The sequence below is a fragment of the Psychrobacter sp. Sarcosine-3u-12 genome, assembly GCF_002836005.1.
GTDB classification, from domain to species: Bacteria; Pseudomonadota; Gammaproteobacteria; order Pseudomonadales; family Moraxellaceae; genus Psychrobacter; species Psychrobacter okhotskensis.
In genome coordinates this window covers 1-57,671 of sequence record NZ_PJBY01000098.1, presented here as the reverse complement: position 1 = coordinate 57,671, position 57,671 = coordinate 1, and the positions used below count along the sequence as shown (strand labels likewise).

Annotated in this window: 47 protein-coding genes, 2 tRNA genes and 1 pseudogene (1 of these 50 running past the window's edge); 20 read left to right on the top strand and 30 right to left on the bottom strand. The window is 44.2% G+C overall.

Annotation, left to right across the window (positions count from 1 at the left end):
• From CXF65_RS07715 to surE, 3 genes are all read right to left on the bottom strand, one after another.
• Window positions 1-987, bottom strand: the 5' portion of a protein-coding gene (locus CXF65_RS07715) for a lytic murein transglycosylase (protein WP_025650570.1). Its footprint begins 318 nt before the window's first position; 987 of the gene's 1,305 nt are visible here — the first part of the coding sequence; the start codon lies at window positions 985-987; its stop codon lies off the left edge, out of view.
• Between the two features lie 97 nt (window positions 988-1,084).
• Entirely contained in the window at window positions 1,085-1,891 is an 807-nt protein-coding gene (locus CXF65_RS07710; protein WP_025650571.1) for a LysM peptidoglycan-binding domain-containing M23 family metallopeptidase, read from the bottom strand.
• 111 nt (window positions 1,892-2,002) lie between these two features.
• Entirely contained in the window at window positions 2,003-2,815 is an 813-nt protein-coding gene (surE, locus tag CXF65_RS07705) for a 5'/3'-nucleotidase SurE (RefSeq protein ID WP_101211622.1), read from the bottom strand.
• A gap of 693 nt (window positions 2,816-3,508) precedes the next feature.
• Here surE and CXF65_RS07700 point away from each other — a divergent pair.
• Together CXF65_RS07700 and CXF65_RS07690 are read left to right on the top strand one after the other, a co-directional pair.
• Window positions 3,509-3,943 carry an MCR_0457 family protein gene (locus CXF65_RS07700; protein WP_025650574.1) on the top strand — a complete coding sequence of 145 codons (435 nt, stop codon included), beginning with the start codon at window positions 3,509-3,511 and terminating at the stop codon, window positions 3,941-3,943.
• A 558-nt stretch (window positions 3,944-4,501) separates the two neighbouring features.
• Window positions 4,502-5,668 (top strand): D-alanyl-D-alanine carboxypeptidase family protein, encoded by a 1,167-nt coding sequence (locus CXF65_RS07690; protein ID WP_101211621.1) that lies wholly within the window; start codon window positions 4,502-4,504, stop codon window positions 5,666-5,668.
• A 192-nt stretch (window positions 5,669-5,860) separates the two neighbouring features.
• On the opposite strand, the gene CXF65_RS07685 is transcribed toward CXF65_RS07690, so the two are convergent.
• The 13 genes from CXF65_RS07685 to CXF65_RS07625 all read right to left on the bottom strand — a co-directional run bounded on the left by CXF65_RS07685 (window position 5,861) and on the right by CXF65_RS07625 (window position 22,721).
• Complete coding sequence (locus CXF65_RS07685; RefSeq protein ID WP_101211620.1) at window positions 5,861-7,819, bottom strand: sensor histidine kinase; 1,959 nt, start codon at window positions 7,817-7,819, stop codon at window positions 5,861-5,863.
• A gap of 168 nt (window positions 7,820-7,987) precedes the next feature.
• A complete protein-coding gene (der, locus tag CXF65_RS07680) occupies window positions 7,988-9,409 on the bottom strand; it encodes a ribosome biogenesis GTPase Der (protein ID WP_025650578.1) in 1,422 nt (473 codons plus the stop codon).
• Between the two features lie 522 nt (window positions 9,410-9,931).
• Window positions 9,932-11,140, bottom strand: a complete 1,209-nt coding sequence (gene bamB / locus CXF65_RS07675) for an outer membrane protein assembly factor BamB (protein WP_101211619.1) — start codon at window positions 11,138-11,140, stop codon at window positions 9,932-9,934.
• Between the two features lie 186 nt (window positions 11,141-11,326).
• Window positions 11,327-12,118, bottom strand: coding sequence for a YfgM family protein (locus CXF65_RS07670; RefSeq protein ID WP_101211618.1), 792 nt, complete (start codon window positions 12,116-12,118; stop codon window positions 11,327-11,329).
• Window positions 12,119-12,167: 49 nt separating this feature from the next.
• On the bottom strand, window positions 12,168-13,457 hold the full coding sequence (hisS, locus tag CXF65_RS07665) for a histidine--tRNA ligase (RefSeq protein ID WP_025650581.1): 1,290 nt from the start codon (window positions 13,455-13,457) through the stop codon (window positions 12,168-12,170).
• Between the two features lie 90 nt (window positions 13,458-13,547).
• On the bottom strand, window positions 13,548-14,663 hold the full coding sequence (ispG, locus tag CXF65_RS07660) for a flavodoxin-dependent (E)-4-hydroxy-3-methylbut-2-enyl-diphosphate synthase (RefSeq protein WP_025650582.1): 1,116 nt from the start codon (window positions 14,661-14,663) through the stop codon (window positions 13,548-13,550).
• A 61-nt stretch (window positions 14,664-14,724) separates the two neighbouring features.
• Complete coding sequence (locus CXF65_RS07655; protein WP_101211617.1) at window positions 14,725-15,543, bottom strand: helix-turn-helix domain-containing protein; 819 nt, start codon at window positions 15,541-15,543, stop codon at window positions 14,725-14,727.
• Window positions 15,540-16,475 (bottom strand): type IV pilus biogenesis/stability protein PilW, encoded by a 936-nt coding sequence (gene pilW, locus CXF65_RS07650; RefSeq protein WP_227523224.1) that lies wholly within the window; start codon window positions 16,473-16,475, stop codon window positions 15,540-15,542. The genes CXF65_RS07655 and pilW overlap by 4 nt, the downstream gene beginning before the upstream one ends.
• Before the next feature lie 296 nt (window positions 16,476-16,771).
• Window positions 16,772-17,956 (bottom strand): 23S rRNA (adenine(2503)-C(2))-methyltransferase RlmN, encoded by a 1,185-nt coding sequence (gene rlmN, locus CXF65_RS07645; RefSeq protein WP_407074168.1) that lies wholly within the window; start codon window positions 17,954-17,956, stop codon window positions 16,772-16,774.
• Window positions 17,957-18,462: 506 nt separating this feature from the next.
• Window positions 18,463-18,894, bottom strand: coding sequence for a nucleoside-diphosphate kinase (ndk, locus tag CXF65_RS07640; RefSeq protein ID WP_025650586.1), 432 nt, complete (start codon window positions 18,892-18,894; stop codon window positions 18,463-18,465).
• A gap of 451 nt (window positions 18,895-19,345) precedes the next feature.
• Complete coding sequence (locus CXF65_RS07635) at window positions 19,346-19,765, bottom strand: lysozyme inhibitor LprI family protein (protein WP_025650587.1); 420 nt, start codon at window positions 19,763-19,765, stop codon at window positions 19,346-19,348.
• Between the two features lie 172 nt (window positions 19,766-19,937).
• On the bottom strand, window positions 19,938-21,227 hold the full coding sequence (locus CXF65_RS07630; RefSeq protein ID WP_101211615.1) for an adenylosuccinate synthase: 1,290 nt from the start codon (window positions 21,225-21,227) through the stop codon (window positions 19,938-19,940).
• A gap of 198 nt (window positions 21,228-21,425) precedes the next feature.
• The gene (locus tag CXF65_RS07625; protein WP_101211614.1) at window positions 21,426-22,721 is read right to left on the bottom strand and encodes an ATP phosphoribosyltransferase regulatory subunit; all 1,296 of its coding nucleotides are present in this window, start codon (window positions 22,719-22,721) and stop codon (window positions 21,426-21,428) included.
• 479 nt (window positions 22,722-23,200) lie between these two features.
• On the opposite strand from CXF65_RS07625, the gene CXF65_RS07620 reads away from it, so the two are divergent.
• Together CXF65_RS07620 and corA are read left to right on the top strand one after the other, a co-directional pair.
• The gene (locus tag CXF65_RS07620; protein ID WP_101211613.1) at window positions 23,201-23,590 is read left to right on the top strand and encodes a DUF2237 family protein; all 390 of its coding nucleotides are present in this window, start codon (window positions 23,201-23,203) and stop codon (window positions 23,588-23,590) included.
• Window positions 23,591-23,724: 134 nt separating this feature from the next.
• Entirely contained in the window at window positions 23,725-24,939 is a 1,215-nt protein-coding gene (corA, locus tag CXF65_RS07615; protein WP_101211612.1) for a magnesium/cobalt transporter CorA, read from the top strand.
• Between the two features lie 70 nt (window positions 24,940-25,009).
• On the opposite strand, the gene CXF65_RS07610 is transcribed toward corA, so the two are convergent.
• Window positions 25,010-25,528: a phosphate-starvation-inducible protein PsiE gene (locus CXF65_RS07610; RefSeq protein ID WP_101211611.1), complete on the bottom strand. Its 519-nt coding sequence runs from the start codon at window positions 25,526-25,528 to the stop codon at window positions 25,010-25,012.
• 105 nt (window positions 25,529-25,633) lie between these two features.
• Window positions 25,634-26,521, bottom strand: a complete 888-nt coding sequence (folD, locus tag CXF65_RS07605; RefSeq protein WP_101211610.1) for a bifunctional methylenetetrahydrofolate dehydrogenase/methenyltetrahydrofolate cyclohydrolase FolD — start codon at window positions 26,519-26,521, stop codon at window positions 25,634-25,636.
• A 488-nt stretch (window positions 26,522-27,009) separates the two neighbouring features.
• On the opposite strand from folD, the gene CXF65_RS07600 reads away from it, so the two are divergent.
• The 3 genes from CXF65_RS07600 (at window position 27,010) to CXF65_RS07590 (ending at window position 30,546) form a co-directional block, all read left to right on the top strand.
• A complete protein-coding gene (locus CXF65_RS07600; protein ID WP_264754733.1) occupies window positions 27,010-27,621 on the top strand; it encodes a hypothetical protein in 612 nt (203 codons plus the stop codon).
• A gap of 67 nt (window positions 27,622-27,688) precedes the next feature.
• Complete coding sequence (locus CXF65_RS07595; RefSeq protein WP_101211609.1) at window positions 27,689-29,239, top strand: Dyp-type peroxidase; 1,551 nt, start codon at window positions 27,689-27,691, stop codon at window positions 29,237-29,239.
• 158 nt (window positions 29,240-29,397) lie between these two features.
• Window positions 29,398-30,546 (top strand): catalase family protein, encoded by a 1,149-nt coding sequence (locus CXF65_RS07590; protein ID WP_101211608.1) that lies wholly within the window; start codon window positions 29,398-29,400, stop codon window positions 30,544-30,546.
• 221 nt (window positions 30,547-30,767) lie between these two features.
• Here CXF65_RS07590 and CXF65_RS07585 read toward each other — a convergent pair.
• The 8 genes and pseudogenes from CXF65_RS07585 to CXF65_RS07550 all read right to left on the bottom strand — a co-directional run.
• Window positions 30,768-30,857: pseudogene (locus CXF65_RS07585) on the bottom strand (NAD(P)-binding protein); the annotation flags it as partial.
• Window positions 30,858-30,898: 41 nt separating this feature from the next.
• Window positions 30,899-31,321 carry a Replicative DNA helicase gene (locus CXF65_RS07580; protein WP_101211607.1) on the bottom strand — a complete coding sequence of 141 codons (423 nt, stop codon included), beginning with the start codon at window positions 31,319-31,321 and terminating at the stop codon, window positions 30,899-30,901.
• Between the two features lie 159 nt (window positions 31,322-31,480).
• A complete protein-coding gene (locus CXF65_RS07575) occupies window positions 31,481-31,969 on the bottom strand; it encodes a M48 family metallopeptidase (RefSeq protein WP_101211606.1) in 489 nt (162 codons plus the stop codon).
• A gap of 178 nt (window positions 31,970-32,147) precedes the next feature.
• Complete coding sequence (betT, locus tag CXF65_RS07570) at window positions 32,148-34,193, bottom strand: choline BCCT transporter BetT (protein ID WP_101211605.1); 2,046 nt, start codon at window positions 34,191-34,193, stop codon at window positions 32,148-32,150.
• A gap of 328 nt (window positions 34,194-34,521) precedes the next feature.
• Window positions 34,522-36,222, bottom strand: coding sequence for a choline dehydrogenase (betA, locus tag CXF65_RS07565; RefSeq protein ID WP_101211604.1), 1,701 nt, complete (start codon window positions 36,220-36,222; stop codon window positions 34,522-34,524).
• Window positions 36,223-36,338: 116 nt separating this feature from the next.
• Complete coding sequence (betB, locus tag CXF65_RS07560) at window positions 36,339-37,871, bottom strand: betaine-aldehyde dehydrogenase (protein WP_101211603.1); 1,533 nt, start codon at window positions 37,869-37,871, stop codon at window positions 36,339-36,341.
• Window positions 37,872-38,011: 140 nt separating this feature from the next.
• Window positions 38,012-38,596 (bottom strand): TetR/AcrR family transcriptional regulator, encoded by a 585-nt coding sequence (locus tag CXF65_RS07555; protein ID WP_264754732.1) that lies wholly within the window; start codon window positions 38,594-38,596, stop codon window positions 38,012-38,014.
• A gap of 19 nt (window positions 38,597-38,615) precedes the next feature.
• Window positions 38,616-38,960, bottom strand: coding sequence for a DMT family transporter (locus CXF65_RS07550; protein ID WP_101211601.1), 345 nt, complete (start codon window positions 38,958-38,960; stop codon window positions 38,616-38,618).
• Between the two features lie 663 nt (window positions 38,961-39,623).
• Between CXF65_RS07550 and CXF65_RS07545 the strand changes: the two genes are divergently transcribed.
• From CXF65_RS07545 to CXF65_RS07535, 3 genes are all read left to right on the top strand, one after another.
• Window positions 39,624-39,699, top strand: a tRNA-Asn gene (locus CXF65_RS07545).
• A 181-nt stretch (window positions 39,700-39,880) separates the two neighbouring features.
• The gene (locus CXF65_RS07540; RefSeq protein WP_101211600.1) at window positions 39,881-40,210 is read left to right on the top strand and encodes a CopG family transcriptional regulator; all 330 of its coding nucleotides are present in this window, start codon (window positions 39,881-39,883) and stop codon (window positions 40,208-40,210) included.
• 222 nt (window positions 40,211-40,432) lie between these two features.
• Window positions 40,433-41,185, top strand: a complete 753-nt coding sequence (locus CXF65_RS07535; RefSeq protein WP_227523223.1) for a hypothetical protein — start codon at window positions 40,433-40,435, stop codon at window positions 41,183-41,185.
• A gap of 75 nt (window positions 41,186-41,260) precedes the next feature.
• Here the strand turns inward: CXF65_RS07535 and CXF65_RS07530 are convergent.
• From CXF65_RS07530 to CXF65_RS07520, 3 genes are all read right to left on the bottom strand, one after another.
• Window positions 41,261-41,351: transfer RNA gene (locus CXF65_RS07530), tRNA-Ser, on the bottom strand.
• A gap of 155 nt (window positions 41,352-41,506) precedes the next feature.
• The gene (locus CXF65_RS07525) at window positions 41,507-42,691 is read right to left on the bottom strand and encodes a type I glyceraldehyde-3-phosphate dehydrogenase (RefSeq protein WP_101211599.1); all 1,185 of its coding nucleotides are present in this window, start codon (window positions 42,689-42,691) and stop codon (window positions 41,507-41,509) included.
• 169 nt (window positions 42,692-42,860) lie between these two features.
• Window positions 42,861-44,792 (bottom strand): AAA family ATPase, encoded by a 1,932-nt coding sequence (locus CXF65_RS07520; protein ID WP_101211598.1) that lies wholly within the window; start codon window positions 44,790-44,792, stop codon window positions 42,861-42,863.
• A gap of 273 nt (window positions 44,793-45,065) precedes the next feature.
• Between CXF65_RS07520 and CXF65_RS07515 the strand changes: the two genes are divergently transcribed.
• The 10 genes from CXF65_RS07515 (at window position 45,066) to CXF65_RS07475 (ending at window position 56,627) form a co-directional block, all read left to right on the top strand.
• On the top strand, window positions 45,066-46,592 hold the full coding sequence (locus CXF65_RS07515; RefSeq protein WP_101211597.1) for an aldehyde dehydrogenase family protein: 1,527 nt from the start codon (window positions 45,066-45,068) through the stop codon (window positions 46,590-46,592).
• Between the two features lie 97 nt (window positions 46,593-46,689).
• Window positions 46,690-47,718, top strand: a complete 1,029-nt coding sequence (gene adhP, locus CXF65_RS07510) for an alcohol dehydrogenase AdhP (RefSeq protein ID WP_227523222.1) — start codon at window positions 46,690-46,692, stop codon at window positions 47,716-47,718.
• Between the two features lie 210 nt (window positions 47,719-47,928).
• Window positions 47,929-48,255, top strand: coding sequence for a DUF779 domain-containing protein (locus tag CXF65_RS07505; RefSeq protein ID WP_101211596.1), 327 nt, complete (start codon window positions 47,929-47,931; stop codon window positions 48,253-48,255).
• Window positions 48,256-48,441: 186 nt separating this feature from the next.
• Window positions 48,442-50,085, top strand: a complete 1,644-nt coding sequence (locus CXF65_RS07500; RefSeq protein WP_101211595.1) for a GMC family oxidoreductase — start codon at window positions 48,442-48,444, stop codon at window positions 50,083-50,085.
• 547 nt (window positions 50,086-50,632) lie between these two features.
• On the top strand, window positions 50,633-50,914 hold the full coding sequence (locus CXF65_RS15210) for a hypothetical protein (protein WP_240990810.1): 282 nt from the start codon (window positions 50,633-50,635) through the stop codon (window positions 50,912-50,914).
• 3 nt (window positions 50,915-50,917) lie between these two features.
• Window positions 50,918-52,273 (top strand): ABC transporter substrate-binding protein, encoded by a 1,356-nt coding sequence (locus tag CXF65_RS07495; protein WP_264673004.1) that lies wholly within the window; start codon window positions 50,918-50,920, stop codon window positions 52,271-52,273.
• A gap of 220 nt (window positions 52,274-52,493) precedes the next feature.
• Window positions 52,494-53,510, top strand: a complete 1,017-nt coding sequence (locus CXF65_RS07490) for an ABC transporter permease (protein ID WP_025650614.1) — start codon at window positions 52,494-52,496, stop codon at window positions 53,508-53,510.
• Between the two features lie 151 nt (window positions 53,511-53,661).
• Window positions 53,662-54,576 (top strand): ABC transporter permease, encoded by a 915-nt coding sequence (locus CXF65_RS07485; protein ID WP_025650615.1) that lies wholly within the window; start codon window positions 53,662-53,664, stop codon window positions 54,574-54,576.
• A gap of 1 nt (window position 54,577) precedes the next feature.
• Window positions 54,578-55,666, top strand: a complete 1,089-nt coding sequence (locus tag CXF65_RS07480; protein WP_264754731.1) for an ABC transporter ATP-binding protein — start codon at window positions 54,578-54,580, stop codon at window positions 55,664-55,666.
• Window positions 55,656-56,627, top strand: a complete 972-nt coding sequence (locus CXF65_RS07475) for a peptide ABC transporter ATP-binding protein (RefSeq protein WP_025652678.1) — start codon at window positions 55,656-55,658, stop codon at window positions 56,625-56,627. Before CXF65_RS07480 ends, CXF65_RS07475 begins: the two co-directional genes overlap by 11 nt.
• Before the next feature lie 22 nt (window positions 56,628-56,649).
• Here the strand turns inward: CXF65_RS07475 and CXF65_RS07470 are convergent.
• On the bottom strand, window positions 56,650-57,671 hold a 1,022-nt coding region (locus CXF65_RS07470), incomplete at its 5' end, for a nuclease-related domain-containing protein (protein ID WP_101211594.1).

The window sequence follows — 57,671 nt, the reverse complement described above, 5'->3', positions numbered from 1 at the left end:
CAATAGCACTGGGCCATCTTTACCCGCTGGTAGCCATAGCTCCATTTGCGTATTGGCATCGAGATACACATCATCTATGGTATCAACGCCAAGCGCCGCCCATCTGGCTGCAGGTTGCTTGCTACCGACCACTGAATAATCAAATGAAGATGGAACCGTTACCTCATAAAAAGGCGCCAGACCGCGAACCCAGCCTGAGTTGCTGAGATAATTGGCCGTAGAGGCTAAGGCATCGCCTGTTGACCATGGGTTGCGGTGACCATTACCATCACCATCGACACCATGCTCTAACCAAGTACCTGGGATGAACTGCGTTTGTCCCATGCCGCCAGCCCAAGAGCCTTCTAACTGTGACCACGACACATCACCACGCTGCAATAGCGTCGCTAATGATAGTAACTGCGTTTCGGCGAACTCTTGGCGACGACCGTCATAAGCAAGGCTAGAGAGCGCGCTTGGTAAATCGCTATTGCCAGTCACCACGCCGTATGACGACTCCATGCCCCAAATCGCGGCGATGGTTTCTGCACTTACCCCATACTGCGATTCTAATTGTGACAAAAATGCCCGTTGCTCAGCAAACTTGCGCTTACCCGTACTCACACGCCCATCTGATACCGCAGAATCAACATATTCCCACGGCATTTTTGAAAACTCTGGCTGTCCTGAGTCAAGCGAGATGACCTGCTGATTTAAGTAAGCAGAATCCATCAGACGTCGAATCGTTGAGGCATCATAGCCTGATGACAGCGCGCGCATGGAGAAATCAGACTTCCAATCAGAAAAGCTGTTGTAGCTTGGTTTTGCCACTGGCTGCGGCTTGACGACCGGTGCCGGTGTTGGCTTTACTTGAATGGTTTGAGTCTGGGTAATCTGTACATTACCTTGACGCACAGGCTTGCTGGGTTTTTGCATCGCCTGTTGACTGGTACAACCGACCATTACTAAGGCAGGGAAAAGGGCAATGTACTGTTTTTTTAACATCATAAAAACTCTCAAGTATGGATAAGTAACTTAGCGATTAGCGGCAACAATTAGCAGCCGTTCATCAAATTTAACGTCTAAGCATTTAAAATCAAAGCATTTAACGTCCGAGTACAGCCCGTGGATCGATAGGATTGCCATTCAAGCGAACTTGAAATTCTAGACCGACTTGGTTGGTTTGACCACTGCTACCCATACTGGCAATACGTTGACCAAGTTGTACCTGCTCGCCTTCTTTAACCAGTAATTGACTATTGTGAGCGTAGGCGGTGATGTAATTATCGCTGTGGCGAATCATGATGAGGTTACCATACTCTGGTAGACCATTGCCCGAATACAATACAGTACCAGATTGGCTGGCAAGCACAGGATCACCTTCGTTACCAGCGAACCACATGCCCATGTTACCGGCTGCCGCATCAAAGTTGCGAACCACTTGGTTACGACTTGGATAGTCATAGCCTGATGTCGCGTTGGCCGTTACTTCATATGCTGGCGTTGGCGTGCTGGTGACAGGAGGGGTATAAGTCGGCTGTGACGGAGCAGAAGTATTAGCACCATTATAAGTATTATAGCGATTGTTGCTAGCTGCCGTTACTGGCGCGCCTTCCCATAGCTTCAACCACTGACCGCTATAGATGGTATATTTACTATCCAAACCGTTCATCGCCCCAATTTGACGATAGCTCAAGCGATAGCGTTCAGCGATTTGACTGACCGTATCGCCACGCTGCACGCGATGATAGTTAGGAACGCCTTGCGCATTGGTAATAATCTTAGGTCCCACTTGGTTAGCTGATTGGTAAGTAGGCTTCGTCGCACAGCCTACTATCGTTAACGATGCTGCTGTCAACGTTCCTATCAATGCTACTGTTGCCAAGCGCGATCCAGCAATAAGCTTCTTCATACAAGATTTCCTATTCTTTATGTTACTCACAAACTCCTTGTGCTAATCACAAGCATTTTGCTAACTTTTATACCGTTTAGTATTTGGCAGCTAGGATTTGGCAGCACCAAATTATAGCATTAACGCCGACAACGTATTAAGGGTGTCAGCTGGCGTATGATGCAGGCGCACTGGAGATAGACTAATATAACCCGCTGCCACCGCTTGGTCATCCGTCATGTTTATGGCAGATGACTGAATATCTTCAGTTTCTAGTGACGATTCATGTTGCCGCTTACGTAGCGATAGCCAATAGGCATCTCGCCCGCGTGGATCTACCACATGATGTACAGGCCGTGCTATCTGACTATGTACCAGACAGGTGATTTTTCGACCTTTAATATCATCAGCATCATTTACATCAGGGATATTAACGTTTAATACATGATAGGGCAAACTTTTGAATGCCTCTACTATAGATGTTTCGGTCAACAGTTTGACTATTTCATCGGCGGCCATTTGATAGCGGTGCGCTTGGTCTTGCTCGTCGCCTTTTATTCTCGCCCCTACCAGAGAAGTCGCAATCGCCGGTAAGCCAAAGAGTTGGGCGGTCAATGCCGCGCCAAAAGTACCCGAAAAAAATACATCTTGTCCCAAGTTGGCCCCTGAATTGATACCAGTAATCACGCAGTCAAAGCGCGTGTCTTGATACAGCTCGTGTAACGCCAAATAAACACAATCCGCAGGCGAACCATTGACCGCGATAAACCCCGACGGCAACTGCTGAGTATACAACGGCTGAGAGATGCTCAAGGCGCTACTGCAGCCGCTCTGCTCATTGTTAGGTGCGACCACCTTCACCTCACCAACCTTTGATAAAGCTTGCGCCAGCGCTAACAATCCTGGCGCATGTACCCCATCATCATTACTAACTAAAAATTTCATTTGTGCTCAATATATTTAGGTTTGACCGTCTGTCTGCTTGTCTACTTTAGGGTGGTAAAATTGCTATAATTAGCCCAGTATTTGACTATTAATTGCTGAGCGCACCTCACCCCGATGCACCACTGGGAACGATTGTTATCACTCCGTTTTATGCTAACTGTGGTCATTATTAGATAGCACTTTAACCCTATAGTCGTGTCAGGTGCAACGATATTATGGGCGATTATACCTGAATCGCTAGCAGACACGAACCCACTCTTTGCGCAGAATTTGCCTGTTGCTTGACAGCATCCTTTATTTTTCACGGTAGTCAAACGGCAATATAGTCAGTCCCAAATAAAATGAGTATAAGTATTATAATGCGCCACTGGTATAAATTTTCCTTGCTTGCTGTGTCTAAGCTGACAGAGGCGACGAAAAATTCATCCCAGTAGTACTATGTTTATTTTATAGTGGCTCGACTAGATGCAATTAAAACTGGTCGGTAACACGTTACAATAGACAACAACGTACAACAATATAAACTTATACTTTTATGCTGACGTAACTTATAGGTTGATGCTACTGATATGTTGCTGCAAAATGCCTTTGGCTCACAATATATCTACACATAAATCAATATTTTATGTGACTTTTGTTTTTTTACCCATTAACATATGACCATTAAATAAAGATAAGCGAGTGTAATACTGAATGAATAATCAATCGATATTATCTATAGCTTCTGTGATAGCAAAGACCGTCTCAAAAATCGGTTTTGCAGGACTGATAACGTCTGTTGCCATGCTGTCTCAAGCGACCAATGCTGCACCCAATCCAGCAACCACTATCCCATTGGATATGTCTGGCATGAATATCACCAAGCACGAGATTGCCGTGATGCAAGTATTGTCTGAGATTTGCCCGCCGATGCTAAATGGTAAACAGAAACAGCGTTTTTATAAGTCTTATACGGTACAGCTGCATGAATTGATGCCATCGCTAGAAGACCCAAAAGCGGCGATTCAATATCTATCAACACAGCAAGACTATCGCCAGATATTACAAGGCATCCGTAGCTGGACCATGGGCTTCTCTAAACAAGAAAATAAAGCCTTGTGCGAAGATTTGGCGAACGCTGAATATTAATGGATAATTAATAGATGCTTTCGTTGTATGACAAAAGTAGAACTTTTGCTAAGTCTAGAAATATTACTCTGTACAATCCTTTCTATTATTCACTTGGACATTAACAGCAATAAATAATGATAAAAAATATAGATATTGCTGCCTTTGCCTTATTGAGTTAAGCAAATAGAACGCTAGCGCGACGAGCTTTATAAGTGAGCTTATCGCGTCTAGGAAAAGCTTGCTGTCACCCCACTGCTCCATTGCAGTTGGTGCGGCAAGCTTTTTTGTGGCAAGTAAAAAAACATGCATAAATCTCAATATACCTAAAAGCCTTTTAAGTATTGCCTGCCTTTTTCAGTTGCGTCCTATTTTTTTTATTTATCGATTCCCCATCGGTTGGCATTTTGCTAAGATAAGGCGTTAATTTTATGTCCGTCGCTCAGGCCTCGTTTTCCTCACACATTGGCTCTTTTAAAACCTTATGTTTGAGACATAGGGTTTGAAATAACGTATGAGGTTTAGTACTAGCCATGATGCGATAGATACATTTGGTTCCATGATGCGGTGTAACAATCTATGACAGTAAAGCGTGTAAAAAAACAGCTGGTGCAGCTGGTCGTTGGTATGAGTATTTCTATGAGTGCGGTGATGGCGAGCGCTGCCATTCAGCCACCTGAGATGGAAAATACAGCCTATGTGCTAATGGACTACAATACTGGTGAAATATTGGCACAAAAAAATGCCAAACAAGCTCTCCCACCAGCGTCTTTGACGAAAATGATGACCAGTTACATCATTGAGCAGCGCTTAGCGTCAGGTGATCTTAAAGAAGACGAACAAGTATTGATGAGTCAAAATGCTTGGTGCCGTGGTAGTAGCAGTCAATCTTGTATGTATGTGCCAGTGAACCAAAAGGCCAGCGTTATTGATATGCTGCGCGGTATTATCATTCAATCAGGTAATGATGCCTCAAAAGCCATGGCGGAGCATATTGCTGGTAGCGAAGATTCATTTGCCATCCTAATGAATGAGCAAGCAGAAAAGCTGGGTATGGAGAATACCCACTTCGTCAACTCTACGGGTATGCCTGACGAAGGTCATGAAGCCTCGGCGTTGGATTTGGCCAAACTAGCCCGTGCTATTATCAAAAACAGCGGTGACTATTATGGTATTTATGCCGAAAAAGAGTTTACCTACAATGGTATTACCCAAGGTAACCGTAATGCCCTACTCGCCACTGACTCTACCGTTGATGGCCTAAAAACAGGTCATACTGATGCCGCTGGCTATTGCTTGGTTGCGTCAAGTAACCGTGAAGGCATGCGTCTAATCTCTGTCATCATGGGTACCGAAAGCCAGCAAGCGCGTGCCGATCAGTCACGTGAGCTACTCAACTGGGGCTTTGGCCACTTCACGACCGTAACCAAGGCACCGGCTGGCCAGTTCGTGAGCAAAATCCCTGTATGGTTCGGGGAAGCAGAGGAAGTAGAGCTGACTACAGGTGATAATCTGCAAGTTCTAACCAGTAAAACGCAGAAGAACAAAATCACGACCGTAGTTGATATCCCTGAAAGCTTAGAAGCGCCTATCAAAAAAGGTCAAGAAGTTGGCAAAATGATGGCAGTCATCGATGGTAAGGCAGTCGCATCAGTGCCTATCATAGCGACCAATGATGTCGAGCAATCAGGCTTTATGAGTCGTATGTGGCAACATGCCGTACGCTGGGTACAAAACTTATTTTAAAGTAAGGCTATTTAGTCATCGCACAAATACTTTTTAAGAGCATGAGTGAATAAAAAAGACGCCTCCAATTTGGGCGTCTTTTTTTGTTTCTATACTGAGTTATAGCTATACTAATTGATACTTATATCTATTGCTTTTAAAGCAATTAAGCTCAAAGTGAATACTTTTGAAGTAAGCCACTTTTGAGATAAGCTATGCCCATATTAGCCAACTTTTCAGCAGATTACTTAAGGCTTTATCTTCATAAGCTGCGCTATAACAGTAATCGATACCAGCCGCTTTTAAGCCATGCTCAAAGCTGTCTAAGTATTGCGCTTGATGCGGCGCGTACCAGTAGACCAATAGCGCGCGGTTCTCACTCTCGTAGCTTTCAAACTGGCGAATACGCTTGGCGATAACTTCAGCGATGCCTGCGGACACATCTTCTGCAAACATCACCATATCGACTTTCTTCGTATGCAGTGCTTCGATCACAAGATGTTCATGCTGGTGACAGATGACTGTCGCCCCTAAACGCTCAAGCTCATCTACCAAAACTCCCGTTTCATGATCATAGTAGTAAACTACGTCCAATCCAGCCAATAGTTTTTGCTGACGAACGTGGGTTTTTTTGGGTAGAGGAATGGTGAGTATAAACTGCGTACCGACGCCTAGAGCGCTTTCAACTTCGATAGTTGCACTCATCAGCTGAGCGATTTGTTTGACCACCGGCAAGCCGATACCTGTCCCTTCGTACTGCCGAGTTTGTGAGGAATCTATCTGAAAAAATGGATTAAAAATATCATCGATATAATCGCTCTCGATACCAATCCCCGTATCTTTGATAGTAATTTGCCAGCGGTTACTATTGTCAAAATGGGTCAATTGCGAGCTGATACTCACTTGTCCCACTGGTGTAAACTTAATTGCATTGCTCAGGAGTATTGATAATATCTGTTTTATTTTGCTCGCATCGCCTTCGAGCGTATAGTCTATATGGTGAATATGACTGACTAACGCCAAGCCTTTTTGTTTAGCAGCACACTCAACATCCGCTAACAGATCAGCGATTAACTGTAAGGGGTTAAATTCACTAAAATGTAGGCTAACTTGACCCTTTTGTATTTGATTCAATTGAATGATTTGGTCAAGCGACAATACCAATTTTTCACTGCCATTACGGATGATATCAACCGCATCTTTTTGCTCATTATTTAAGCGCTCATCATCTAATAGATGCAAGCCGCCAACAATCGCATTCAATGATGTTTTTAATTCGTGAGTGATCATACTTTGAAAGTTATGCAACTGCACATCTAAAGACAAGTCCTTATGGTGTAGCTGCTGCTCAAAGACGGCAAGGGCTTCGTAGTCTTGTTTGGCCGCTTGTAGGCGATCAAACAAAGTTATAAAGGTCTGTTTGATTTGCACCAGTTCTTGAAACTCAAACTGCTGCGGGATCACTGGCAGCTGTTCAAGCTCTGGGTTCTTACTAACGATCTCACACACCTCGGTTAGCGCTGCGATGTCTTTGACAGGCCAGCTGAGCTTACGCAGAATGTATAGCGCCCAAATAATAGCGAGCATGGTAGTGATAAGCCATAACAACAGGTTGCTACGAAACCAATTGGCCCGCAACTTATCTACATCTAAAGTGATATTAATATAGCCAACCAAGGCACTATTATCGGTTAAGGCTTCAGGGGCTGCCAGCTCAAGCGTGTTGTCTGATAAAAGCGTGTTTGGTTGCTGAGTGGCGTTTATCGTTGCAGCACTATCGTCAACGATATCATCACTGATGACTGGATAATTAAAGCTGACCGTACTGGCAAACAAAGCGTTTTGCCAGTCATCGTTTGACTGATAGGCGGTGAACCTATCTATATCAGCAATAGGCTGCGGCGTTGAATAAAATAGGATGCTTTGGATATTTGGTTCTGCCGCCAACAGAATGCTGACTTGCTTGGCAACAGTGTCGGCACCATCTACTGTCGACGCACTGCTTGTCAGTAAGGCGGCCAATTGCTGAATATGACGATGCTTCTGTTGATAATGATGCACCAAACCGTAAATAAAAGACAATAAAATACCAGCCAATACAGCCAAAATGATGGCTTGCACGACCGAGCGCCAGATAAGCTTAGGAAGGGTTTGCAGCGGTTGGTTGTTCATGTCACTCAACTGAGTTAAGACGACTGTTTATTTATACTACAGGTATTTGTAAGATATGGTAAGAGCAACATGCACATACTGTGTTGCAGCCTTGTTATAACAAAGCTGCAGTGAGTCTATATTCATAAATAAAATTATAAACATTTAAAGGCAGGTAAAACCGTTGTTTTAACGCGGTTTTTTATCTTTTGTGGTGAACTTCTGCGTTCGATTACGCTCACGTTGACGTAACTGTTGCGCTTTTGCTTTGGTTGGCGTATCACTTTTATTAGCGTAAGGATTTTCGTTGAGCTTAAAGACCACATTAAGCGGCGTACCTTCGAGCTTAAACACCTGACGGAATTGGTTTTCTAGATAACGCTGATAGCTCTTAGGGAGCGAGCCAGTTTGGTTACCATGAATGACAATCACGGGTGGATTGTGACCACCGATATGCGCATAGCGTAACTTGATACGGCGACCAGCGACCGTCGGTGGTGGATTGGCAGTCACGGCATCTTGTAAAATCTGAGTCAAACGGTTGGTCGACACTTCAAACATAGAGGACTGATAAGCACGCAGGATAGATGGATATAAATTACCCACGCCAGTGCCATGTAATGCTGAGATTAGATGCACTTTTACATACGGAATAAAATTAAAGCGGCGATCCATCTCAATTTTGATATAGTCTCTTTGATCTTGAGTCAGACCGTCCCACTTATTGATTGCTACGACTAAAGCACGACCGGCATCAAGGGCGTAACCAATCATATGCAAATCTTGATCGACGATTCCTTCATGAGCATCAATGACAATAACCGTGACGTTGGAGTCTTCAATGGCTTGCAAGGTTTTGATAACTGAAAATTTCTCTACTTTTTCATCGATTTTACCACGACGACGGACACCAGCCGTATCAATCAATACGTAGTCTTTGCCATCGCGCTTATAAGGGATATAAATACTGTCACGCGTGGTGCCAGGCATATCGAACACCACAACGCGGTCTTCACCCAATAGACGGTTCACCAAGGTGGATTTTCCCACGTTTGGACGACCGATAATGGCAAGCTTTAAACCTCTCGGCTCTACCACTGCATCTTGTTCAGGCATATCAGCAGTCAGAATTTCGAGCAAGTTACCGATACCGCGACCATGGCTGGCTGCCATCGGATACGGCTCGCCCAACCCTAAAGCATAAAATTCTGCAGGGGCAGAGTCATGGACACCATCGACTTTGTTGGCAACCACATAGACCGGCTTGCCAAGGGTGTGCAAGAACTTACCGATTTCGGCATCAGCGCCAATCATCCCAGCCCGTGCATCAACCACAAACACAATGATATCCGCTTCGTGAATGGCAGTATGCGACTGTTCAGACATGTAGTCATCGATGTTGCCGCTGCCATCATCCGCTTCACCAATACCGCCCGTATCGACGACGATAAAGGCTTTGCCTTCATATACCGCATCGCCGTATTGACGGTCACGAGTCAATCCTGACAAATCAGCAACCAGTGCCTGCCGACTTTTAGTGAACTGATTAAATAAGGTAGATTTACCGACGTTTGGACGACCAATTAAGGCGACCACAGGCTTGATACTCATGGGTTACTCTCAGTGAAGGGCACAATGACGGACAAGACAGTTACTCGCTTAATAATACGAGTAAACATGCTGTGCTTGAACGTAAACTAAAATGAATGATAAATATAAAACGATATAGTCAATCCTCTATAAATTAGATACGGTGTCAGTCTCGTTTAGTCTACTATTTGTAGTACTTTCACTCGCCTTTCTTGTCTCTAAATTATATTAAACCGACTATAGCAATAAAAAGGTATTATTTACTATTTTGCAATAAATAGATGGTATGCCTAGAGACAGCATTATTTATGAATACTGTCTCCAGATACCATACATAGGCATTACCTACCGCTATTATATAGAGATAATGCCGACAGCGCATCGGTCGCATAGAGTACGCGAAACCCTGTCGTTAAACAAGCCATTTACACAAGGCATGAAACGCTGACAAAGCAGCGTTTATATCTCTTAGCATCGACATTAAACAGTACGCTTAGTCATAGGCTTAAAAAAACCATTGATAAAGCGCCTGTTCATCAAGTCTTAGCGAGCTAATTGCCAGATAGCAACTTGGCCTGAGGTACTTTGGGTCAGCAAGCGGCTACCTTGAGCTTGCAAGTTGGTAAGCGCGCCTTTGGTCTCTACACGGCTGACGATTTTTCCGCTAGCAGGGTCAAATAAATGCACAACCCCATCATAATCACCCACTGCAATATAGTTCCCAATCATGACAGGGTTGGTTAAGTGGCGATAAGCCAGCTCTTCACTTTCCCATAGCATCTCACCATTGCTACGATCATAAGCGACTACTTTTCCGTCTAAGCTGGTGGCAATGACTTGCTGATTGTTTACCGCTAGCGCTTTTAGGCTGGCAAGATCATTGACAAACATCACTTGACGTGACGCCAAGTCAATCCCTAATAGTTGCCCACTATAGCTGATAGCAAACAGCTGATTATTATTGACGACAGGCTTGCCGTCAACATCGCTCATACGCTCAACTTCACTACTGCCCGCGCCCACGCCCACACGTCTTGACCACTGCGGTAGACCGCTATCGGTGGTCACTGCATGCAAACGTCCATCAGCCGTTGCCAATAATGCTGTTTTTTCATCTAACAACGTCGGTGCCGCACTACCGCGCACACTGATAGCAGGTACTTGAGTGGCGAACTGCCATACCAACTGACCAGTCTGTAGTGATAAGCCGTGCAAGAAGCCATCATTGGCCGACAAAATCACCCGATTATTACTAATAAGCGCTGGTGACAGTACCGAACCTGATAACTGTTGCTGCCAGCGTTTTGCGCCAGTCGCACTATCAAAAGCCATGACTCGCCCGCTACGTGTACTGACAATTGCAGTTTGGCTCAAGGCATCTATTGCCACGCCGCCTGTGATTTGATCACCGACATTGACCGACCATGACTCTTGACCAGCGCTATTAAAGCCGGTCAAATCACCACCGCGTGATGCCGTTACTATTTGACCATTGGCATATCCGACCTGTAAATCTAATGGGTCTTTTTTGCTGGCTTTTCTGTTACCGACATCAGTGCTAAATACAGGCTGTAGCACGCTAATAGGCTGAGCAATTTGCACCAGTTTTACAGGATCGTTAACGACAGGTTTGATACCGCGATTACAGCCAACGACAGCCGTTGCCAGTGCTGCGATGACAGCCACGTGCATGACAGTCGTCTTGATGGTCTTAGCCTTTAACGTGTTGCTAGAGCGAATAGATTGAGTCATGATAGGTTCTCACTACAAATAAATTAATCATTAATAAATTAGCCATCAGTAAATAGGCAATTGAGCAGTAATAAAAAAGTCCGGTACATTCCCGCTACATTGGTACCGACTGTTAATACTGCTCTGCTGACTTACTGCGCTACTTAGTTTGTAGAACGGTTTGAGTTACGATATAAATCATTAAAACTAAGAGGGTTGCTCGGCGGTAGCGGTATTTTCCTCAATGACTAATGGCTGCTCAGCAGTAGCAGGCTCTTGCAGCAGGCCAGCTTGCGGCTCAATAGGCTCAGGCACGATACCCAAACTTTCCATCTTTAAAGCCAATACCGCACGCGTTTCTTGACGACTACGTAACAATTCCCAAGCATTGTTATAAGACTTAATCGCTGAGTCTTTATTGTCTTGCACCAGATAAATATCACCCAGCAGCTCTTGCTGACTGGCTTCAAAGGAGCTTGGCATATCGTTGTTGGCTTCGGCTAAGGCTGCATCTGCATCACCAGCCGCCAATAGCGTCTTAGCATAACGCAGACGAGTAATCGCAGTCAGACCCGCATCACCCAAATCGATTGCCAGCGCTTTTTTTAGCGTCTCACTTGCGCCTGTAAAGTCATCACCATCAACCTGTTGACGCGCTTTAATCATCAGCGCTTGCCACGCATAGACGGAGTCACCATGCGTGCTGACCAAGTCATCAATGTCTTTATTAAGCTGCGTACGGCTGTCTGATAGTGCTGCTTTTGCCTCTGCTTCTAAATCTGGATTTTGTGACGCCAGACTGACTTCTTCATTCAATCGCTGGATGTCCGCATAGTGATCGGCAGCAACCGTATCCACACGGGCATGATTGTCCTGCCAATATGTCCAGCCAAAATAAGCGGCCAGTGCCAACAAAATCGCAGTGACAATATAGCTGCCGTATTGCTTTAACGCTTGCATTGAGTTGTCTGCATTCGGCGAATTGGGTGTCAGAGCCATAGGTAGTTACCTGATAAAATTGTTATTAAGTTGCTGATGCTAAAGCGGTTCAGTGACGAGAAAAGTGCTCTTTACTCGATAGCCAATCCTGCGCGACCGTCTGTTGCTCACCTGTCTGCATGTCTTTGATGCTAATAGTCTGATCATCCAGCTCTTGCTGCGCAATAATAACCGTCAACGCAGCGCCCGATTTGTCCGCTTTTTTCATTTGCGCCTTTAGACTCGTCGCACTTGCCATTTTTACCCGCACATCTGGACGGCTATAACGCAAACGTTGTGCATAGCCAATACCCGCACCATAAACATCGGGATGAGCCACGACAAAGACATCGCAAGCTGGCACATCAGCAATCGGAGCGACAGCTTCCATGAGTAACAATAAACGCTCAAGTCCCATGGCAAAACCAACCGCAGGCTCAGACTTCATCGGCTTGCTACTATCGCTACCGATTGATTTTAGCTGTCCAATTAAACCATCGTAGCGCCCACCGGCACAAACGGTCGCTTGGCTACCAAGCTTGTCAGTGACCCACTCAAAGACGGTTTTGTTATAGTAATCAAGACCGCGTACTAGATGCGGGTTAATCTCAAAACTGATGCCAAGGTCGGTCAAATACGCTTGCACTTGTTCAAAATGTGCGACGCTCTCTGCTCCTAAGAAGTCAGCCAGCTTTGGTGCATCTGCCAATACTGCTTGGGTACTCGCCTCTTTACTGTCTAAAATACGCAGCGGATTGGTCGTCAAGCGGCGTTTGCTATCATCGTCTAGCTGCTCTTGTTTGTCCGTTAAATAAGTAACCAGCGCCTCACGATAAGCATGGCGCTCATCCAGCTCGCCCAAGCTATTTAACTGCAAATGCATCTCATCTTTTAGACCCAGCTCTTGCCACATCAGATGCGTCATAGCAATTAATTCAGCGTCGGCATCCGCTAGCGCACTGCCAAAGCTCTCGACACCCAATTGATGAAACTGGCGGTAGCGACCTTTTTGTGGACGCTCATAGCGGAACATCGGGCCGATATACCAAAGCTTAGGCGTATCACCACGCAGCAAATTGTGCTCAATCACTGCACGTACCGCCCCAGCTGTACCTTCAGGACGCAATGCTAAGGGCGTTGGTGGCTCGGACTTATCGGTAAAGCTATACATCTCTTTTTCGACGATGTCGGTTGCCCCGCCGATAGCACGGGCAAATAAGTCGGTTTGTTCTACGATAGGCAGGCGAATGTGTTCATAACCGTATCTACCCAATACATCAGCCAATATCGACTCTAAGTGCAGCCATTTTGCGGATTGGTCAGGCAAAATATCATTAAACCCTTTAATAGCTTTAATCATGGTACGGTTGTATCCTTAAAAATTTTAACAAGTATTCTATTATTGTTGTCATGCTTTAAAGAACGCTACTGGAATCTGAATTATCCCAGCTTATTTTACTCGAATAATTTCATTCTCACGTTTTTTGGCCAATTCTTCTGCGTGCGCGCGAACCATACCTTCTATCTCATCGACCAAATTTTCGGTATCAATCAGATGGCTTTTCTCACCCATACGGTACACCAACGATTTTGGTGCAGCACCGACAATACCAATATCCGCTTCTTTCGCTTCACCCGGACCATTTACCTTACAGCCAATCACGGACAGGTTCATCGGCTCACGGATGTCTTCTAAACGCGACTCAAGCGCAGTCATCACTCTAATCACATCAAACTCTTGACGCGAGCAGCTTGGACAAGCAATAAAGTTCACGCCGTTAGATCGAATATTAAGCGATTTTAAAATATCAAAACCAATTTTAATCTCTTCTTCTGGCTCTGCTGCCAAGGAGATACGAATAGTATCACCAATACCATCTAGCAATAAGCCACCAAGAGCAATGGCTGACTTGACCGCGCCTGTGCGATAGACACCCGCTTCGGTCACGCCTAAATGCAGTGGATTGTCAATTTGAGCAGAGATAAGACGATAGGCATCCAAGGTCAAAAACACATTGCTGGCTTTAACCGAGACTTTGTATTGATCAAAGTTCAGACGCTCCAAAATATCGATATGACGCATCGCTGACTCCAGCATTGCCTCGCCAGTTGGCTCGGTATACTTACGCTGAATGTCTTTTTCTAGGGAGCCTGCATTGACGCCAATACGAATCGGAATATTGTAATGCTTGGCACAAGCGACGACTTCACGTACTTTGGCGTCGCTACCGATATTACCCGGGTTAATACGTAGACAATCCGCACCCGCTTCGGCAACCGCTAGCGCAATCTTATGATCAAAATGTACATCGGCGATCAATGGGACGCTGACCAGCTTGCGAATCTCACCAAAGGCTTTGACCGTATCCATCGTGGGTGTCGATACGCGCATCAGATCCGCGCCCGCTTCGACGCAGCGCTCAATTTGCGCCACGGTCGCTGCCACATCACAGGTGTCGGTGTTGGTCATGCTTTGCACACTAATCGGTGCATCGCCACCAATCGCAACATCACCAACATAGATTTTTTTGGTCAGACGACGGTTAATAGGCGATGGCATTGACATACATAAATCCTTTAATCAGAACTGAAAAAACAATAGGCGAAGAGGTAAAAAGGCAGAAAGACTAAGGAGCCAACTCAAAACTGGCCTGCTTATCCGTAGCATAGGTATCTAAGGCGACGGCTTCTTGATTGAGCATTAAGCTGACGTTATCGACATTATCAATCTGCACATTAAATGGTGGCATGCCTGACAATTGGTAGTCACCAGCTGTCTGCGCGCCATTCATCAAGTTGCTACCAGAAGCGTCAGTAATACTAATAACGGCATTATCCGTAATCTTGATATCCAAAGCCGCCACACTGGTATTGGCATCACCGCCCAAATTTAGTGCAGAGCCAGACGCGCCGACCCCATTGGCATCGGTGTTGACTGCAGCACCTTGTGCTTGCTCTATGGCTGAGATATCCTCGACAGCTGCCGCTGGCTCTTGGTTATTCTCTTTGCTCGCATTGCTCACCATACGAAATAAAAATATCGCTAAGATGATTAGCGCGATAACGCCTATGATTAATAGGGGGTTAAAGCGAATACGGTTGTGCGTATCACGCTGCAATGTACCCATTGGGCGCAAAGGCGTGTCTATATTGCTTGCCGACTGGGCTTTTAGCTCTTTGGGATAAGCGGCATCGAAACTGCTCGCTATTTTTACCGGATCTAAGCCCAAAAATTTGGCATAATTAATCGCAAAACCACGAGCAAAAGCCGCTTGCGGTAGCTCAGAGAAGTTTTCACTCTCTAGCGCTTGCAAATGACGCTTTAAAATAAATAGCTCAGCTGCCACCTCTTCTAAGCTGATTTGTTTATTTTTTCGGGCTTGCTGCAATACGGCACCAAATGATCCCTGCGGGTTAGATTGAGTGTTTGATGATGGGGTGATCATTTCCATGGTGCCTCTGGATTATTAAGCCAAGTCTTAAGTTGTTTTGCCTCATCGCTTAACGGGTAAGCCGATAAAAGCTGCTGTGCCAATTGTTGGCGCGTTGTCTTGTTGTTTTGTACAGCGGCAATTTTGATGCCTTGCAACAGTAAGCGTGGGCTAATACCCTGCCCTTGTACCAGCATCAAAGTCTCGTCATAGAGCCGCTGCGCTTGCTGCACACGCTGCTGCTCAAGCAATAAGTCTACCAATTCAATATGGGCGATAATACTATTGCGATTGCCATCTAATGCCCGCAAGAATGCTTTGGCTGCTGCTGGATGATCATTGAGTTGCAGATAGGTGCGACCCAAGTTTTCTAGCGCGCCAATACGGCCTTCGTAACCCAATGCTGCACCGGCGATTTCAAACTGCGCCGCCGCTTCTTGGTAACGCTTCATTTGCGACAAATAAACGCCGTAATTATTGTGCGCTTGCTCAAAATCTTTATCAAGCGCGATGGCTTTTTTAAAATACTGGTCGGCTTTTTCAAGATTGATGCGGCTGCCTTCTTGCTGCAACAAAACGCCCATCATATCATAGGCTGGCGCGTAACGGCTATCAGCAGCAAAGGCTTTTTCTAACTGACGCTGCGCGGTATCAAGCTCGTTTTTGCGGATATATTGCGCAGCAAGCGAGGTGCGCACACGAGCGATTTCTTGTTGATCCAAGTTGCGATTGTCACTCGGTCGCGTGGACGTTTGATAAGGGGTGCTACCCGTTAGATCATTGGTCGTCGTGCTTTGACAGCCGCTCACTAGCAAGCCTGCCAATGCACTTGCCAGCAGCATACGCTTTGGCGTAGTCAGTGACTCAAGCGCTGATATCAACGGCTTGAATGCCGAAAGAAAGGGTTTTTGATATTTGAACTGACAAGAATCTTTAGAAGTCATCATAGCCGCCATCATAAAACTGTGGTTCAGTACAGAGGATCAAAGAAGCATCAGTTTAATAGATTTAGCCCCCATAAGTACAATTTAGTTACTATTAATTGTGGTCTTCATGATTATTAGCCGTTGTGACTACAATTTTATTACCGTTGTGATGGATAAAAGACAGCTAATGAGTAGAAATTGATAGATTGTTCATCACTTTTATCCATATCGTCTTTAATTATTGACACCAGTCTAAACGGTTGATACCGCCCCTATCCATGCTACTTTAAACCATTAATATTACAAACGGCATCACCCTAAACGTTTTCACGGTCTTTGATACTTTGCTGCCACGCCGCTGAGCGACGTGTTCTATCAGCCACTTGTCCGACTAATTGACCGCAGGCCGCATCAATATCATCACCACGGGTTTGGCGAATCGTACAGACAAATCCCGCTTGGCTCAAAATATCACTAAAGGCATGAATACGATTGTTGCTTGATTTGTCGTAATTGGCATGTGGAAACGGATTAAATGGTATCAGATTAATTTTGCTTGGCAAATCACCTAGTAAAGCAACCAATTGATGAGCGTGCTCGTTGCTATCATTGACACCATCAAGCATCACATATTCAATGGTCACATGCTTTTTATGGCGCGGATTCACGTCATAAACATAATTGCGAGCGGCTGCCATCAACTCTTCTAGCGGGTATTTCTTATTAATCGGCACTAGCTCATTACGCAGCTCATCATTGGGTGCGTGCAGTGAAATCGCCAGTGCCACATCGATATCTTGTGCCAACTGATACATTTTTGGCACGACGCCTGAGGTTGATAATGTCACCCGACGCTTTGACAAACCGTAGGCGTGATCACTCAGCATCAGCTCCATCGAGCCAACCACTGGCTTATAGTTTAGTAGTGGCTCGCCCATGCCCATCATCACCACGTTGGTCACGTTATTTTCCCACAAGCTATGATCAACGTTGTCTAAACTGTCATTTTCATCAGTCATATAAGAAGCATTAGCTACCCAAAGCTGTCCGATGATTTCAGCTGCCGTCAAATCGCGCTCAAAGCCCTGTTTGCCAGTACTACAGAAACTACAATCTAACGCACAGCCAACTTGTGAAGACACGCACAAAGTCTTACGGCCGTTTACTTTGCTGTCATCTGCTGGAATCAGTACCGTCTCCACCAAAGAGCCGCCAGTGACTTCAAACACCCATTTGCGCGTACCATCATCACTATATTGACGATGAATCACTTTTGGCGGAACGACGCAAGCATTGGCTGACAGTTTATCGCGCAGTGACTTACTCAGATTGGTCATCTGCTCAAAATCTGTGACGCCGTGCTGATATATCCATTTAACCACTTGCGTCGCTCGAAACGGCTTTTCGCCAATACTCTTAAAGTAATCGGCCAATTGCGCTTGTGTCATCCCCAATAGATTGGTCTTGGCCTGCGCTTCATCTACTAGCTTAATACTACTCATAGGCTTAGTAGGTACGTGCTGGATGGGTGTTTGAACAGTTGACATAATAGGTAACCTTTTTGCATAAGCTTAGATAAGCACTGCAATTATTTGTATGAATGTTGCCACGAGCAATGCATGAGCAATCCGTTATGAGCGTATTTTTTATCGATGCTGGTGTGAGCACTGAGCATTTATGAATACCGAACTTTGATAAATGCCAGCAATTTGATAAAAGAATGCTGATAAGGGATTGATAACGCTACATAAAGCCAATAATGAGGCAAGTCATTAAGGATTTCAATGAATAATACAGATTATTATAATAGCTAAAACGGCTTATACCCATAAGATATAAGCCGTCTTCTCACACCAGTTATTAACAATTAATTTTGTTAATAATAGCTGAATAGTGAATTAAATATAGAGCTGGTACAAGGAAGACGAGCGCAAATCGTAGCTAGCTCATCAAAGCCGGTACATTAAGCGAGTCTGACACAGTAACAGCCTATATTTAGTTTACTATATTAACGCGTACGTGCACAAACTTCATCATCATTGAAGAAGTAGCTGATTTCACGTGCTGCTGATTCAGCTGAATCTGAACCATGAACGGCGTTTTCATCGATGCTGCTAGCGAAATCAGCACGGATAGTACCTTCAGCAGCGTCTTTTGGATTAGTAGCGCCCATGATGTCGCGATGCTTAGCGATCGCGTTTTCGCCTTCTAACACTGATACCAATACTGGACCTGACATCATGAAAGATTTTAGGTCATTGTAGAATGGACGCTCAGCGTGCTCAGCGTAAAAACCACCTGCTTTTTCATCATCAAGTTGCATCATTTTTGCTGCAACAATTTTTAGACCAGCTTGTTCGAAGCGGCTATAGATAGCGCCGATGTGGTTGCCAGCAACTGCGTCAGGTTTGATGATAGATAAAGTACGTTCGTTAGCCATGAAAAGCTCCTAATAAATGAAAAATAAAATGATAAATTCAATAAGAAATGAAATAGTAAAAGGGTTATTTTATCTCTGACCACAATGTTGACATAGGTTAGTTTAAACCACTCATTGCTTATCAATACGAAAACATGAGCGCCAACATCGGATTGCTGCCTATTATAATGATTAAGCCTATAAATGATAGGGTTAATTTATGACCGCACCTTGCATAAAAGTAAATTTATAAAGGCGGCATATCTTAAGACAAAGTAAGTATCCGTCAATAGCAGGTACTTACCCTACTTATCCAATCACTGACCATCTTTGTCCTTTATAAGCATGGGACTGGCTAAGCAAAAACGCTATACAAACATTATTAGCGAAAAAACCCTCAACATATAAGGCTAAGGGTTTTCGTTAATACGAAGCTATGCAGATCACTGCTTTCAAGCAAGGCTAAAAACAACTACTCGCCTAGGCGGCTGTCTCGACAACTGCCCGCATTACATTCACGCACCCGCTCATTTAAGAAGTTAACGCGACTGGTCGTCGTGCGAGTGGCACAGCCCATATTAACAAAAAATCCATTTTCATCATCATGATAGCTACAACGATCATCACGCTCACGTATCCAAGCCAGTTGTCCACGTTTTAGCGTGGATTTTTGCTTTTTATTGAGCTGTTTGCTCAACTTATTATAAGAGTTATTCAGCTCTTTATCGGCTTGCAAATATACCTTTGTTAAACAGTACAAACCATCAAAGTCATTATTAGGATTATCACAATTTTCAGCGCCCCAAGAAAGCATAGGTATCATAAAAGCTGCAGAAGTTAACAGCGCTAAAGACGTCTTGCGAACGGAATGCTTAAGAATATTCGTTTTCATCACGTTTTCCTTTTCGTGTATTGATAAAATTAAAGCCACTGATGACATAATACACCGAATTAAACCAAAATAATGTTAGCAAGTCTATTTTTTCATGCAAAAAAAACCCCAATGCTCAGCACTGGGGTTTTATCGCTCAATCTACCTATTAATAGTAGTTTTTTAACACTACTTACGCATCATATGGGTCACGCAATACGATGGTCTCTTCGCGGTCAGGACCGGTTGAGATAATATCGACTGGGCAATCAATCAATGCTTCGATACGTTTGATATATATTTTGGCGTTTTCTGGCAAGTCGTCATAATTGGTGATACCAACCGTTGACTCACTCCACCCTTGTAGCGTTTCGTATTTTGGCGTCACTGACTCATAGAATTCAGCATCATGCGCGCCAGCAAACTCCGTATCTGGCACGTCATAGCCTACCCCAATGAGCAGCTCTTCAAGTCCGTCTAGGACATCAAGCTTGGTCAAGCAAATACCTGATAGTGAGTTCAATACCACTGCACGGCGCAAGGCTTCGGCATCGAACCAACCACAGCGACGTGCACGACCTGTCGTCGCACCAAATTCATGACCAACTCGAGCTAAATGCGCGCCAACATCATCGAACAATTCAGTTGGGAACGGACCACTACCAACACGGGTGGTATAAGCTTTGGTGATACCCAATACGTAGTCTAAGTACAATGGACCAATACCCGTACCAGTCGATACGCCGCCCGCGGTGACGCTTGAGCTGGTCACAAACGGATAAGTACCATGATCGATATCAAGCAATGTACCTTGTGCGCCTTCGAACATCAGGTTCTTGCCAGCCAGTCGCAATTGATTGAGGTCTTCAGTTACATCAGTAACCATGCCTTTGATTTCTGCTTTCCACTCTTGGCAAAGCTTAAATGTTTCATCAAAATCAATCGCGTCAACTTTATAATACTGGGTCAGTTGGAAGTTATGATATTCGATTAAGTTACGTAGTTTTTCTTCTAAATCATCACGGAATAAATCAGCAAGCTTGATCGCACGGCGCGCCACTTTGTCTTCATAGGCAGGACCGATACCACGACCTGTTGTACCGATTTTGCCAGTACCACGCTTGGCTTCACGCGCCTGATCAAGTGCGACGTGATATGGCATAATCAATGGGCAGTTTGGTGAGATGCGCAGACGCTCACGTACCGGCACGTTGTTGTCTTCTAACTCTTTCATCTCTTTAAGTAAGGCATCTGGTGCTAACACCACGCCATTACCGATGAAGCACGTCACGCCTTCACGTAAGATACCTGATGGGATCAAATGCAAGACCGTGGTTCTGCCATCGACAACTAGCGTGTGACCTGCATTGTGACCGCCTTGAAATCGAGCAACTGCTGAGGCTTTTTCGGTGAGTAAATCGACGATTTTACCCTTACCTTCATCGCCCCATTGGCTACCCAAAACTACGACATTCTTACCCATGATCAATCCTTACCTTTATGTATTGAGGTGTGTGCAATAACGGTTAAAAAACTAAAATGATGTTAAAACTGCTTATAACCTAAGACAGTTTTAAGGTATTTACTATCTGTTTTGCTAAGTACTAACGTATTTTTCGAAAGCGCTTAGCATGATGATTTTTTCTTACACTGGCGGCTATTTACTTAAAATCTGCTGCAGCTAAAGGGTTTTTAGTTGCCACTGATTATCAGCAAAATCCAAACGGTGCGTGACATCTGCGGGACTATCTTGCGCATCTAATGGCATGGTAACGCGGTAGCCTTGCTGACGTAAGCTTTCAACTTGTTGTAACAACGTCTGCTTTTGAGTCTTATCAGCATTGTGCAAGGCGGCATAATCCACCAATACAATACTTGGCGCATCAAGCTGCGTATGGGCAAGCAAACGACTGACATCCATACTAAAACCGGTCGCTTCACGTGGCTGCTGGCTATAACTTTGCATACCATCAAAACGCCCACCGCGTACTAGCGGCTGGGTCTCACTATTGATATAGCCGTTAAAGACAATACCCGTATGATAATGATAGCCTGACAGTTCTGTCACATCGATACTGACCGGACACTGCCACTGCTCTTGCAGATGGGCAGTTAGGCGCTGTAACTCGTCAACAGCAGTAGCAATCTGTGTATCCTGCTGCGCCGTCGCTGACAATTTTGCCAATAAATGCGCCATATCATGACCAAAACGTGCCAATGCGTAAAAGTCATCGCCCATCGGTAACGCTTGGCAGACGCGCTTTAGCTCTGGCAAATTCTTATTGGCATACAAGTTCATCAATTGCTGAGTATCATGCTCAGGCAATTCGGCCAATTCAGCCAAACGCTTGAATATCGCCACGTGACCCAAATCGATGTGTAGCGCGGCACTCATATTGAGACTATTGAGCATCGTAAACAACACATCTATCAGCTCAATATCTGCCGCAAGCGAGGCGCAACCAAATATCTCAGCACCTAATTGCAACGGTGTGCGCGAACCAAAAAGCCCTGATGGCAAGGTATGAATCACATCCCCTGCATAGCAGTAACGCGCGATACCTGTGCCGCCGTGATGCGCATCAATACGCAAAATCTGCGGGGTAATATCCGCGCGCACACCCATTAGGCGACCGGTCAGCTGATCGATGATTTTAAAGGTTTGACGCTTTAGATCTTCTGAGGCATCACTGAGCAGCGACTCAGTAAACTCAATCATCGGTGGATTGACCAACTGATAGCCATGCGTAATCAGTTGCTGTGTAAGCTTGTGCCTGAGCACTTCTTGTTTTTGGGCATCTTCAAACAATACATCGACCACCCCATCAGGCAGCAACCAGCTGTTGGCAACATCGCTGGCGAAATTGCTCAAATAAGGTAAACGGTTGGGTGCGGCATTTTGATCAGCGGACTGAGTCGCTGCTTTGTTGGTACTATTTGACTGGACAGGTTTTGCAGAATCAGAACTGACAGACACAATAAATCCTTGTTTGGCGTATCGCTTACCAAAAACGCGGTACTGATGCAGTACTTAAAGGTTATCTTTACAATTGCATTGACGCTGGGCGTTTTTATTTTTAACGCGCAACATCGTTGACCCAATTATTTATAAACAAACTAGGTAACCGCAAAAGGGTGAGTAATAAGTATAAGTTCGGACGATAAGACGAGTATCTTTATGCGCTAATAAACGACGATAAATAATCAAGGCACTTTATGCTTTAGTTTAGCATAGCAGTTAAGGTTCGCCTAGTGACAATTCGCCACAATCAGCATCTAATTGCGAGGCATCGCTGCTAGAGAGACAACGATTATATTCACCTTAGATACATCGCTGTGCGCCTAAGAATGTTAACATTACCCCTGTATAATAAAGACAGTCATGAGCATGGTGAGAACCACGCCTTCGATCCAGACTCATGGTACACTACCCTATATTTTTATCTCGGAAGCCTTATGTCATCTGATTATCATCCAAACCCAGCCATCAACCAAAGCAACGTTTTGGGTACTGCTCTTGCCAGCTGTTGCTTTGATCCTATCACCGGTTTTTATCGCAATGGTTTTTGTCATACTGGCAATCACGATGTTGGTCAACATACCGTTTGCGCCAAGATGACCAGTGAGTTTTTAAACTTTTCTGCCAGTCGTGGCAACGATCTGATCACCCCGTTACCTGAGTATGGTTTTGCCGGTCTACAGCCTGGTGATTATTGGTGTATCTGTGCCCTGCGCTGGGTCGAAGCGTTAGACTTCGATATTGCACCAAAAATAAAACTCGAAGCCTGTCACGAAAGCTTATTGAGTTTAGTCGATATTGACACCCTAAAAAGCTATGCGCTGTAACGCATACGATTAGTGGTTATTAGTTATTAGTTAGTGATTAATAGTTAATCAATGACGGTCATAAATAATGATGGCGGCTAAACGAATAAAAAGGTTTGCTTGGCGCGGGCTTTTATTTTATTAAAGGAGGGTGTATGGACAACGATGATGACCAATTGATCAAAAAAATGGCGCGTATTACACCTGAGTCTAATGTCAGTCGTATTTATGCCGATATGCACGACGAGCATCTCTATTTAGACAATTATGACAGCTATATCTACGGTGATACTGACGCCACTGCCGAAGATACGATTGAGACCATGACGGTCTATGATCCAGACTCTGAGCGTTATGAAGATATCGAATATAGCAGCACAGATGAAGTGGTCAGCTGTTACTCCTACTCGCGTAAAACTGGTGAAAAAATCGATCAAATAGCCCTAAATGACGTCAATCGCTGTCTGAGCAACAACGGTCAATTTGTCTGGCTCGGTTTGTATGATCCTAGCTTAGAAACCATGGTAAAAGTTCAAGACGCTTTTGGTTTACACGAGTTGGCGATTGAAGATGCTTTTGCCGATCATCAGCGCGCTAAAGTCGAAAACTACGACAACGATATGGTGTTTGTGGTGCTGCGTACGGCGAAACTTGAAGACAATGTCATTCGCTACGGTACGACAGCGATATTTATGGGCAAAAACTACCTGATTACCATTCGTAATGGCCCATCCAACTCTTACGCTCCTGTGCGTGAACATTGCCATCGTCGTCCTGAAAAGCTGCGTATGGGACCGATATTTGTCCTGCATGCTATTCTCGATTTTATCGTGGATAACTATATGCCGATTACCGATCGTTTGGGTCGCTACTTGCGTGAGCAGGAACGCTATGTATTTACCTACGAGTTCGATAAAAGCACCCTAAAAAACCTCTATGAGCTCAAATCGCAGCTGGTACACATGCGTGCCATTATTTTACCAGTGCAAGACATCTGTAGCTTCTTTATCAATCACAAAAAGAGCGAGTTAATCTCAGGGTTCTCGCAAGCAGCCAAGCCTTACTTTCGCGACGTCAATGACCATCTATTGCACTCTTTAGATGCCATCAATGGTCTCAATGAAATGCTCAGCGTCGTGATGAATACCTATATGGCAATGGTCAATATGGGACAGAACGAAGTCGTACGTAAGCTTGCGGCGTGGGCGGGTATTTTAGCCGTTCCGACAGCGATTGCGGGTATTTACGGGATGAACTTTGATTTTATGCCCGAGCTCCATTGGAAATACTCTTACCTTGTCATCATGGCAGTGATCATCGCTTTATGTAGTTACTTATATTACAACTTTAAAAGATTAAAATGGCTGTAATATAAAATCATTAGTGTAAAAAAGGGCTGCCATTGGCAACCCTTTTTTTATGCTAATTCTACATCAATTATTATTCACGGCGATGCTTGGTATTACTATCGGGAGCCTGAGCATTATCAGGAAGCAACGCTTCGATAGCCAAGTTGGCATACTTCCGATCAAGATTGTCTTCTGGACGGCCAAACGTTTTTGCCGTCCACGTTAGCACCACAATAGAGGCGCTCAGTACCATAATAGCCACAGAAATCGTCGCCAGTAGCCACAGATGGAAGTAGTCTGATACGGCCTGCACATCGACTACCAAATGTCGTGACAAAGCCGTAATGGCGATAAATATCAAAAACTGTACCGGCAGACGATGGGTCTTAAAATAAATACCAATCATGGCCAACAGTTCAAGATAAATAAACAACATCAAGATATCTTTTAAGTCCGCTGAGCCTTTTTGGACAATACCAATAAACTCTTTGCCCGCAGCCCAAACCACGACCACACTGATTAAAAATAAGATTATGTAATGAGAGATATCGACGAACTCTCTACCAATATTTTGCAATCGCTCATGAATACCCACGTTCTTTTTAGCCATGTTAGATCCTATCAACGGTAAAGGGGTTGATGTAGTCTGAGTCTTTATACTATGTAGGCTCAAGCTTCTTATCTATCGGCAATCCGTGCTCTTATGATTAACTTATTAACTGATATCTAAGCCAGCGGCTTTTTCAGCGGCATCAACAGTCTGGCGAATAAGGGTATTAATCGTCATTGGGCCCACGCCACCTGGTACAGGCGTATAAGCACTGGCGATGCTTTCCACACCCTGCATCTCGATATCACCGACACCGCCATTATCCGTTGGATGGAAACCTGCATCGATGACCACTGCGCCCGCTTTAATCCACGCAGCTTGAATCAATTCAGGCACGCCAACTGCCCCAACCACGATATCAGCGCGCTGAATATGAGCGGCTAAATCTTGCGTTCTTGAATGACAAATGGTCACCGTACAGTTGGCATTCAATAGCATCATCGCCATTGGTTTACCCAAAATAGCACTACGCCCGACGACGACCGCTTCTTTACCTTCCAGCTCAATACCGTGATGCGCTAATAAATGCATGATGCCTTGCGGTGTACATGAGCCATAGGCCGACTGCTGCATGGCCATACGACCAAAGCCGAGACAAGTCACGCCATCGACGTCTTTTGCCAAGTCAATCTGCTCAAAGCAAGCGCGCTCATCGATATGCTCAGGAACTGGATGCTGTAGCAAGATACCGTGAACGTCAGGATTGTTATTAAGCTCATCTATCTTTGCCAAGAGCTGCTCTGTCGTCGTCACACTCGGCATCTCAACACGTATAGAGTCCATACCAACACGCTTACAGGCATTGCCCTTCATACGCACATAAGTCGCTGAGGCGGGATCATCACCGACCAATATCGTCGCTAAGCTTGGGGTACGTCCAGTTTTATCCTTGATAGCATCCACGCGCGTGCGCAGTTGCTGTTCTATTTGTTTGGCAAGTGCTTTGCCATCCAATACGGTGGCAGACGCTTGGGCAGTAGACGCAATAGACATAGGAACTCCAATAGAGGGTGCGATAAAAAAATAAAGACAGCGCCGCAATTACTTGCATGCCTGTCTTATCCTTAATCAAGGTATGGTTGATAGTCATATTGTACCTGCCTACGCTAAAAAATCCTAGCGCACAATAGAACTTAACGGCTCGCATTCGACTCAATAAAAAAGTTAAAAACGCTATTTTATTAAAAACTGTCATTTATTGAACCCTTACTCACTGAACAAAGAAAATGACAGTGACTCACTAGAAACGTCATATTTATTATTTTTCTAAATATATAAGCATTCACGTTAATGAATTTTATTTTTTTGTTGAGTTAGATTGCTGTGCTTTGAAACATTTTTTAAGTTTGCTATATTTATGATGAATCTGTTTTTTAGGTAACTGTCAGAATTAGCTAACTATTGAGCAAAATTAGCTAACTATTGAGGAAGTAGCCATTAAACAGAGGGCTATTAAAAATAATAATTAGGAGACAATCACGATGAACACCACAGAAAATAAAGAACGTATTATCGACAATTCTGAAGATTTAAAAACTAAAATCACCGAATCCATAGACGCTTTTAAGCTGCGTGCTGAGCTGTTAATGGCCAATATAAAAGAAGGCGGTGATGATAGCTATGATCATTCAACCACAAACGCCGGAGAAAAAGGTCTTAAGTCAGGCAAAGTGTCTGAGCTTACCGTTATCGCCCCTTTAAAAGAAGGCGGAGCAGAGCGTTTAAAAGAAATCTTAAAAATTGCAGGTGGCAACCTCAAAGGCGCTACGCGAGTAGGTACGCTGCATGATTTGCGTTTTGCGTTTCTAGATAATGATACCCGAGTGCTATTTTGCACGGCTTATGATGGGGATTGGGATCCATACATTGATGATTTTGCGACCAAAATTCCTGAGTTGATGGATATCTTGTTTGGTAGTGTCGAAGGCTGGCCTGGCATCAAAGACCCAAGCGTCAAACAGTTTATTTTAGACCGTCAGATTACAGCGGCGGCTTGGTACGTTGGTGTTCCTCATCTCACTATTCAAGATATTCGCCGTCAAGACCGTATTGTCAAAGGTATCAATAAAGCCTTGGATGACGCGCAGTCTTAACCTTGAAAAACGTCTAATTTTCAATAACTTTGTATCGTAGAAGAATCATTTAAAAGTAGGCTGACCTATGAGTAATATTAATAATAAAAAACCACTAACAGAGTTGACCGATAAGCTGCATGACTTAAAAGATGAGTTTGGCAATCGTATTGAAGGCAGTAAATTCGATTCGTGGCTCCAAACTATTAAAGAAGACGTTGGCGATAATATTGAGATGTTTGCCCGTAAAGCGCGCGGCGTATTCAATCCCAATCTGGTCGATATGCAGCTAGAAGACATTCAATCTCTTATTTTGCGTGAGCGCCCTAGCCCTTATTTCGGTACAGTTATCGCCGTCAAAGTCAATAATGCCGCCGTTGGACGACAAATGCTTGCCCAAGTTTTGCCCGATGTGACGGGCAGCAAAGAGTGGCATAAAGACATGCAAGCGACACTGTCTATCGTTATGACTTATGAGGGGCTAGAAGCATTGGGTGTGCCGCAATCCTCCTTAGAGAGTTTTCCTGATTCCTTTAAAGCAGGTATGGCGAATCGTGCCGATAAGTTGCGCGATACCGATGTCAATGATCCTGAAAACTGGATGGCTCCTTTTGGTGATAAAGGGGATATCCATGTTTGTGCTGCAATCATTGCCGATAGCAAAGAAAAATGGCAAGCAAAACTTGCTGAACTAAAAAAAAACATGCAAACGCATATCGACTATGAGCATCCTGCCAACGGTGATATCGAAATCCTCATGGAACACGACTTTGGTTCTGATAACAATGTCAAAAATGTCTTTGGCTATCGTGATGGTATCAGTAATCCGGAGATTAAAGGCAGTGGTATCCAAACGCCGCCCAGTCGCGATGGTGAGCCGATTGCCGCAGGGGAGTTTGTCTTGGGCTATGAAGGCGAAGCTGGCACGATCCCGCCGATGCCGCAGCCCGAGGTCTTGGGCAAGAATGGCTCGTTTATGGTACTACGTGCTTATAATAGCCACGTTGCTGCCTTCAATAAATTCCGCAAAGATAGCACCGATAGCGAGGAAGAAGCTGAGCTTTTAGGTGCAAAAATGTGGGGACGCTGGCGTTCTGGTGCGCCCCTCGCCTTGTCCCCTGATCATGACAACGAAGCGTTGGGAGACGATGCAAGCCGTAACAATGACTTCGGCTATAAAGACGATCCTCATGGCAAAAAATGTCCCTTCGGTGCCCATGCACGGCGCATGAACCCAAGAGACAGTAAGGACTTTATTTTATCTGATGTACGAATTCATAGAATTGTCAGACGTAGCGTCGGCTTTGGCGAAGTATTACCGCCTGATGTGACCGAAGACGATGGCAAAGAGCGTGGCCTATTTTTTATTGGTATCAATGCTCATGCGATGGAAACGGTTGAATTCTTACAATCACAATGGATTAACGACGGCAACTTTATGAGCCTAGGAGAAGAAAAAGATCCAATGATAGGCTTGCATCATGGTGATAAAGACAGCGACGCTGATACTTTTACTGTGCCTGCTGACCCTATTCGTCAACGCTATCATGGCATCGAAACCTTTAATACCTTGTATGGTGGTGAATACTTATTTATTCCAAGTTTGTCAGCACTAAAATGGATTAGCGAGCTGTCGTAATAGGATAATAATCCTACAGGTTTAGTACATTTTATTACTTATTAACATACTACAATTGTCCGCCATTTAGATAAGCGTTATAAACTTGTTATCACTTTATCTTTCGATGCTATTCAATTCTTACAACACCTCAACTATTATAATAAATAGGAAAAAACATGTTAAAAAAAATCTTCAAAACTAAGTATGTCCCTTATAACCCAAAACACATTGAACTTACAGCAGAAGATGAACGCAACATTCGTACTATCACTGACGATATAAAAAGTTATATTACTCGTAGCGATAAGGTCAGTGATGTTAATTACCATACCCGCGATGCTCATGCCAAAGGCTACTGTGCTTTAAAAGCTAAGTTTGAGATTTTGGATAATATCCCAAAAGAATATGCACAAGGTCTGTATTCCAAATCAGGCATTCATGATGCTGTGATTCGTTTCTCTAATGGCGCCTCGCGCGTTTCACCTGACCGTAAATTGGGTTTAGCGCAAGGATTGGCGATTAAAGTTTTTGACGTACCGGGTGAGAAGCTAGCACCAGGTGAAGAAGATAGTACAACTTTTGATTTTAACTTGATCAATCATCCGGTGTTCTTCTGTAATAGAATCGAAGATTATGCCTATATCTCTAAGCTTTTTTTAGAGCTACCGGAGTATGCTGAAAAAGGCGCGAGAGGCAAAGCGAAATTGGCATTTAACTGGCTGACCAACTACGGCTCAAGCCTACCAAGCAAAGAATCATTTAAAACGTTTAAAGCGCTCAACGGTTTTACGATGATTGAACCTAAAAATACTTTGTTATATGATTTTCACTCGCAAGGTGTGGTACGTCATGGCGATTACATGGCTAAAATAAGAGTCACACCGACAGAGAGTTCAGCCCAAAAAGTGACGCGTCGAGAGTTAGGTGTCAATGCAAAGCAAGAAGCGATCCGTCCACTGATCATCGAAGAGATACGTGAGCATGATTATCAGTTTGACGTCCAGATTCAGCTTTGCCGCAGTCTGAAAAAGCAACCCATTGAAGAGCTTACCACTGAATGGAAAGAGTCTGATGCGCCTTTTGTGACGGTCGCAACATTGACGATTCCGTGCCAAGATGTACCAGATGATGGCAATTTTGAGATTATGGAGAACTTATCATTTACACCGTTTCGCTGCTTAGCAGAAAACCGGCCTATTGGTAATCTACAACAGTCGCGCCTCAAAGCTTATCAGATCGCATCGGAGACTCGTCATAGACTCAATGATGTCAAACGCCAAGAGCCTAAGAGCTTAAAGCAGACTTTTGATAAATCGTTCTTTTAAGCGTTAGATATTTTTAAGAACGAAAGTCTGAACACGTTATTGTCCGTACGACCTCATCAAATAATGAACCAAAAAAATCGGTCTTGTATAGACCGATTTTTTATTGCTGAATTTTACTAGAGCGTGTCGTCAATTGGCACATTGATTTTGAAGTGATTGTTTTGAAACGATTGTTTTGAAGGGATCATATAGTCAGTTCAATCTATCACGCGCCTCTAATCACGCGCCTCAAGCAATATATAATCGATGCCACATTGCTCTAATAAAAACGCCGCATATAAGCCACTCAAACCACCGCCGATAATCGCAATAGGTAGATCTTGCCTAACAAATCATTCCTGCTTCATTGAAGCTATTCAGCCAATAGTTTAGTAAGAAGTTCATCTATCTCAACCTTGAACTCTTTATCTTCAATCTTATTGGCTGTGATTTTGGCATTCTGTAAATTTTGAATAGCCGCGTCCTTTTCGCCCAGTTCAATCTGTAGGACCGCCATAGAAAAGGCAATCGATGACATGTGATCTTTCGAATTAATCGCGGTCGCTTTGGCTAATGCCTTGTCATAAATAACTAAAGCTTCGTCTAAATCTTCGGTAAAGTCAGCCAATGTTTCCCATTGCTCTGGATGGTCTTTATCGGTGTTTTCATTATCGGTACAAATGGCTTCTAATTCGGCATAAAAGCCATCAAATGCCGCTTGATTGCCTATGCGATCCGCTTCCAATAACTCTTCGGCTAAAGTATAAACTGCCTTATAAATCTTGGTATTAATCATTGCTTGTAACCTTTTATTGACTTGGGATATACAGTATTTGACTAGGATTATAACGTAATTCTAGCGACTCAGATGATTGCCACAAAAAAGGACACGATATTTATATGGCTGTTATTAAGATTACTATGAACGTTATTAACGTTATTAAGGTTATTAGAGTTACAACTCTCGCCAGTGCAGCCATAGGCGCGTGTCTAACTCAAGCTGATGATACTCTGGCTCCATATGGCAGCATAATTGATAAAACGCTTTGTTATGCTCATGCTCTTTAAAATGCGCCAATTCATGCACGACAATCATGCGCAAAAACTCAGGCGGTGCTTCTTGAAATAAGCTGGCTACGGTGATGCTATTATGAGATTTTAGCTTACTACCTTGTACACGAGACTGGGTAGTATGAATACCTAGCGCATGCTTGAGAACTGTTAGTTTGCTGCTATAACTGACATTGGATAACTGGCCAATTTTACGCATAGATTGGTTTTTTATGTCATTGATGTAGTGATAAAGAGCCTTATCACTTTTTATTTGGTGCTGAGCGGGATACTTTTTTTCTAGATACGCGCCCAATTTACCATCGCTAATAAGCAATGCCGCTTGGGTTTGAACTTGCTCAGAATAGTGAGCGATGTACTTTAATGTGGTCACAAACTTATCCTTTACTGATATTTCGAAACTGATATTTATGTATTTTACCCTATATCTATTTATTTTATTTTTCATAAAACAACCCCGTAAGCTGTATTCAACTTACGGGGTTGTTTCTTACGATATTTTTACTGAACTATTTAGAGCATATTAATGAGGACATTAATTAATGAGTGAATTAACGCTCTAAATGAAGATACTGCAAATGGCGCTCGTATTGATTTAAGATATCGACCAATACTTGCTCTTTAGAGTAACCAACCAAGTCATACTCTTGCGAGCCTTCGCTTAAGAACACTTCCGCACGATAATAGTACTCTGCATTCTTAGTTGATTTGCTCAATGTAAAGTTAGGACGCTCTGCTTTGATCAAGTTAACTTCATAAATAAAGTCATCTTCATCGCCATGTCCAACCCGTAATTTCAGACCATCTATTTGACCGCTACTCTCATCCATGCCTTCATCGATATCTTGTCCGATATGTGCAGGGTTACGGATATCCAAAGACGTTTTTAGACCGCCAGCTTTAAGCTCATTTTCAACTTCGGTCATGGCAGGTCTGACGACACTTTGTAAAAACCGTTCAACTTGCGTATGGCTTGGGAAGCTCACAATACGTTGTAAGCGTGCTTTCCAACTCTTGCCACTATCAAGCACGTTCGCAGTGCCAAGGGTGCTGGCTTTACGTTTATTGCCCTCTTCTTTTAATGACTTCCACATAGCCATCATGTAAAGCACTAAAATAAGCGAGAATGGCAAACCGGCAATCACAGAAACGGACTGTAATGATGCAAAGCCACCTGCGAACAGCAAGCCTAAGGTAATAAGACCGGTCGCTGCTGCCCAAAATAAGCGTAACCAAACTGGTGCGTCGGTATCATTGGTCATGCCTCTTGAGCTTAGATTCGCCAATACTAAAGCGCCTGAGTCAGCTGAAGTCACAAAGAATACTAACCCAATCACAACACCGGCAAATGATAGCACTTCGCTGTAAGGAAAGTACTCAAACAAGGCAAACATGCCCATCGCTGCATCATTAACAGCGATTTCGCCAAGCTCGGTTGCACCATTGGCGACCAAATCTATCGCTGAGTTACCAAAGATAGAGAACCAAGCAAAGATAAAACCAAGTGGGATAAACATCACACCAAATACGAATTCACGCAGGGTACGACCACGGCTAATACGCGCAATAAATAGGCCTACAAACGGTGCCCAAGCGACCCACCATGCCCAGAAAAATATCGTCCAACCTGACTTCCAGTCAGCGCCAGCTTTACCATCATAAGCATAAACATCAAAAGTTTTGAAAACGATGGTTTGGAAGTATTGACCAATATTTTGGGTAAAGGTATTCAGCAAATAAACTGTGTTACCCATCACCAATATCGCGATTAATAGCAATATCGACGATAGCATGTTGAATTCGGATAAACGGCGGACGCCTCTTTCCACACCAGTCATCGCAGAGATCGCTGCGGCAGCGACCACACCTATGATGATAAAGGTTTGAACCATTTTGCTGGATTCAATCCCAAACACATGAGTCAAACCCGCATTGGCTTGCAATACACCAATACCCAAACTGGTCGCGATACCCATCAAGGTACAAACCACACCAAAGGTATCGATACCATCACCAAGCCAGCCTTTAATTAAGCGCTCGCCAAAGATAGGCGTCAGTGGTGAACGCAAAGCTAATGGCATGTTTTTGCGATAAGCAAAGTACGCCAATGCCATCCCGATTAGCGCATAAATGCCCCAGCCATGTAGACCCCAATGTAAAAAGGTTTGCGCAAGTGCTTCACGCATGGCCGCCTCACTGGCAGGCTCGAGCCCCGTATGCGGCGTTAGATAATGCATCAACGGCTCAGACGCACCAAAGAACAATAAATCAATGCCGATACCAGCAGAGAACAGCATCGCCGCCCACGCTAGAAAGGGAAACTGAGCTTTTTCATGATCTTGACCAAGCTTGATATCACCATACTTGGAGAAGCCAACGAATAACGCAAATATACTATAAGCGGCAACTACCAACATGTAATACCAGCCAAAACTCTCTGATACCCATGCCATACTTGAGCTTAATAATGCCTCACTATAATCTGGAAATGCAATTGTCCAGATTATTAATAAAATAGAAATAATAGCTGAACCTAAAAAAACCGTCTTATTTAGAGTCAGGGGTTTCGTCGCATCTTTTGATGGCGAGCTGTACATAAAAGACCTCAATAGGTAAATTAAACAGGGTCTGATATTGCTTTGTCCGTCATAACCTTATGACTGATAACCGCATGACATATAAATAACCGCATGACGCACAAAGCAGTACCAATCAATAACAATTTGCTAAGCAATGAAATCTACCTTTAGCAAAACCTCAAAAACCAATAATACAAACTGAAATAACTGTCACGCTATAATCCGATAAAGATAGAAGAAATAAAGCGTGAGCAGAGTAGTGCTGATAAAAAAGACCTTTACTATGAAAGGCCTTCTTATTGAAATTGTCTTATATTATTCATTGTCCAATAGCTTAGACAGTCGTTTAGACAACAGAACTGTAATTACGCATCGGCTCCGCTCTGAGCGGCGCGCCATTGGCAACATAATAGTCTGCTGTTGAGCGTGGCAGCTGCACACCGCGCATCTTATCAACGATTTTTTCTGCCAGCATAATGGTGGTGGCGTTTAGGTTGCCGCTGATGATATTTGGCATAATCGATGCATCAACGACGCGTAGGCCATCGATACCATGTACCAGCCCTTCACCATTAACCACTGAATCATTGTCTTCGCCCATCGGACAAGTACAAGAAGGATGATAAGCCGTCTCACTGTGGTTACGAACGTACTCATCCAACTGCGCATCGGTCACCAAATCATCGGTCGGCGCAATAGCACGACCGCGATAAGGGTCAAGCGCTGGCTGATGCATAATCTCACGCGTGATACGCATCGCCGCGCGGAACTCTTGCCAGTCTTGGTCATGAGACATATAGTTAAATAAGATACTTGGATGCGCGCTTGGGTCTTTTGAGGTCAGCTTGACACGACCACGACTTGGCGAGCGCAATGAACCGACATGCGCTTGGAAGCTATGTGATTTGACCGCGCTACGACCATCATAACGCACTGCTAACGGCAAGAAATGATACTGAATATTAGGATGCGTAAATTTCTCATCGGTACGGATAAAGCCGCCACCTTCAAACTGATTTGAAGCACCAAGCCCTGTGCCATTAAATAGCCATTCCGCACCAATCGCTGGCTTGTTCCACCATTTATTGGCAGGTGCAATTGAGACCGGTAGCTTACATTCATACTGCATATACAGCTCTAAATGGTCTTGTAGATTATTACCGACACCCGGCAAATCTAAAATCTCAGTCACGTCCAAATCTTTAAGCCATTGACCAGGACCAATACCTGAACGCTGTAATAACTGAGGTGACGCAATCGCGCCCGATGAAACAATCACTTCACGAGACGCGTAGAATTTTTTGGTTTGACCTTGGTGTTCTACTTTGACACCGACAGCGCGCTTACCATCAAAGAGAATCACATCGGTCAATGCGCCCGTTAAAATGGTGATATTACTGCGCGGTTTGGCACGGTCAAGATAACCACGAGCCGTTGATGCGCGGCGACCATTGGGTGTCACAAAGCGATCCATTGGCCCAAATCCTTCTTGCTGATAGCCATTTAGATCATCTGTACGTGGATAGCCTGCTTGCACGCCCGCTTCAATCATGGCTTCAAACAGTGGATTGACTCCTGGCTTTGAAGTGGTCATCTCAACCGGACCACCGACGCCATGATAATCATTCTCGCCAGCGTCGCAGTTTTCTAGCTTTTTAAAGTAAGGCAGACAGTCCGAATAGGTCCAATCCTCTAAGCCTTTGATTTTCGCCCAATCGTCAAAATCGAGCGCATTGCCACGGATATAGCACATACCGTTAATCAACGATGAGCCACCAAGCCCTTTACCGCGACCGCAGTCCATCACGCGATTATTCATATTCGGCTCGGGATCGGTTTTGTATCCCCAGTTATAAGTCGTCCCTTGCAACGGCATGGCGAGCGCCGCTGGCATCTGGGTGCGAAAATCTAAGCGATGGTCTGGACGACCAGCTTCTAACAGCAACACCTTAATGTTGGCATCTTCCGTCAAGCGCGTGGCCAGCACGTTTCCTGCTGAGCCTGCACCAACAATGATGTAGTCATACTCAGGTGTGGTTGTTGTCATAAAATGCTCCATAATATTGAAAATAAATCATTTAATATCAGTAAGATTGAATCAAAAGGACAAATTAGCTCAAATGAATCAAGCTTATTGATTAAGAATTTTCTCAATACAAATTATTAAAATACAGACTCAAACGCGCCCAACTCTACTTGAATAGATTTGGTCTGTGTGTAGTGCTCAAGGGCTTCAATGCCATTCTCACGGCCAATACCCGAATGCTTATAGCCGCCAACTGGCATTTGTGCAGGTGATTCACCCCAGGTATTTAACCAGCAAATACCGGCTTCAATCTGACCGATCACTCGATGCGCGCGGGTCAAATCAGCGGTCACGACCCCTGCTGCCAAGCCATACTCGGTATCATTGGCACGGCGAATGACTTCTTCTTCGGTCTCATAAGTCAATATCGACATCACTGGGCCAAAGATTTCCTCACGCACGATAGCCATGTCATCGCTACAATCCGTAAACACAGTCGGTGCGACAAACGCGCCATTAGCAAGTTCACCTGCCGTGATACGTTCGCCGCCAGTTAATAGACGCGCGCCACCCTTTTTACCTTGCTCGATATAGCCAAGTACTCTTTCCATATGCGTAAAGCTGACCATTGGACCCATATTGATGTTCTCATCCATTGGATCGCCAAGCTTAATACGCTCAACACGCGTTAAGATAGCCTCTTCAAACTTGGCTTGTAGCGCTTTAGGGATAAACACACGCGTGCCATTGGTACAGACCTGACCACTGCTATAGAAGTTCGCCATCATCGCAATGTCAGCAGCGGTATCGATATCGGCATCTTCAAATATGATTAATGGCGACTTACCACCAAGCTCTAAGGTCACGTCTTTAAGAGACGATGATGCTGCACTCGACATGACTTTTTTACCAGTCGGCACACCGCCAGTAAACGATACTTTGGCGATATCAGGATGCTGAGTTAATGCTTCACCAACTTCGTAGTTACCCTGCACGACGTTAAAGACGCCATCTGGTAAGCCCGCTTCGGTAAATATTTCCGCCAGTTTTAAGGCGGTTAATGGCGTGACTTCTGATGGTTTAAAAATCATCGCATTACCAGCAGCCAATGCAGGACCCGCCTTCCACATAGCGATTTGGATAGGATAATTCCATGCGCCGATACCGGAGACTACGCCGAGCGGCTCCTGACGAGTATAGACAAAGCTGCTATCACGCAGCGGAATTTGACGACCTTCAATCATTGGCGCCAGACCTGCATAATACTCAACGACATCGGCACCAGTGACGATATCGACATACTTGGTCTCAGAGTAAGCTTTACCCGTGTCTTTGGTCTCAAGTGACGCCAGCACATCGTTGCGTTCGCGTAGTATGGCTACTGCATTTAACAAAATACGACTACGCTCAACTGCCGTCATCGCTGCCCAGACTTTTTGACCTTTTTGCGCCGCGATTACGGCTTCGTTTATCTGCTCAGCAGTCGTTTGCTGAATGGTAGCTAGTACTTCACCCGTCGCCGGATTGATATCTTCAAAAGTAGTCAGCGTTTCATCAACAGCCAGATAACGCCCATTAATATAGGCGGTTTGTACTTGTTCTAAATCGATAATGTCTGTTAAGTTACTTAGATTTGGGTTCGGATTTGGGTTTGTCTTTGAATCTGTCATGAGTTCTCCTGTCGACGACTGGCAACAGCTTTATACAAAAGCTAATACCGAATAATTTCGTCATTGTTTAAGTTTTAAAAAATAAAATTTACGTGGTTCTTTCTTAAGGTTTCTTTAATGAGTTATTTGAGAGCGGCGTTTTAATCATCTTCAGGTTGCGTCATTTTTATCAAACGCGCACGTAATGATTTTTTGTCCGATATATTAATTCCTGAAAAATCAGAGAGCCAAATCCCATCAGCGACCAAACGCACCATACACAAGGTTTCAGTATTATCGGTTGCTTTATGCTTTTCCAATTGCTCGTTTGACCACTCGGCCCACAGCTGACGCAGCTCACTATCACCCAGCATCAACACATATAAAGTGGCTTGATTATCAAATTCTTCCTGCCCTTTTTCGCCTAAGCTAATCGTGGCATCGATATAAGCACGGGTGAAAGAACCATAACGCACAGGGTCTCTCGCCATAGCTTGATTCACTTCTGCCTCAAACTTGGCCATGGCGTCATGAAACACCTCAAGGATGAGCGCATTCTTAGTAGTAAAGTGATGCATCACACCACCTTTGGTCACCCCGACCGCATCAGCAACGGCTTGAAAAGTTACCTTTGACAGCCCCTGCTCCAACGTGATTCGTGCCGCCTGATCTAGTAGTGCACGGCGCACCACTTCTGGCTGTTTTTTACGTTTATAAGGGTTTTCTGTTTCCATCTTTATTTCCATGTTTGTTTTCACCTACCTGTCAGTGCACCACAGAGTTAGACAGTAAGTTCATTACAATGACACCGCCGACAATCATCGCAATGCCTACCACCGCTGCGGTATCGAGATTTTGCTTAAAAAACAGCAAGCCCACGAGAGAGGTCAAAACAATGCCCAATCCGCCCCACAGCGCATAAGCGATACCAAGCGGAATGGTTTTGAGAGTTTGGGTCAACAAGTAAAACGAGATAGCATAAAGCACGCCCATAATCAAGGTCGGCACCAAACGCGTAAACTGCTCTGACTTTACTAAAAATGTCGTGCCAATCACTTCACAAATGATAGCAATGGCTAGGTAACCGTAAGCAATAGTGGTGGGATTCATAGTTAAGATACCTGCTTCAAATCATGCATATCTTCTCGATTAAGCATAAGTTAGTCTGCATAAATAGTTTGAGTATGCATTAAAGAAACCATACGGTCGGTATTGTATAGAAATAATTTAGCAATGTGAAGGGCTGGTTTATGCTATTTTGTTTCATTGCATACAAATGATTGTCTTATTATTCAAAAGCATAGCCTATCTATTTAACCAAATATCGCTACAGAGCTTGATAACCAACGGTAATAAGTGATTGCACTAACCATAAGACAAAGTAACGGTTGGATGTGACTCATACTCATACTCATACTCTAAATATTTTTGATTCTATGATTATAGTTAAGTAACTGCAGGCTACTGATTATAAAGTTGGAGACTAAGTCGTCTTGTCTGTAAGCCGATATGCATTTTTGAGTGGATATGGATTCATGTTTAGAAAGCTAAAGTCTGAACCAAGAGCAACTTAATATAAGCATATTTACTGAAACAGCCCGATTTACATAGAATAGCGGTCGATTTTCGGTCAGCTAAAACAATATTTGTCATTAATGTCAAAATAAGGTTGACAGCCTATGGCGACTTGGCTAAAATGTGCCCCACATAACGCAAACAACGTAAGTAATCAACTCTTATAAAGTTTGCAGAATTACCGTTATGACAGCTTATTCTCCAATAGCTCAGTTGGTAGAGCAACGGACTGTTAATCCGTGTGTCCCTGGTTCGAGCCCAGGTTGGAGAGCCATATACTAAAAACCTTCATCATTATTTGATGAAGGTTTTTTTATGTTGCCCGTTTTATGGTAATAATATTAGCACTGCCGTGGTGTTCTTTTAGGCGTTTTTGTTGTATGGTAAGGATAGTTTGATTGAGTCAGTTTTCGTCTGAGTGCTTTACTCCTACTCACTAAAAGTAATGGTTTATTATGATACCTGTACGTATAAAAAATAAGTTTTCTGATCATCCGCAAAAAATCATGCGTCCGGTCAGTATTCGCTTGTCTGAAGAAATGATTGAGCTGTTAGAAGCGACCTCATCGGAGTTGGGATTTAAACGTATCCAAGGACTGATTCGTCTATATATTCGTCAAGGTCTAGACCGTGACCATCAAGATTATACCTTAGCGCATGACGAAGTATTTATCGAAAGCCTACGTAAGCGAGGTGTGAGCCAACGCATCATCGATGAAGCCATTGTGGTGACCCATAACAATAACATCACTCACCCATTGTCTGAGCTGCAAAACGACGACTAAGCGCGTGACTCTTAACCGTTAAAGTTTACTGATTTCAAAAAAAAGACTGAGTCTGCTTAATAGCGCTCAGTCTTTTTTTGGCTTTGATAAATCCCTATTTTTCTGTCTGTGAATTTGAATACAGTCATTAGCCATAATTCAACACAAAAGACAATTAAACGAGGTATATTAATAATAGTCATTATTCGTTGTTATTCATTATGGCCGACAAGGAGGTACACAATGAGTGGTTTACATCAGTATTTCAGCAAAGCCTTTTTATGCACTTGGCTATTAGCACTGCCTTTAACTTTGTCTTTAACATTGCCACTCGCTGGGTGCTCAGCGCCGCAAGCGGATCCCAGTAAAAAAACCATTCCGACCAACTCTGACCAATGGCAAAAGAAACTTGGAGCGACTTTTGAGGAGCTACCAAAGTCCGACCAACAACTTCTGAGCCGATATATGCTACGTATGAAGTTGAGCGGCGCTTATGAATCAGGTGCTATGCCGCGTATTACTATCAAGCAAGCGCTGATACAACAACGTGAATACGAGCGCTTACATCCCAATAATCCAACTGGTAAAAAAAGCCCTATTATTAAAAGTCAGCAAGCTGCATCAGCCAATGCACAGAACTATCCGGTTGCCCTACTACCTGTCAAAACCAGTGATAGCGACAGCTTAAACCAAGTAAAACTACAATTTATGCTCTCAAATCATGGCAAGGTTGCTATTCAAAGTTTCAAAGGCACATTGACCATGCAAGATGCAAAACTGGAAAAAGGTAAACGCTTCAACATACCGCTCACACAATTCGAGCCAGCTATAAAGCCTGAACAATCTGGCAAGATAGTTATCGAAAGTAGTATTGAGGACATCAACGTCATGCGCGCTATCAGAAACGCCCACGACGTGACGATAAATATTAGCGAAGGCATGCTAGTTTTAGAAGACGGACAACGAGTTGAATTTGATGAGTCATTAATGAAGTAAATGAACTCATTCTAGGACGGGACACATCTATAAAAAAAGCCCCAATCAATTACTGATTGGGGCTTTTTTCGAATTTGGCGGAGACGGAGAGATTCGAACTCTCGAAGGGCTATGAACCCTTGTCGGTTTTCAAGACCGGTGCATTCAACCGCTCTGCCACGTCTCCATTGGTGCATCATTATATAGATATCATCTCATAATGCAAGCGATTCATATTAAAAAAATGAAATTAATTTGCCGATGTTTTTAAATCAATGACTTACCGTTTGCTCGCAACTTTTTAATCAGCTTTTCAGCTTAACCTATTCACTTGAGGCCGTATTATTTACTCGAAGCTAAATGTAAGCACATATCAAGCAACCTGTTGGCATAGCCCCATTCGTTATCATACCACGCAAAAACTTTATACTGATTACCCACGTGCATAAGCTGTTGCCCGTCAATAATGAGCGACTCTGTTTGATGAATAAAATCACTTGAGACCAATGGCTCATCGGTATAGGCCATGATGTCAAGCAAATGACCCTTGCTCGCCGCTTTAAGCACGTCTCGAACTGCTTCTATACTGACATCAGGGATATCAAAGACAAAAGTGACATCAATTGCAGCCACATCAATGGTTGGCACTCTGATTGAGTGGCCGTTTATCTTGCCGACCATCGCCGGTAATACGCGCTCAGTGGCCGCGATACTGCTGGAAGTCGTAGGAATAATATTGTGGCCAGAGGCTCGCGCCCGCCTTGGGTCGCGATGCGCTTGATCGAGCACGGTCTGATCAGCGGTGACGGCATGAATCTCAGTCATCATCGCTGACTTAACGCCGAACACTTTATCAAGGGTAGCAATCAGCGGCACCAATGCCTGCGTGGTACAAGAAACGCTCGATATGATCGGCAGCTCGCGCGTGAGCTCATCGGTATTGACGCCCATGACGATACAAGCATCAACATCATCAAAGGGCGCTGCGCCGATGATGACTTGCTGAGCGCCCGCCTCAATATGCAGCTTCGCTTGCTCATAAGAGCGAAAGTGCCCTGTACACTCTAGCACTACATCCACGCCCAACTCCTGCCACGGTAGGTTTTTTGGATCGGGCTCTGAGAGCATCTTAATACAGTACGTTAAATTGTTCTTCGTCAGACACAGCTGAGTGTCGTTATTAATAATGGTGCTGCTATCATCTTTACTAGCATTGACGTCACTCATCACAAGATCAGCGCTAACACCCAATCTGGTTAGACGACCATGGGTACTATCGAATTTTAGCAAATGCAGCAGAATATCAGGCGGTGCCAAATCATTAATTGCCACCACATGAATGGCTCGGCCTAACACCTCAAAGCGCTCTATCAATGCACGCAGCACATTGCGCCCTATACGACCAAAACCATTGATAGCGACCCTCAGTGGCTGTGTGTGCTCGCCAGTGGCATGAAACGTCGCTGCTACTGCGTCAGACGTCAATTGATAAGTGGCGCTAGAAAAATTAGGCGTAACATCAGACATAAAAGGGTATCGCTATAAAGGAAGGTATATAAGTTAAGCGCTGCACATTCAATGCTCTAGAAAAACCAACATATTCATACGTATGATGATTAATTTTAATATATGACTTAATAAATAAATGGCTGAATCAATAAATTGTTTAATAACTTGAATATTGGCTAATTGCTCGCTATGGCGTGATAAAAATCAGAGCCAAACGAATGGTATTGTAATCGATGCTTTGCTTAAGATGGTCAAAGATTGGGCGCAGCTTAATGCTGCCATCATCATTAAAGTCGTTTGGATTGTTAGCGACTTTAATCGCCACATAAGCGTTGCCTACTGCTGTCATCACCTCATCATCTGGACGTAAATGATCACAGGCGAGGCTTGGGTCTTGCGACTTCAATTCACCAATATGACGCATAATGGTCGACTGTGACAGCTGACGCGCTTGCGATATTTCTGCAATTGACAAGCTCTCTTCTAACAACACCCTTGTTGCTAGTAAGGTGCTATCAGACTTATCAGAAACCTGGTTGCCCAGTTTTTGTTTTTTATCGAGCTGCGCCTGCTGTTGCTCGCGGCGTTTTTTCTGCAAATTGGCATACGCATCAATCACCGACTTGCTCAAGGTACCGCCTGACTTTAGAATGAATTTCTCGTGCGCCTGCGTCATGCTCTCCTCATCAAGCATCGCATAATTCGCATCAGCCTCATCAGACAATACCAAAAATCGTTTGTCTGCGCCGCGTGCGAGCGGATCAAGCTGCAAGCTCATGTCATTCATACCAAGCAGCTGTAAACCTGCTAATGACTTTAGCCGTGATAATGCCACATAACCTTGTCCTAGCTCAAAGGTGCGCGATAAATCAATCTCTGCCGCATCAAGGGTCATACCTTGTGATTTATGAATGGTAATCGCCCAAGCTAAGCATAATGGCACTTGCTCATAGCTTGCCAGCACATCACCGGTCTCATCTTCGATAATCCATTCTTCCGGCTCAGCGATAACCTCACGACCGGAATTCAGCCGAACCACGGGCATCTTTTGCGTCGTTGGTTTTTTAACTTTTGGTTTATCTTTGTCTTTGGTAGTCTTTTTACCTTTGCCTTTTATATTCTTATCAGTATCACTTTCAGCGTTTTCACTATCGTCTTCTATCAAATCATCATTATTGTCTTTATCATCATTAATTTTTACCGCGGCAAAGCCTATCAGCTCGCCCATAGTGCCGTTAGACACACCAAGCTCAGTGTTGTTTTTGATAAACATCACCTTGGCACCAACTTTGAGAATCAGCTCATCTTGAGTACGTACCGTCTTTTTGAGTGTCTCAACCAGCTTGCTATCACCAGTCGCCGTAGCTGCAAAACGCATCATCTCGCCATCTAACGCAGCTAGCTCTTTGTCATTGATTTTATTGACGTTGAGATTATGGGTATAAAGACGGGTACGTTTGATATCGACGTTTTGATCAAAGGTGGCCTCGAGCGCGGCAATCGCTTCAAAGGTCACTTCTTGCCTGCGAATTTGATTGAGAATATCATCCAAATCAAGACCGCCATTAGCCGCCTCACTGACTTGCCGATGCTGCTCAGACAGATAGCAAATATGAAACTTAGCATCGAGCCAAGCTTCAGACATAAAGGCAAATTTTTCACGGTTAGTTTCACCCTTGCTGCCAATCGGTGGCAGCTGGAAGAAGTCCCCAGCAACGACAACCTGAATACCACCAAACGCTTTATCATTTTTACGCACATGCTTAAGTACTTGGCTGACCAAATTGAGCTGCTTGGCATGCAACATCGATATCTCGTCGATAATTAGGACAGCAGTATCTTTTAGTCTATCCGCTAAGAACTGTTTGCGCGATAAATTGGTTAAATCACGATCAGTGAGCTCATCCTTAATGCCGATGCCCGACCAACTATGAATGGTCGTGCCATTCATATGTGTGGCGGCAATCCCCGTACTCGCGGTCACAGCCACAGGGACACGGCGCGCGCGCAAATAGTCAATATATTGATTGAGAGTATAAGTCTTACCTGAACCTGCTGAGCCCGTCAAAAATACATTTTGACCCGTTTTTAAGATATCAAGAGCAGAAGATTGACGCATATATCCAAACCAATTTAGTTAATAGTAATAAGAAAAGAGCTTAAGAACAGGTTATGAGGGACAAGCTATCCACAATTATAACAGCTACGCCAGTTTTGCGAACCACTTTAACCCGTCAAGCTTACATAACCTAAAGTTATATGATACGAAGTATATCATTATAAAAAGTCATTATCGCTCAAAGCCAAAGCTCAGTACGATAGAGTCATAACTTGGTCAGGAAGGCCAGGTATGTTTATCCATATAACCATAGTACACAACAAGGAATCGTTCATGTTATACGCCTATCCCAATACTGAAAAAAGCCCCGTTCAATTCCGCAAAAAATATGACAACTTTATCAATGGTGAGTGGGTCGCGCCAGTCGATGGTGAATACTTTGATAACTCAAGCCCAATCGATGGTAAAGTTTTTTGTCAGGTCGCACGCTCAAAAGAGGCTGATATTGAAAAAGCCCTTGATGCCGCTCATGCTGCCAAAGACGCATGGGGCAAAACCAGTGTCACTGAACGCGCTAATCTATTGTTAAAAATCGCTGATAAGATGGAAGCCAATTTAGAGGCTATCGCTATTGCTGAATGCTATGAAAACGGTAAGCCCGTACGCGAAACCTTGGCTGCCGACATTCCACTAGCTGTCGATCACTTTCGCTATTTTGCCAGTGCCATTCGCGCCCAAGAAGGTGGTATCAGCCAAATCGATGAAGACACCGTCGCCTATCACTTCCATGAGCCACTTGGCGTCGTCGGTCAAATCATTCCTTGGAACTTTCCTATCCTAATGGCAGTTTGGAAACTTGCCCCTGCCCTTGCTGCTGGTAACTGCGTTGTACTCAAACCTGCTGAGCAAACGCCAGCTTCTATTTTATTCATGCTAGAAACCATCGGTATCGCTGATATATTACCAAAAGGCGTACTTAACGTCGTCAATGGTTTCGGTGTTGAAGCTGGTAAGCCTCTAGCATCTAACCCACGTATTAATAAAGTGGCTTTCACTGGCGAGACCACCACTGGTCGTCTCATCATGCAGTACGCTAGTGAAAACATCATTCCAGTAACGCTAGAGCTTGGTGGTAAGAGTCCAAATATTTTCTTTGCCGATATCATGGATGAAGACGATGATTTCTTGGACAAAGCAGTTGAAGGTCTAGTGATGTTTGCACTAAACCAAGGCGAAGTTTGTACTTGCCCATCGCGTGCTCTGGTTCATGAAAGCATTTATGATGAGTTTATTAAACGCTGTATCGCCCGTGTCGAAGCGATCAAAATGGGCAACCCACTAGATACCGATACCATGATTGGTGCGCAAGCCAGCTCAGATCAGTTAGAGAAAATCCTCTCTTATCTTGATATTGGTAAAAAAGAAGGCGCCAAAGTATTGGTTGGCGGCGAACGAGCCAAACATGAGGGAGATTTGGGAGATGGCTACTATGTGCAGCCGACTATCTTTGAGGGTACCAATGACATGCGCGTGTTCCAAGAAGAAATCTTTGGACCTGTACTCGCCGTCACAACCTTTAAAGACGACGAAGAAGCCATGAGCATTGCCAATGATACATTATATGGTCTAGGCGCTGGCATCTGGACACGTAGTGTACATAAGGCCTATCGTTTCGGACGTGGCATCCAAGCTGGTCGCGTATGGACCAACTGCTATCATGTCTATCCTTCGCATTCAGCGTTTGGTGGCTACAAGCAGTCTGGTATCGGTCGCGAAAACCATCTGATGATGCTCGATCACTATCAGCAAACCAAAAACATGCTGGTGTCTTATAGTCCTAAAAAAATGGGCTTCTTTTAAATCTATCTCTCAAGGCACTTTATGGCAAAACTGTAAAGTGCGACCTTGATGCTTGTTGAGCATCTTAATACAAAGAACGATGACAAGGAGTTGTAACGTGAGTAATAAAATGAAAGCGGCTGTTTTGCACGAGTTTGGACAACCTTTGCAAATTGAAGAAGTAGACATTCCGACCCCAGGTGCCGGTCAAATCGTGGTAAAAATGCAAGCATCAGGTGTCTGTCATACTGACCTGCACGCTGTCGAAGGTGATTGGCCTGTAAAACCAAGTCCACCATTTATCCCAGGACACGAAGGCGTAGGTTTGATAACTGCTGTGGGTGACAACGTTCATCATGTCAAAGAGGGTGATAGAGTTGGTGTGCCTTGGCTTTACTCTGCTTGTGGTCACTGTACCCATTGTTTGGGTGGCTGGGAGACCTTGTGCCTAAGTCAAGAGAACTCTGGCTACTCAGTAAATGGCAGTTTTGCAGAATATGTCCTAGCAGATGCAAACTATGTTGGTATTATCCCTGAGAGCGTTGACTCTGTTGAGATTGCACCAGTTTTATGCGCAGGTGTTACCGTGTATAAAGGTCTAAAAATGACCGACACCAAGCCGGGTGATTGGGTCGTTATTTCAGGTATCGGTGGACTTGGTCACATGGCAGTACAGTATGCTATTGCCATGGGCTTGAATGTTGCTGCTGTCGATATTGACGATGAAAAACTTGAATTTGCCAAAAAACTGGGGGCGACCGTCACCGTTAATGCCAAAAACACCGACCCTGCCGAATATCTACAAACAGAAATCGGTGGTGCTCATGGTGCGCTCGTAACAGCGGTATCGTCTAAAGCATTTGATCAAGCCCTAGGTATGTTACGACGCGGTGGTACGTTGGTCTGTAATGGTCTGCCAACGGGTGACTTCCCTGTTTCTATCTTTGACACTGTTCTAAACGGTATTACCATTCGTGGCTCAATCGTTGGTACCCGTCTAGACTTGCAAGAGTCGTTAGATATGGCGGCGGAAGGTAAAGTAAAAGCAACTGTTGCCGCTGAGCCGCTTGATAATATCAATGACATTTTTGACCGTATGCGCGATGGTAAAATTGAAGGTCGCATCGTCATTGACTACTCTATGTAGACAGGTCAATTAATCGAGACATTTTCACTTTTTAGAAACTGTCTCGATAATTATGACGTTTGGTCACAAATAAAAGGTCGTATCGTTTTCAGCCACATGCTATTAATGATGTGAGTGAAAATGATGCGGCCTTTTATACTCTTACTTAGCTTATATCCGTAAGCAGCATGATAGTAATTCAGCGATAATTTTGAAGATAAGGAGCATGACATGAAACTTGAAGCGACAGAGTCCTGCGTTGCGTTAATTGAACTATTAAAGTCTAAGCATGGTGATTTGATGTTTCATCAATCGGGTGGCTGCTGCGATGGTAGCTCACCTATGTGCTATCCGTTAGGTGAATTCAAAGTTGGTGGGCAAGATGTACTCGTGGGTGAGCTCGCAGGCTGCCCCTTTTATATGGGTAAAGCTCAGTACAAACTTTGGCAACATACCAATCTCACGATTGATGTGGTTAACGGACGCGGGGCCAGTTTTTCGCTTGAGATACCTGAAGGTAAGCGCTTTATCGTACGCTCAGAAGTATGCGCGGTATAAGTTTTATAGCTGACGCTTCTCATGATTGACACTTGATTGACAAGACAGTGCCAGATTAAGACTTTACGAAGTCTTATTCACAAAAAAATACGCTCTGGTCATTTTTATTTATTTAATTCAGTACAATAATGGCTATGGTAAAGTGTAACCAATTTTATTTGGCATGGATGCTATAAGGAATATAAAATGGAATTTGACGCAACCTTTGATTACGTCATCGTCGGTGGCGGCTCTGCAGGCTGTGTGCTTGCCAGCCGGCTGACAGAAAATCCAGACATCAGTGTCTGTTTATTAGAATATGGGGGTGAAGGCAAGGACCTCGCAGTTCGTGTGCCTGCTGGGCTGATTTTGATGGTGCCAGGTAAACCGCTGAAATTGAACAATTGGTGTTTTCATACCACCCCGCAAACGCATCTGAATAACCGTCGCGGCTTCCAACCACGTGGTCAATGCTTGGGTGGCTCCTCTGCTATTAATGCCATGATTTATACCCGTGGTAGTGCTTTAGACTATGAACGCTGGGTTGAGCAAGGCTGCGAAGGCTGGGGATTTAACGATGTGTTGCCCTACTTTATTAAAGCAGAAAACAATATCCATGGCGCTGATAACCTACATGGTGATAGCGGCCCTTTACATGTCAGTGACTTACTAAGTCCACGCGATATCTCAAAAGCATTTGTAGACGCTGCGATTGCCAATGGTTTAGATGATAACCAAGATTTTAATGGCAAAAAACAAGATGGTGCTGGGCTATATCAAGTCACTCATTTTCATGGGGAAAAACAAGGTCAACGCTGCTCTGCGGCGGCCGCCTATCTACATTCAGTTCAAAGCCGACCAAATCTGACCGTTATTACCCATGCGCAAGCCAACCGTGTCATTTTTGAGGAAAAGCAAGCTGTTGGAGTCGCTTATGAAAAAGACGGTGTTGAACATACGGTGATGGCGCATCATGAAGTCATCTTATCAGGTGGCGCTTTTGGATCACCAAAAGTTCTGATGTTATCGGGCATAGGCCCATCTGAACATTTGCAGTCACATGGCATTGATGTGTTAGTAGATGCGCCTGACGTTGGCGGTAACTTGCAAGATCATCTAGACGTGGTCTTTGACTATGAGGTTAATACCACCGATGTCATCGGTATTGGCATGGCAACCATTTCAACCTTAACCAAAAGCATTCGACAATGGAGAAAAGATGGCACGGGCCTCTTTTCTACCAACTACGCTGAAGCGGGCGCGTTTTTTAGTGTCGGTGATGACCCAAAAGAATGGCCTAATACCCAACTGCATTTTGTCATATCGCGCGTGATTGAGCACGGTCGTGATCTTAGACGCGGCTTTGCCGTCTCTTGTCATAGCTGCTATCTACGCCCTGAAAGCCGCGGCACCGTTAGGCTTGATTCTGCTGACCCATCAGCTGCGGTATTGATTGATCCAAACTATCTCTCGCATCCCAAAGATGTAGAGTATATGGTGGCCGGTGCTGAGCGTACGCGCGCCATCATGCAAGAATCGCCCATCGCCAAATATATCACCGAAGACTACCCTGCTCCTTATATTGAAAAAGACGGTATGCTCGGCTATATCCGCAATAAGTCAGATACCATCTACCATCCTGTCGGTACTTGTCGTATGGGTTCAGACGACAAATCAGTGGTCGACTTAGAATTAAAAGTACGCGGCGTCAGCGGATTACGGGTTATTGATGCGTCCGTAATGCCGACTTTGATTAGCGCCAATACCAATGCACCAACGATTATGATTGCTGAAAAATTGGCCGACCTTATTAAAGCCAACCATCATCATATTGAGCTAGCCGCGTCATAAAATACGTTAGGATGGGGTGGAATGGGATAAGCAGCTTATTGTGGCTGCTTTTCTTTAACAAGCTTATCTATTCAAAACTTTATATTCAATAAAATGAGAATAAGCTGATGGTATAAAAATGTGGCTCATATTTTTTCGTTGCTATCTTTAGAACTTATTTAGGCAATTTTATATTAGTAGTCTATGTTCTGGTTTTTAGAATACTGAAAAAAATCGACAAGCGACGTTAGTTTACTGAATTCAGTAACGACTAATAAATTCGGCAATAAAGATATTAAAACGAAACGTTTTCTATCAAAATTAGTTTATAGATGCCTTGCATTAGCAGTGTTTAACAGAGTATATTTAAACGACTTATTTATATCAGTATTTTTTGCAAACCTGACTGACGGTTTATAGAACCTGACGCATTTTTTATTTGCTTATCAACAATACGATATAAACAATTGCTTTAAAGGGAATTAAAAGGACGTCAAGCATATTTATGGTTCACAAACGAACTTATAAAGATGCTTGGCAACTAATTATAATTACATAGGATGTAATAATGCAAAAATCACTCTTCAAATTGACCTTATTGGCGACGGTTATCTTAGGTATCAGCGCCTGTAGCGGCGACAACAAAACTACAGATGACTCTGCTGCCAGCTCAGACGCTAAAGCCGCGAAAACCCTACTTTATTGTTCAGAAGGCAGCCCTGCTGGCTTTGATCCCGCACAGTACACCGCAGGTACTGATTTTGATGCGAGCGCCTATCCTATCTATAATGGCTTGGTGGAATTCAAAAGAGATGGCACTGAGATTCAGCCAGCCTTAGCCGAAAGCTAGGATATTAGTGAAGATGGCAAGACTTATACCTTTAATCTGCGCAAAGGCGTCAAATTCGGTAAAACCGATTACTTTACCCCAACCCGCGATTTTAACGCGGACGACGTGGTCTTTACGCTAGAACGTATCACCAATCCTGATTTTGAATTTAATAAAGCCTATCCTGCTGAGTTCCCGTATTCTGTCGGCATGGGGCTGCCTGATCTGATCTCTACTATCGAAAAGGTCGATGACAATACCGTGAAAATCACTCTCAGCGAGACCAACGCGCCGTTTTTACAAAACCTAGCGATGGCCTTTGCTTACATCGATTCTGCTGAATATGCAGACAAGTTAATGGCTGCTGGTAATGCGGCTGACATTAATACCAAACCTGTTGGTACCGGACCTTTCGTCTTTACTTCCTATCAAAAAGATGCGCAAATTCGTTATACCAAAAATCCAGATTATTGGAACAAAGACGATATTCATATCGACAATCTAGTGTTTGTCATCACCAAAGACTCGGCGGTTCGCGCGCAAAAAGTGCAAGCTGGCGAATGTCATGTGTCCGCTTATCCAAAACCTGCCGAGATTGACTCTGTTAAAAAATCCGGTAAGGCCACCGTCCTTGATCAACCCGGCTTTAACGTCGGTTATGTCGGCTACAACGTTGAAAAACCAAAGCTTAGCGACCTTAAAGTTCGTCAAGCATTAGATATGGCCATCAACAAAGACGCTATTATTAACGCCGTTTATCAAAGCGAAGGGCTTAAAGCCACCAACCCTATGCCACCAACACAATGGGGTTATGATAAATCGATCAAAGACGCGCCTTATGACGTCGAAAAAGCCAAGTCCCTTATGAAAGAAGCAGGTGCAGATAAGCTTGCCATCAATCTCTGGTATATGCCCGTTCAGCGCCCTTACAATCCAAATGCCAAACTCATGGCGGAAATGCTACAAGCAGATTGGGCGAAGATTGGTGTTAATGCCAAGCTGGTCACTTACGAGTGGGGCGAGTATCTAAATCGCGCCGCTAAAGGCGAGCACGATGTTATTTTAGCAGGCTGGACAGGTGATAATGGTGACCCTGATAACTGGCTTGGTACATTGTTATCTTGTGATGCGGTCGGTGGCAATAACTACTCGCGCTGGTGTAATAAAGACTTTGACACTTTGGTGACTAATGCCCGTCAGATTACCAATCAAGATGATCGCGTCAATGACTATGTAAAAGCTCAGCAGATATTTAAAGAGCAACTGCCATGGACGACGATGGCGCATTCGGTGGTAACGGTATTCACCGCACCAAACGTCGTCGATTATAAAATTAGTCCACTTGGCTCAATACGCTTCGATGGTGTAAAAGTTGAATAATCTTAACTGATGAAGTCCGGTATGACATACACGATTGTTTAATTGGTATTCGGCTGGGTCAGATACTCTGCTCCAGCCTTATTTATATAAATTAAGCACTCTGTTAAGCAACCGCTTTGTTAAGCATGCTGTCACCAACACTCTCATCATTATCAACATTCTAGTCATCAACTTAGAGTTATTAAACCATAACTATTGAACCACAACTATTGAGCAGCCCATGCTACTTTATATTTTGCGTCGCATTGCCATTCTCATTCCTGTCTATCTTGGCTTAACGCTATCGACATTTACCCTGATTCGGCTCGTCCCCGGAGACGCCGTCGAGATTATGATGGGTGAGCGTATGGTCGATCCAGAGCTCCATGCTCGTGCCTTAGAAAGACTAGGATTAGACAAACCCCTCATCGTTCAATATTGGGATTATTTAACCGGTATCTTGACCGGTGATTTTGGTCAGTCCTTTCGTACCCGTACTCCAGTATTACAAGACTTCTTTGCCCATTTTGTGCCAACCTTAGAGCTGGCGGTATGCGCCATTGTTATTGCCAGTGTCATTGGGGTCAGCTTAGGTATCTTTGCCGCGCTGCGCCGTGGCACGTGGATTGATTACACTCTGATGTCAGGTGCGCTGGCAGGATACTCAATGCCCATCTATTTATTAGGACCTATCCTAACCGGTATATTCGCCCACTATCTAGGCCTATTACCCGTCGCCGGTGTCATATCTGTCGCGCAGTTTTTGGACGTCAAACCTTTATATGGTTCATGGCTATTGGGTTCCTTGACTTCAGGTGAACCGGGCGCATTTTGGGACGTGGTAAAACATTTTATCTTACCGTCTATTGCCTTATCGACCATACCACTCGCGATGATTGCACGCATGACGCGCTCGGCGATGCTAGAGGTACTAGATGAAGATTATGTACGTACCGCACGCGCTAAAGGCTTATCGCCGCGCCGCGTGATATTGGTACACGTGATGCGCAATGCCTTGATTACTGTGGTGACGGTAATTGGCTTACAGATGGCAACCTTGCTCGCTGGCGCTATTATCACTGAGACTATTTTTAGTTGGCCGGGTGTTGGTAATTGGCTTACAGATGGCTTCTTTACCCGTGATTATCCTATTGTGCAAAACGGTATCTTATTGGTCGCCACCGCCTTGATTTTGGTTAGCTTATTTATTGATATTTTGTATGGTCTGATCAATCCGCGCATCAGACATACTTCTTAATTTAACATTGATAAATACTCATATTATAAATAGTGGCTATTGGTGTTTGCATGGTTTTGAGTGATTTTTTAGCAAATGCTTAATACTTATTAAGGCTAAAACTCTAAAACTTTAAATATTAGCAAAGCACTAGCCACTGTAGGAAATGCTCATGAAGCCTTCTGTTCTTCCCTCTGATCTTAAGCTGATGGCAGCGACACCGCCGTCGTCTTGGCAGTTATTTTTATCGACATTTTGCCGCAATAAAGGCGCGGTACTTGGTTTTATAGTACTGGCCTTGATGGTGATTATCGCCATACTTGCGCCCGCCCTTGCACCGCATGACCCTTATGAATTATTTACCGGTCAAGAGCAATTGCCGCCAGCGTTTTTAAGTGGCGGCGATACGATGTTTTGGCTTGGGACTGATGATGCCGGTCGAGATACCTTATCTCGGGTGATGTATGGCGCACGTTACTCGTTGTTTATCGGTCTAAGTGCGACGACCCTTGCTATGTTGGTCGGCGTCTCGCTAGGGCTTAGCGCCGCGTTTTGGCCAAAGGTTTGGGGCAAGGCGGTGATGCTAGTCAATGATATTTTGATGTCTTATCCAAGCTTACTATTGGCGATTATTATTGCGGCTATCTTAGGGCCGTCTATGACCAACACCATTATTACCATTGCCTTGGTTTGTACCCCACCTTTTATCCGTCTGACACGCGCTACCGCCATGGTAGAGCTACAACGTGAGTACTTTGTTGCCTCGCAAGTCATGGGGGCTGGCGTGCTGCGCTTATTATTTATAACTATTTTACCTAACTGTATGGCACCGCTTATCGTCCAAGCGACAATGATTTTTTCCTCTGCTATTTTAGAAGCAGGCGCAATTGGTTTCTTAGGCTTTGGCGTGCAACCACCAGATGCCGAATGGGGCGCAATGCTCGGTACAGCGCGGCAATATATTCAAAGTAATGTTTGGCTCGCTATTTGGCCGGGTGTCGCCATCTTCTTAGCTGCCTTGTCGATTAACCTGACGGGTGATGGCTTACGCGATGCGCTAGATCCCAAATTAAAGCAGGTGACCTAAGATGACTGATACCTTAGATAAAACAGCGCTTACCCATACTTCTATGAATGGCTCGTTAATAAAAGAAGCGCCACTGTTGTTAGATATTGAAAATCTTTCGGTCACTTTTGGTCAAGGCGCGCGTGCTTTTCGCGCCGTCGATGATGTATCATTAAAAATCACCCAAAGCGAAGTCATCGCCGTCGTCGGTGAATCAGGCTCGGGTAAGTCGGTCACTATGATGGCACTCATGGGACTTCTGCCGCCCTCTGCGACAGTTCGTGCCAAGCGGGTGATGTTTGATAATAAAGACATGCTGAGTATGTCAGCCAAAGAAAAGCGCGGCATCATTGGTAAAGATATTTCCATGATTTTTCAAAATGCCATGTCTTGTCTAAATCCGAGCTTTACCATTGAGATGCAACTGGGTGAAGTACTGCGTAAGCATCTTGGACTGCGCGGTGCAGCGGTACAGACGCGTATCTTAGAGCTGCTCGAACTGGTTGAGATGCCGGATGCCAAAAATCGACTTAAGGTTTATCCGCATCAATTATCGGGCGGTATGAGTCAGCGGGTCATGATTGCGATGGCGATTGCTTGCGAGCCAAAACTGCTTATCGCCGATGAGCCAACCACGGCTCTTGATGTCACGGTGCAAGCACAAATTATGGATTTGCTCGGGCGCTTACAACGCGAAAAGCAAATGGCAATGGTATTAATTACCCATGACTTGGGTTTGGTCGCGCAAAACTCACGCGATGTCGCCGTTATGTATGCCGGACAAGTGGTCGAAACCAGCACAGTGCCGGAGATTTTTCAACATCCTGCCCACCCTTATACCGAAGCTTTACTGCAAGCCATCCCTGAGCTGGCTATTGGGCAAGACAGGCTCAATAGTTTGCCGGGTGTGGTACCCAGCCAATATGATCGCCCAAGCGGTTGCTTATTGTCTCCCCGCTGTCCCTATAAAGAGCCCGCTTGTGAAGTACCGCCGCCCATTTTAGATACGCCCAATGGCAAAGTGCGCTGTATTCACTCTGAATTGCCTAATTTACCTACTCGCACCTCCACCCCTCACCCTGCTACTTTGGAGTCACAGCATGAGTCATAAAGTGGTCTTAAAAGCAGACAACCTACACAAGCATTACCCAGTATCACAAGGATTGGGCAAGCCTAAAGCTTATGTTAAAGCCCTAAATGGTGTCTCGTTTGAGCTTGAAGCGGGCAAGACGCTGGCGGTCGTTGGTGAGTCAGGCTGTGGTAAATCAACGCTTGCCCGCCAGTTGACCCTCATTGAAGAGCCCACTGACGGCGAGTTATTTATCAACGATGAAGCAACGACCGGTTATAGTAGAAAAGCATTAAAAGAGTTGCGTACCGAAATCCAGATGGTATTCCAAAACCCTTATGGCAGCCTAAACCCGCGTCATACGATTGGTTATCAATTGACTGAGCCTTTAGATATTCATACCAAGCTATCTAAAGAAGAAAAGCGCGACAAAATAAACGAGATGATGAGGCATGTCGGTCTACGTCCCGAACATGCGGGCCGTTATCCACATATGTTTTCAGGTGGACAACGCCAACGTATCGCCCTCGCCCGCGCGATGATGCTTAATCCTAAAATTGTCGTCGCTGATGAGCCAACCTCAGCGCTCGATGTGTCGATTCAAGCACAAGTATTGAATCTATTTATGGATTTGCAAGACGAATATCATACTGCGTACGTTTTTATCTCGCACAACTTATCAGTAGTACGCCATGTCGCCGATGATGTGATGGTGATGTACTTAGGTCAGGCCGTCGAACACGGGCCTAAGGAAGCGATTTATAATGCCCCAAAGCACCCTTATACCATTGCTTTATTGGCCGCAGCACCAACTGTGAGTGGTCATAAAAATGATTTAACCCTACATGGTGAGCTGCCAAGTCCGCTTAATCCGCCAAGTGGCTGCGCCCTGCACAAGCGCTGTCCTTATGCCAAACCACAATGCAGTGAAATAGAGCCGCAACTGCGCGAATGGGACGGTCGATTGGTCGCTTGTTTACGATTGGAGGAGATTTATGGGTGAAGTAGCTATGGGTTGATCACATCTAATTAACGTTCACCACACCGCGACATTTAGGAAACTGACTACAACCATAAAATACTTGCCCTTCGCGCGCGCCTTTTTTTGCCACCCGTTCAATCATTTCACTATGACATCTTGGGCAAGCGGGAATGTTATCGGACATATCAGAAAAAACTAGGGCGTCGTCGACTTGCTCGATAATAGAAGACTCCTTAGTAGAAGACTCCTTGATTTTAGGCTCTGATTCCAAAACCTCAAATGGGGTAATAAAGACAGAGTCATCATTTTTCATTTGAAAGCTAGGCTGCACATTGCTAGAGGGAACAATCGATGTCTGACCTTGTTCAACTTCCGTTTGACCAGACCATCGAAGTACTTCTCTGCTTTTAACAGCAGTTTTTATTTCTGGTGCAGCTTTAGCTTTAGCAACTAATTTACTTTTTGGCTTATCGGTTGGCTGCTTATTTGAGTTGCCATGCTTGTTTTTTAGATAGGCTTTATGCTGACTGTTAGTTTTCCAAGATTTGCTAAATCTATTACTTTCAATTTGCTCAACTATAGATTTGACTTCTTCATCGGTTAATAATTTATCCTGCTTTTTCTTAACATAAGACGCCATCCCATTAGTCAAGACATGCTCTGGCAGCTCATCACGAGTCTTAAGCTCACATTCACCGATAAAAGCAATCATCGAGTGAAAATAGCTCATCTCTAATTCTAATAAATCAGCTAGCGTTTTAATATGTAGATAATTCTGCCGTAGTGGATTCTGAAACTTATATTTGCGTCCATTTGGGAAGGCTTGTGTCCACTGTCTTTGCTTCTCATTACCGAATATCCAGCCTTTATAGTTTTTGGTTTCGATGACAAAGATGCCGTATACAGAGACGATAATATGATCGATTTGTGTGCTACCACCTTTGTCTCTTGGCAAGGTAATACCGTTTAATCGGTGATAGACGTTTTTGTCTAGTTTTAACCACATGGCAACGTTGATGACAGTTTCACCTAAGAAACCTTTGAAGCTGGATTTTAGGGACATCT

Coding starts and splice junctions, on each gene's coding strand:
- CXF65_RS07670 (WP_101211618.1), bottom strand. CDS start 12,118: ATGGCTCTGACACCCAATTCGCCGAATGCAGACAACTCAATGCAAGCG.
- CXF65_RS07540 (WP_101211600.1), top strand. CDS start 39,881: ATGATACCTGTACGTATAAAAAATAAGTTTTCTGATCATCCGCAAAAA.
- rlmN (WP_407074168.1), bottom strand. CDS start 17,956: ATGAGTAGTATTAAGCTAGTAGATGAAGCGCAGGCCAAGACCAATCTA.
- corA (WP_101211612.1), top strand. CDS start 23,725: ATGGACAACGATGATGACCAATTGATCAAAAAAATGGCGCGTATTACA.
- bamB (WP_101211619.1), bottom strand. CDS start 11,140: ATGACTCAATCTATTCGCTCTAGCAACACGTTAAAGGCTAAGACCATC.
- der (WP_025650578.1), bottom strand. CDS start 9,409: ATGAGTATCAAGCCTGTGGTCGCCTTAATTGGTCGTCCAAACGTCGGT.
- CXF65_RS07710 (WP_025650571.1), bottom strand. CDS start 1,891: ATGAAGAAGCTTATTGCTGGATCGCGCTTGGCAACAGTAGCATTGATA.
- folD (WP_101211610.1), bottom strand. CDS start 26,521: ATGTCTATTGCGTCTACTGCCCAAGCGTCTGCCACCGTATTGGATGGC.
- CXF65_RS07635 (WP_025650587.1), bottom strand. CDS start 19,765: ATGAAAACGAATATTCTTAAGCATTCCGTTCGCAAGACGTCTTTAGCG.
- CXF65_RS07620 (WP_101211613.1), top strand. CDS start 23,201: ATGTCATCTGATTATCATCCAAACCCAGCCATCAACCAAAGCAACGTT.
- CXF65_RS07500 (WP_101211595.1), top strand. CDS start 48,442: ATGGAATTTGACGCAACCTTTGATTACGTCATCGTCGGTGGCGGCTCT.
- surE (WP_101211622.1), bottom strand. CDS start 2,815: ATGAAATTTTTAGTTAGTAATGATGATGGGGTACATGCGCCAGGATTG.
- CXF65_RS07580 (WP_101211607.1), bottom strand. CDS start 31,321: ATGATTAATACCAAGATTTATAAGGCAGTTTATACTTTAGCCGAAGAG.
- CXF65_RS07535 (WP_227523223.1), top strand. CDS start 40,433: ATGAGTGGTTTACATCAGTATTTCAGCAAAGCCTTTTTATGCACTTGG.
- ispG (WP_025650582.1), bottom strand. CDS start 14,663: ATGTCAATGCCATCGCCTATTAACCGTCGTCTGACCAAAAAAATCTAT.
- betB (WP_101211603.1), bottom strand. CDS start 37,871: ATGACAGATTCAAAGACAAACCCAAATCCGAACCCAAATCTAAGTAAC.
- CXF65_RS07475 (WP_025652678.1), top strand. CDS start 55,656: ATGAGTCATAAAGTGGTCTTAAAAGCAGACAACCTACACAAGCATTAC.
- hisS (WP_025650581.1), bottom strand. CDS start 13,457: ATGATTAAAGCTATTAAAGGGTTTAATGATATTTTGCCTGACCAATCC.
- ndk (WP_025650586.1), bottom strand. CDS start 18,894: ATGGCTAACGAACGTACTTTATCTATCATCAAACCTGACGCAGTTGCT.
- CXF65_RS07480 (WP_264754731.1), top strand. CDS start 54,578: ATGACTGATACCTTAGATAAAACAGCGCTTACCCATACTTCTATGAAT.
- pilW (WP_227523224.1), bottom strand. CDS start 16,475: ATGATGACTTCTAAAGATTCTTGTCAGTTCAAATATCAAAAACCCTTT.
- CXF65_RS07520 (WP_101211598.1), bottom strand. CDS start 44,792: ATGCGTCAATCTTCTGCTCTTGATATCTTAAAAACGGGTCAAAATGTA.
- betA (WP_101211604.1), bottom strand. CDS start 36,222: ATGACAACAACCACACCTGAGTATGACTACATCATTGTTGGTGCAGGC.
- CXF65_RS07655 (WP_101211617.1), bottom strand. CDS start 15,543: ATGATCACCCCATCATCAAACACTCAATCTAACCCGCAGGGATCATTT.
- CXF65_RS07485 (WP_025650615.1), top strand. CDS start 53,662: ATGAAGCCTTCTGTTCTTCCCTCTGATCTTAAGCTGATGGCAGCGACA.
- betT (WP_101211605.1), bottom strand. CDS start 34,193: ATGTACAGCTCGCCATCAAAAGATGCGACGAAACCCCTGACTCTAAAT.
- CXF65_RS07515 (WP_101211597.1), top strand. CDS start 45,066: ATGTTATACGCCTATCCCAATACTGAAAAAAGCCCCGTTCAATTCCGC.
- CXF65_RS07490 (WP_025650614.1), top strand. CDS start 52,494: ATGCTACTTTATATTTTGCGTCGCATTGCCATTCTCATTCCTGTCTAT.
- CXF65_RS15210 (WP_240990810.1), top strand. CDS start 50,633: ATGCAAAAATCACTCTTCAAATTGACCTTATTGGCGACGGTTATCTTA.
- CXF65_RS07590 (WP_101211608.1), top strand. CDS start 29,398: ATGTTAAAAAAAATCTTCAAAACTAAGTATGTCCCTTATAACCCAAAA.
- CXF65_RS07690 (WP_101211621.1), top strand. CDS start 4,502: ATGACAGTAAAGCGTGTAAAAAAACAGCTGGTGCAGCTGGTCGTTGGT.
- CXF65_RS07700 (WP_025650574.1), top strand. CDS start 3,509: ATGAATAATCAATCGATATTATCTATAGCTTCTGTGATAGCAAAGACC.
- CXF65_RS07600 (WP_264754733.1), top strand. CDS start 27,010: ATGAACACCACAGAAAATAAAGAACGTATTATCGACAATTCTGAAGAT.
- CXF65_RS07505 (WP_101211596.1), top strand. CDS start 47,929: ATGAAACTTGAAGCGACAGAGTCCTGCGTTGCGTTAATTGAACTATTA.
- CXF65_RS07685 (WP_101211620.1), bottom strand. CDS start 7,819: ATGAACAACCAACCGCTGCAAACCCTTCCTAAGCTTATCTGGCGCTCG.
- CXF65_RS07555 (WP_264754732.1), bottom strand. CDS start 38,596: ATGGAAATAAAGATGGAAACAGAAAACCCTTATAAACGTAAAAAACAG.
- CXF65_RS07550 (WP_101211601.1), bottom strand. CDS start 38,960: ATGAATCCCACCACTATTGCTTACGGTTACCTAGCCATTGCTATCATT.
- CXF65_RS07630 (WP_101211615.1), bottom strand. CDS start 21,227: ATGGGTAAGAATGTCGTAGTTTTGGGTAGCCAATGGGGCGATGAAGGT.
- CXF65_RS07525 (WP_101211599.1), bottom strand. CDS start 42,691: ATGTCTGATGTTACGCCTAATTTTTCTAGCGCCACTTATCAATTGACG.
- CXF65_RS07595 (WP_101211609.1), top strand. CDS start 27,689: ATGAGTAATATTAATAATAAAAAACCACTAACAGAGTTGACCGATAAG.
- CXF65_RS07610 (WP_101211611.1), bottom strand. CDS start 25,528: ATGGCTAAAAAGAACGTGGGTATTCATGAGCGATTGCAAAATATTGGT.